51 protein-coding genes (1 of these 51 running past the window's edge) are annotated in these 57,671 nt (G+C 46.7%); 6 read left to right on the top strand and 45 right to left on the bottom strand.

Features of this window, described 5'->3' with window-relative positions:
- From JHU38_RS06030 to JHU38_RS05930, 21 genes are all read right to left on the bottom strand, one after another.
- Positions 1-631 carry the 5' portion of an acyl-[acyl-carrier-protein] thioesterase gene (locus JHU38_RS06030; protein ID WP_107580895.1) on the bottom strand. It extends 134 nt beyond the left edge of the window, so 631 of the gene's 765 nt are visible here — the first part of the coding sequence; its start codon is at positions 629-631; the stop codon falls past the left edge of the window.
- Between the two features lie 5 nt (positions 632-636).
- Positions 637-1,176 (bottom strand): acetolactate synthase small subunit, encoded by a 540-nt coding sequence (gene ilvN, locus JHU38_RS06025; RefSeq protein ID WP_107582266.1) that lies wholly within the window; start codon positions 1,174-1,176, stop codon positions 637-639.
- Between the two features lie 40 nt (positions 1,177-1,216).
- On the bottom strand, positions 1,217-2,932 hold the full coding sequence (gene ilvB, locus JHU38_RS06020) for a biosynthetic-type acetolactate synthase large subunit (protein ID WP_107580896.1): 1,716 nt from the start codon (positions 2,930-2,932) through the stop codon (positions 1,217-1,219).
- Positions 2,933-2,938: 6 nt separating this feature from the next.
- Positions 2,939-4,741: a dihydroxy-acid dehydratase gene (gene ilvD, locus JHU38_RS06015; RefSeq protein ID WP_107582267.1), complete on the bottom strand. Its 1,803-nt coding sequence runs from the start codon at positions 4,739-4,741 to the stop codon at positions 2,939-2,941.
- A gap of 851 nt (positions 4,742-5,592) precedes the next feature.
- Complete coding sequence (locus JHU38_RS06010) at positions 5,593-5,832, bottom strand: DUF2442 domain-containing protein (RefSeq protein WP_232369855.1); 240 nt, start codon at positions 5,830-5,832, stop codon at positions 5,593-5,595.
- Positions 5,833-5,847: 15 nt separating this feature from the next.
- Entirely contained in the window at positions 5,848-6,105 is a 258-nt protein-coding gene (locus tag JHU38_RS06005) for a DUF4160 domain-containing protein (RefSeq protein WP_107582269.1), read from the bottom strand.
- Positions 6,106-6,413: 308 nt separating this feature from the next.
- Positions 6,414-7,832: a fibronectin type III domain-containing protein gene (locus JHU38_RS06000; protein WP_146156968.1), complete on the bottom strand. Its 1,419-nt coding sequence runs from the start codon at positions 7,830-7,832 to the stop codon at positions 6,414-6,416.
- Between the two features lie 270 nt (positions 7,833-8,102).
- Entirely contained in the window at positions 8,103-9,560 is a 1,458-nt protein-coding gene (locus tag JHU38_RS05995; RefSeq protein ID WP_107580898.1) for an NADH-quinone oxidoreductase subunit N, read from the bottom strand.
- A 27-nt stretch (positions 9,561-9,587) separates the two neighbouring features.
- Positions 9,588-11,099 (bottom strand): complex I subunit 4 family protein, encoded by a 1,512-nt coding sequence (locus tag JHU38_RS05990; RefSeq protein ID WP_107580899.1) that lies wholly within the window; start codon positions 11,097-11,099, stop codon positions 9,588-9,590.
- A gap of 30 nt (positions 11,100-11,129) precedes the next feature.
- Complete coding sequence (gene nuoL, locus JHU38_RS05985; RefSeq protein WP_107580900.1) at positions 11,130-13,097, bottom strand: NADH-quinone oxidoreductase subunit L; 1,968 nt, start codon at positions 13,095-13,097, stop codon at positions 11,130-11,132.
- Between the two features lie 5 nt (positions 13,098-13,102).
- Complete coding sequence (gene nuoK / locus JHU38_RS05980) at positions 13,103-13,414, bottom strand: NADH-quinone oxidoreductase subunit NuoK (protein WP_107580901.1); 312 nt, start codon at positions 13,412-13,414, stop codon at positions 13,103-13,105.
- Positions 13,411-13,932, bottom strand: coding sequence for an NADH-quinone oxidoreductase subunit J family protein (locus tag JHU38_RS05975; protein WP_107580902.1), 522 nt, complete (start codon positions 13,930-13,932; stop codon positions 13,411-13,413). Before JHU38_RS05975 ends, nuoK begins: the two co-directional genes overlap by 4 nt.
- A 6-nt stretch (positions 13,933-13,938) precedes the next feature.
- Positions 13,939-14,472: a NuoI/complex I 23 kDa subunit family protein gene (locus tag JHU38_RS05970; protein WP_107580903.1), complete on the bottom strand. Its 534-nt coding sequence runs from the start codon at positions 14,470-14,472 to the stop codon at positions 13,939-13,941.
- A 25-nt stretch (positions 14,473-14,497) separates the two neighbouring features.
- A complete protein-coding gene (gene nuoH, locus JHU38_RS05965) occupies positions 14,498-15,571 on the bottom strand; it encodes an NADH-quinone oxidoreductase subunit NuoH (RefSeq protein WP_107580904.1) in 1,074 nt (357 codons plus the stop codon).
- Between the two features lie 37 nt (positions 15,572-15,608).
- Positions 15,609-17,180 (bottom strand): NADH-quinone oxidoreductase subunit D-related protein, encoded by a 1,572-nt coding sequence (locus JHU38_RS05960; protein WP_107580905.1) that lies wholly within the window; start codon positions 17,178-17,180, stop codon positions 15,609-15,611.
- A 21-nt stretch (positions 17,181-17,201) separates the two neighbouring features.
- Positions 17,202-17,924: an NADH-quinone oxidoreductase subunit B gene (locus tag JHU38_RS05955; RefSeq protein WP_107580906.1), complete on the bottom strand. Its 723-nt coding sequence runs from the start codon at positions 17,922-17,924 to the stop codon at positions 17,202-17,204.
- On the bottom strand, positions 17,915-18,265 hold the full coding sequence (locus JHU38_RS05950) for an NADH-quinone oxidoreductase subunit A (RefSeq protein WP_107580907.1): 351 nt from the start codon (positions 18,263-18,265) through the stop codon (positions 17,915-17,917). Before JHU38_RS05950 ends, JHU38_RS05955 begins: the two co-directional genes overlap by 10 nt.
- 395 nt (positions 18,266-18,660) lie before the next feature.
- Positions 18,661-19,095, bottom strand: a complete 435-nt coding sequence (locus tag JHU38_RS05945) for a BT0820 family HAD-type phosphatase (RefSeq protein ID WP_107580909.1) — start codon at positions 19,093-19,095, stop codon at positions 18,661-18,663.
- Positions 19,095-21,656, bottom strand: coding sequence for a GumC family protein (locus JHU38_RS05940; protein WP_107580910.1), 2,562 nt, complete (start codon positions 21,654-21,656; stop codon positions 19,095-19,097). Before JHU38_RS05940 ends, JHU38_RS05945 begins: the two co-directional genes overlap by 1 nt.
- A 59-nt stretch (positions 21,657-21,715) precedes the next feature.
- Positions 21,716-22,588, bottom strand: coding sequence for a glucose-1-phosphate thymidylyltransferase RfbA (rfbA, locus tag JHU38_RS05935; RefSeq protein WP_107580911.1), 873 nt, complete (start codon positions 22,586-22,588; stop codon positions 21,716-21,718).
- 1 nt (position 22,589) lies between these two features.
- Positions 22,590-24,002, bottom strand: a complete 1,413-nt coding sequence (locus JHU38_RS05930; RefSeq protein ID WP_107580912.1) for an exopolysaccharide biosynthesis polyprenyl glycosylphosphotransferase — start codon at positions 24,000-24,002, stop codon at positions 22,590-22,592.
- Between the two features lie 198 nt (positions 24,003-24,200).
- On the opposite strand from JHU38_RS05930, the gene JHU38_RS05925 reads away from it, so the two are divergent.
- The 4 genes from JHU38_RS05925 to rny all read left to right on the top strand — a co-directional run bounded on the left by JHU38_RS05925 (position 24,201) and on the right by rny (position 27,074).
- Positions 24,201-24,827, top strand: a complete 627-nt coding sequence (locus JHU38_RS05925; RefSeq protein ID WP_107580913.1) for a hypothetical protein — start codon at positions 24,201-24,203, stop codon at positions 24,825-24,827.
- Positions 24,828-24,894: 67 nt separating this feature from the next.
- Positions 24,895-25,188, top strand: a complete 294-nt coding sequence (locus JHU38_RS05920; RefSeq protein ID WP_107580914.1) for a hypothetical protein — start codon at positions 24,895-24,897, stop codon at positions 25,186-25,188.
- A gap of 8 nt (positions 25,189-25,196) precedes the next feature.
- The gene (locus JHU38_RS05915; RefSeq protein WP_107580915.1) at positions 25,197-25,499 is read left to right on the top strand and encodes a cell division protein ZapA; all 303 of its coding nucleotides are present in this window, start codon (positions 25,197-25,199) and stop codon (positions 25,497-25,499) included.
- Between the two features lie 39 nt (positions 25,500-25,538).
- Positions 25,539-27,074 (top strand): ribonuclease Y, encoded by a 1,536-nt coding sequence (rny, locus tag JHU38_RS05910; protein WP_107580916.1) that lies wholly within the window; start codon positions 25,539-25,541, stop codon positions 27,072-27,074.
- A gap of 145 nt (positions 27,075-27,219) precedes the next feature.
- Here the strand turns inward: rny and JHU38_RS05905 are convergent, their stop codons facing one another.
- From JHU38_RS05905 to JHU38_RS05835, 15 genes are all read right to left on the bottom strand, one after another.
- Complete coding sequence (locus tag JHU38_RS05905) at positions 27,220-27,396, bottom strand: hypothetical protein (protein ID WP_158267259.1); 177 nt, start codon at positions 27,394-27,396, stop codon at positions 27,220-27,222.
- A gap of 338 nt (positions 27,397-27,734) precedes the next feature.
- Positions 27,735-28,040 carry a type II toxin-antitoxin system YafQ family toxin gene (locus tag JHU38_RS05900; protein WP_107580917.1) on the bottom strand — a complete coding sequence of 102 codons (306 nt, stop codon included), beginning with the start codon at positions 28,038-28,040 and terminating at the stop codon, positions 27,735-27,737.
- Positions 28,040-28,225, bottom strand: coding sequence for a hypothetical protein (locus tag JHU38_RS05895; protein ID WP_107580918.1), 186 nt, complete (start codon positions 28,223-28,225; stop codon positions 28,040-28,042). The genes JHU38_RS05900 and JHU38_RS05895 overlap by 1 nt, the downstream gene beginning before the upstream one ends.
- 282 nt (positions 28,226-28,507) lie before the next feature.
- Positions 28,508-29,125 carry a response regulator transcription factor gene (locus JHU38_RS05890; RefSeq protein WP_107580919.1) on the bottom strand — a complete coding sequence of 206 codons (618 nt, stop codon included), beginning with the start codon at positions 29,123-29,125 and terminating at the stop codon, positions 28,508-28,510.
- Positions 29,126-29,140: 15 nt separating this feature from the next.
- The gene (gene cls, locus JHU38_RS05885; RefSeq protein ID WP_107580920.1) at positions 29,141-30,430 is read right to left on the bottom strand and encodes a cardiolipin synthase; all 1,290 of its coding nucleotides are present in this window, start codon (positions 30,428-30,430) and stop codon (positions 29,141-29,143) included.
- Between the two features lie 13 nt (positions 30,431-30,443).
- Positions 30,444-31,421, bottom strand: a complete 978-nt coding sequence (locus JHU38_RS05880; RefSeq protein WP_107580921.1) for a KpsF/GutQ family sugar-phosphate isomerase — start codon at positions 31,419-31,421, stop codon at positions 30,444-30,446.
- A 27-nt stretch (positions 31,422-31,448) separates the two neighbouring features.
- Positions 31,449-32,222, bottom strand: a complete 774-nt coding sequence (gene kdsA, locus JHU38_RS05875) for a 3-deoxy-8-phosphooctulonate synthase (RefSeq protein WP_107580922.1) — start codon at positions 32,220-32,222, stop codon at positions 31,449-31,451.
- A 2-nt stretch (positions 32,223-32,224) separates the two neighbouring features.
- The gene (locus tag JHU38_RS05870; RefSeq protein ID WP_107580923.1) at positions 32,225-34,663 is read right to left on the bottom strand and encodes a mechanosensitive ion channel family protein; all 2,439 of its coding nucleotides are present in this window, start codon (positions 34,661-34,663) and stop codon (positions 32,225-32,227) included.
- Between the two features lie 363 nt (positions 34,664-35,026).
- Entirely contained in the window at positions 35,027-37,981 is a 2,955-nt protein-coding gene (locus JHU38_RS05865; RefSeq protein WP_232369854.1) for a discoidin domain-containing protein, read from the bottom strand.
- Positions 37,982-38,154: 173 nt separating this feature from the next.
- Entirely contained in the window at positions 38,155-38,358 is a 204-nt protein-coding gene (locus tag JHU38_RS05860) for a toxin PIN (protein ID WP_107580924.1), read from the bottom strand.
- A gap of 86 nt (positions 38,359-38,444) precedes the next feature.
- Positions 38,445-42,107 (bottom strand): LamG domain-containing protein, encoded by a 3,663-nt coding sequence (locus JHU38_RS05855; protein WP_207859325.1) that lies wholly within the window; start codon positions 42,105-42,107, stop codon positions 38,445-38,447.
- Positions 42,108-42,137: 30 nt separating this feature from the next.
- Positions 42,138-42,953 (bottom strand): DUF6261 family protein, encoded by an 816-nt coding sequence (locus JHU38_RS05850; RefSeq protein ID WP_107580925.1) that lies wholly within the window; start codon positions 42,951-42,953, stop codon positions 42,138-42,140.
- Positions 42,954-43,505: 552 nt separating this feature from the next.
- Entirely contained in the window at positions 43,506-43,793 is a 288-nt protein-coding gene (locus tag JHU38_RS05845; protein ID WP_107580926.1) for a hypothetical protein, read from the bottom strand.
- A gap of 104 nt (positions 43,794-43,897) precedes the next feature.
- Positions 43,898-44,323: a GxxExxY protein gene (locus JHU38_RS05840; RefSeq protein WP_004367629.1), complete on the bottom strand. Its 426-nt coding sequence runs from the start codon at positions 44,321-44,323 to the stop codon at positions 43,898-43,900.
- A 1-nt stretch (position 44,324) separates the two neighbouring features.
- Complete coding sequence (locus tag JHU38_RS05835; RefSeq protein ID WP_107580927.1) at positions 44,325-44,606, bottom strand: hypothetical protein; 282 nt, start codon at positions 44,604-44,606, stop codon at positions 44,325-44,327.
- Positions 44,607-46,111: 1,505 nt separating this feature from the next.
- Here JHU38_RS05835 and JHU38_RS05830 point away from each other — a divergent pair.
- Together JHU38_RS05830 and trpB are read left to right on the top strand one after the other, a co-directional pair.
- The gene (locus JHU38_RS05830; protein WP_107580928.1) at positions 46,112-46,828 is read left to right on the top strand and encodes a phosphoribosylanthranilate isomerase; all 717 of its coding nucleotides are present in this window, start codon (positions 46,112-46,114) and stop codon (positions 46,826-46,828) included.
- Between the two features lie 34 nt (positions 46,829-46,862).
- Positions 46,863-48,065, top strand: coding sequence for a tryptophan synthase subunit beta (gene trpB, locus JHU38_RS05825; RefSeq protein ID WP_107580929.1), 1,203 nt, complete (start codon positions 46,863-46,865; stop codon positions 48,063-48,065).
- A gap of 378 nt (positions 48,066-48,443) precedes the next feature.
- On the opposite strand, the gene JHU38_RS05820 is transcribed toward trpB, so the two are convergent.
- The 9 genes from JHU38_RS05820 to fmt form a co-directional block, all read right to left on the bottom strand.
- Positions 48,444-48,986, bottom strand: a complete 543-nt coding sequence (locus JHU38_RS05820) for an ORF6N domain-containing protein (protein WP_107580930.1) — start codon at positions 48,984-48,986, stop codon at positions 48,444-48,446.
- A gap of 20 nt (positions 48,987-49,006) precedes the next feature.
- Positions 49,007-50,593, bottom strand: a complete 1,587-nt coding sequence (locus tag JHU38_RS05815) for a peptide chain release factor 3 (RefSeq protein WP_107582271.1) — start codon at positions 50,591-50,593, stop codon at positions 49,007-49,009.
- Positions 50,594-50,597: 4 nt separating this feature from the next.
- Complete coding sequence (gene rfbD / locus JHU38_RS05810; protein ID WP_107580931.1) at positions 50,598-51,476, bottom strand: dTDP-4-dehydrorhamnose reductase; 879 nt, start codon at positions 51,474-51,476, stop codon at positions 50,598-50,600.
- Between the two features lie 4 nt (positions 51,477-51,480).
- Complete coding sequence (locus JHU38_RS05805; protein ID WP_107580932.1) at positions 51,481-52,062, bottom strand: DUF4924 family protein; 582 nt, start codon at positions 52,060-52,062, stop codon at positions 51,481-51,483.
- 30 nt (positions 52,063-52,092) lie between these two features.
- A complete protein-coding gene (locus tag JHU38_RS05800) occupies positions 52,093-52,764 on the bottom strand; it encodes a LysE family translocator (RefSeq protein ID WP_107580933.1) in 672 nt (223 codons plus the stop codon).
- Positions 52,765-52,873: 109 nt separating this feature from the next.
- The gene (locus tag JHU38_RS05795; RefSeq protein WP_107580934.1) at positions 52,874-53,851 is read right to left on the bottom strand and encodes an ROK family protein; all 978 of its coding nucleotides are present in this window, start codon (positions 53,849-53,851) and stop codon (positions 52,874-52,876) included.
- 101 nt (positions 53,852-53,952) lie between these two features.
- A complete protein-coding gene (locus JHU38_RS05790) occupies positions 53,953-55,728 on the bottom strand; it encodes a chloride channel protein (protein ID WP_107580935.1) in 1,776 nt (591 codons plus the stop codon).
- A gap of 7 nt (positions 55,729-55,735) precedes the next feature.
- Positions 55,736-56,302, bottom strand: a complete 567-nt coding sequence (locus tag JHU38_RS05785) for an L-threonylcarbamoyladenylate synthase (RefSeq protein ID WP_107582272.1) — start codon at positions 56,300-56,302, stop codon at positions 55,736-55,738.
- Positions 56,303-56,377: 75 nt separating this feature from the next.
- Positions 56,378-57,370 (bottom strand): methionyl-tRNA formyltransferase, encoded by a 993-nt coding sequence (gene fmt, locus JHU38_RS05780; protein ID WP_107580936.1) that lies wholly within the window; start codon positions 57,368-57,370, stop codon positions 56,378-56,380.
- Between the last annotated feature and the right edge of the window lie 301 nt (positions 57,371-57,671).

Genomic DNA, 57,671 nt, shown 5'->3' with positions numbered 1-57,671 from the left:
GACTTTCCGCGACATAAGCAACATCCATTCGTTTCAAGCGATGCGTCTTATAAAAATCTATATCAAATAAATCAAGTACATGCTCAATATATTTCACGGAATTGACGTGCCCATTAACATCTACATCACTATAATAAGTAGAAACGCTTCTTACGAGTTCAACATCATCGTCTATTTTCACCCGCGAGCTTTTACAAATAGGGCATGGTTGGTCTGTTTCAATATATTCAGATATCAAGCCATCACGAACCGCCAGAATATCCACAGGCTGTCGAGTATCGGTATCTATCATTGCCCAAATGCTACGCCCGTAGCCTAATGGCCGGCCGTCGGCCGACATAACGGCAAAGTTTCGGCTCGTAAAATACTTCATCGCGCTTTCAACCCATGTAGCGATCTTGAATTTATCATACGCCTTGGGCATGCGTTCCATCTCAATGGCCAACCGACTCAACACCCATGTACGATGAACCGTATTGAGGTATTCCATGCCATATCCGCGATCATTGCTGTGATAATCGGCCGCGTTGAGCATGGAATTGCCCAGATGTCCCAACATCAGCTGATGAGAAAAATCGCAATGAAAAGGTTCTGCTACAAATTCATACTCACCTATCTTGCCAAGCTTCATTTTTATTATCTTTTCTCTTGAGTTTCCAAATAATCTGAGATCATCTCTTCCTTACTACGGGTGACGGCAATCCGTCCGGAGCGAGTGTATTGAAGAAGGCATCCAAACTCATTCAATTGATTGAACAAATCGGCAATATCCTCTGTAAGACCGGCCAACAACACCGTCGCGTATGTAGGATTCACCTCCATCATGCGGGCGTCGTGCTTACGAATGCTGCGAGATATTTCAGAATGCTCCATCAAAACAGGCGTAGAAATCTTGAAAAGCGCGACCTCATGAATAAACAGATCGTCATCCAAAAAGTAGTTTGCTTTCACCACATCTATCTTTTTTTCAATGGATTTCGTTATTTTCACAATCTGCTCTTCGTCACTCCAAACAGTAATTGTATATTTATGAATACCGGCAATACTGCTGGCCGACACATTGAGACTCTCTATGTTAACCTGTCGTCTTGTAAACACTGCCGTAATCTGGTTCAGTATACCGGCTATATTTTCAGAATAAACCAATAATGTATATAATTTCTTATTACTATCCATCATTTTTCTCTATCTATAATGTTTGCGACATGATCTTAATTTAATACGTAAGTGTCAGCTGCATCTCGTCAACACTTTTTCCCGGCATGGTCATCGGCACGATGTCCTCGTCTTCCTTGATTACGCATTCAAGCAGATAAGGGCCTTCAGTGTTCAACATCTGTGCTACTTTCTTCTTCAAATCCCTTCTGTCGACCGCTATATCATACGGAATACCATAGCCTTTAGCGATGTCGGCATAACGTGGATTCATCATGTGGGTGAACGACCGGCGACCACCAAACATCAAATCCTGCCATTGTCTGACATTACCCAAGTAATTGTTGTTCAAGAGAATCATCTTGACAGGAGCCTGTTGCTCCATAATCGTACCTAATTCCTGAATGCTCATTTGAAAACCGCCATCTCCCATAAAGCAGCAAACTGTACGGTCGGGCGATCCAAAAGTAGCACCTACTGCCGCAGGAAGCCCGAAGCCCATCGTGCCGAAACCGCCACTTGTCACGATAGAACGCCGGGTATGGAACTTAAAGTAGCGACTCGAAATCATCTGATTCTGGCCTACATCGTTCACCAACACAGCTTTCCCCGCCGTAGCTTCAGCCACCACATTGACCACCTCGCCCATGAGCAGCGGTCCTTCGGCGGGATGAATGTCGGGCTGAATGACCTGTTCTTCCTCCATCTGCCGATAGGTCTCGAAAGAAGCTATCCACTCCGTATGGCTGTTCTTCTTTAAAAGGCGGGTTATTGCCGGCAGCGACTTCTTGCAATCGCCGATTACCGGCACCTCACATTTGATATTCTTGTTAATCTCCGCGCTGTCAATATCCAAATGAATAATGTGAGCCTGCTTCGCGTAGGTAGAAGGTACTCCCGTCACACGATCGCTGAAACGCATGCCAATGGCTATCAGCACGTCACACTCCTGCGTCTTCAAGTTGGTCGCGTAACTGCCATGCATACCCAACATGCCCATATTCAGCGGATGATTACTTGGCAAAGCCGACAATCCGAGTAAAGTTCGGCCCGCGGGAATATCGGCCTTCTCCAGAAATTCCATCAATTCATGGTGCGCATTCCCCAACTCTACTCCTTGTCCCACAAGGGCAAAAGGGCGCTCGGCCTGATTGATCAGGTCCGCGGCACGCCGGATAACATCCTCCTTCAACTTAGGATAAGGCTCATACGACCGCACATGATCTACCTTTACGTCAATCCACTCGCATGTATGTGTCTGCGCGTTTTTAGGAAAGTCAAGCACAACCGGGCCGGGGCGGCCGCTGCGAGCGATATAGAACGCACGGCTCACAGCCCATGCCACATCTTCCGGTCGGCGTATCTGATAGGCCCACTTGGTGATTGGCTGTGCCACACCCACCAAGTCTACCTCCTGAAAAGCGTCTGTTCCGAGCGCGCCTACTCCCACCTGGCCGGCAATGACCACCAGTGGCGTAGAGTCCATCATCGCGTCGGCCACGCCCGTCAAAGTATTCGTGGCCCCCGGTCCGCTCGTTACCAGGCATACGCCAACGTCTCCACTCACCCGTGCGTAGCCTTGGGCCGCATGCGCGGCGGCCTGCTCGTGTCTGACCAGAATATGGTCAAACATCTTTGACTCGCCTCGTGTATAATGATACAAATGATCAAAAACAGGCATGATCGCACCTCCGGGATACCCAAAGATTGTTTCCACGCCTTCCTTGTGCAGTGAACGCATCAGCGCTTCTGCCCCTGTTATGACTTCTTTTGCCATAATTCTTTAGTCTATTATTCTTACTCCGCCCTTATCTGCCGAGCTGACACTCTGCGCATAAGCCCGCAAAGCCTTGCTGACAACTCTCTTCCGCTTCAAGGGTTGCTGCTGACGGGCATTCAGCTCCTCGTCGGTCAGCTTCACCTGAAGCAGTCGATTGGGAATATCTATCACGATGATATCGCCGTCTTTAATCTTTCCGATGTTGCCGCCGGCAGCGGCTTCGGGCGAAATATGTCCGATACTCAGCCCCGACGTACCACCCGAAAAGCGGCCGTCGGTGATAAGCGCGCACACTTTACCCAGATGGCGACTCTTAATATAACTGGTTGGATAGAGCATTTCCTGCATGCCCGGGCCACCCTTGGGGCCTTCGTGCGTGATGACAACACAGTCGCCCGCCTTCACTTTGCCGCATAGGATCCCTTCGCAAGCGTCGTCCTGCGAGTCGAAGACCACGGCAGGCCCCTCAAAATGCCAAAGACTTTCATCCACACCGGCCGTTTTGACGACACAACCGTTCCGCGCGATATTACCGAAAAGCACAGCCAATCCTCCGTCGCGCGTATAAGCGTGTTCCAAATCACGGATGCACCCACCCTCACGGTCTGTGTCGAGGTCGGACCAACAGGTGTCCTGACTGCCCATACGGGTTGAGAACCGCCCTCCCGGAGCCGAGGAATAGATACGACGGGCTTCGGCTTCGGGCTGCTCAACAGTGATGTCGTAGGCCCTCATCTGCTCATCGAGCGTCTTGCCATCCACCCGTTTGGCGTTGCCATAGATCAGTCCGCCTTCGTTCAGTTCGTTCAAAATGCCGAGAATGCCACCGGCCCGGTTACATTCCTGTACACTGTATTTCTGCGTGTTGGGAGCCAGTTTGCACAAGCAGGGAACCTTGCGGCTCAATCTATCAATGTCTTCCATTTTGAAGTCCACCCCACCCTCTTGCGCAACGGCCAACAGATGAAGCACCGTATTGGTACTGCCACCCATGGCTATATCCAAGGTCATGGCGTTTAGAAAGGCCTCGCGCGTAGCGATATTGCGGGGCAACACGCTCTCGTCGCCATCCTGATAATAGGCAAAAGCATTCCTGACAATCTGCCGGGCCGCGGCCTTGAAGAGTTCAACGCGATTGACATGGGTAGCCAGAATCGTGCCATTACCCGGCAGACTCAAACCGATGGCCTCGGTCAGGGAATTCATGGAGTTGGCCGTGAACATCCCCGAACAACTGCCGCAGCCCGGACAGGCCGTGCGTTCCAGTTCGGCTACTTCCTCGTCCGACACCGATTCGTCGGCACCCTTAACCATCGCCGTTACCAAGTCGGCATTCTCATTGCGCCAACGTCCGGCTTCCATGGGACCGCCCGAGCAGAATACCGTCGGGATGTTAAGGCGCATGCCGGCCATCAGCATGCCCGGCGTTACTTTATCACAGTTGGAAATGCAGATCATGGCATCAGCCTTATGGGCGTTTACCATATATTCTACAGAGTCGGCAATGATATCCCGACTGGGCAAAGAATAAAGCATGCCGTCATGCCCCATCGCAATCCCATCATCAATGGCTATCGTATTGAATTCCGCCGCGTAACACCCCATCGCCTCTATCTCTTTCTTGACGATCTGTCCGATTTCATGCAGATGCGTATGTCCCGGCACAAACTGCGTAAAACTATTCACAATCGCGATAATCGGCTTACCAAATTGCTCCTGTTTCATACCCGCGGCGACCCAAAGCGCACGGGCGCCGGCCATACGTCTGCCCTCCGTGCAAACCGCACTTCTCAACCGATGTTTCATAATTACGATTTTAATTCTTTCTCTATTATCCATCCGCGAAATCCGACAAGGACTTCATATTAAATTGCAAAGATATATTAATTTGGCGAGATTACAAATATTCTAAAATGATAATTTATATTTATCTTATAATTTATCACTATCCGGCTATCTAATCTCACAATCAGCAAGAATCAATAGATCAGCATTCTTTTTGCGTCAAAATACTTTACAAAAGCTCTCTCGTAGCCGCGTTATTCTCAACGAAGAAAAACTTTACTCCAAAAACGCGCGTTTTTCGGCAATAATCATAAACATTTGACAATCAACTATTTACGTTTTCAAGACCATTCATGCGCGCTCATTCTCACCCATTTTGTAAGCAAATTACTTGTAAAAGGGCTGCTTTGACGGTACAAAAGCATAGCTTTCAGCCCCTAAAAGGATAGCTTTTACATTCCAAAAGCATAGCTTTTAGAACGCAAAAGCATCCAAGTTAGCAAAAAACCGCATTACAACGGGTCCAAAAGCTTAGTAAACAGGCTCCACAAACGCTAGATTGCTCACTTCAGAAGTGTTAAAATAAGGGATAAATACTTTACAAAAAAACGAATTTTCCCTATATTGTGTACCCGTTTCGGGCAAGGCAAATCCTATGTGCGGGGGGGAACGCACCCACATGGTTTACTTCTTCACCACCGGCTTGAGAGCGGAGACGGTTGTTGCATTTTCCCGCAAGCAGACACACGGCGATGTCCGCCCCGACGCGTACGGCATGGGGGAAAACAATCGTCCCGCACTCCTTGCGAAAGAGGAATGCGGGACGGAAAAGGGAATTGGTCAAAAAGCGAGGCTGCCTCCGGACGTAGCACTTAGTCGGCCACGGGCAATGCGTATAGGTACTCTGGGGCGAAGTCGGCACCGTTCTCCCATTCTATGGTGTTGAACTTGACGCTGAAACGCTTGAAAAGTTCGGGATTCTTGAGAGGCTCAAAGACTTTTCCCCGAAGCGAATTCTCCAAATCGACTGTCTTTTCAACATGATCGTTGAACCACAGCCTTACACGGTAGCCTCCCGCATATTCGGCTTTCACTACTTCTGTAAACATCATACGTTGTCCTCCTTTTTATTTTAACGGTTCTATTTTGTCGAGTGGGTCGCCCTTGCAGGCTTTTTCCCAGTTAGCCATCAGCTCGTCTCGGTGCAGGTCGAGCCATTCGAGTATCATCCGCAAGGCTCGTCCGGGCATTTCGCCTTTCACGATGCCGTCCTTGATGGAAACGATAATTTTATAGTCGCCATACCATGCGTGGAAATGAGCTGGCGCATGGTCGGCAAAGTTCATCATGATGATGATTCCGTAAAAGAAACTGAGTTGTGGCATATCTTGCTGTTTTTTGCAAAGATAATGTTTTCCGCCGACAATGCCAAACATCGGTGACAATGTTTTTCTCCCGTTTCCCGTCGTCAGTCAGTACTCCAAAGAACACTTTTTTGTTGATTGTAGAGGCCGTATCAAAACTCAATTTTGATAAACACGGACTGATCATTTGAAACTTGCCCGCCCTTAAAGACAATGAAAAGAGCCATATCAGCACTCGACCACCGAGTTTGATATGGCTCTTTTTATCTTAAAGTTACAAATAGCAATTTTAGGTAGCCTTCATTTTAGTTTTGACGCACCCACATGGTTTACTTCTTCACCACCTTTTTGCCATCCACGATATACACTCCTGCCGGCAACCGGTCGAACGCCGTGTTCATCTTCACGCCCTGCAGGGTGTAGATGCCCCGCTTGTGGGCAGGCATATCGGCGGTCACTGCGTCAATGCCGGTGGCACCCTTGGTGATGGTCACCTTTGTCTTCACGAGCTCTCCGTTCAGAGCCACGCCGCCGAGCGATGCGTCGAACGCCGCGCCCGCGGGTTGGGTGATGGTGCAGCCGTCGAGGCTGAGGGCCCGAATGCCACGCATGGTTCCGAATATGTAATACTTGCTCTTTGCCGTTACGGTAGAGTTGTTGATGGTTATCTCGGCATCAATGTTGTTGGTACCGAAAGAACCGCCGCAATTTATTTCGCAATCCTCAATGGTAACAAAAGATTTCCACATCGCATACAGTCCGAAATACTTCCCCGAGAGGTTGAGTTTTCCTCCACCGCTGATAGTGCAGTGCGATTTTTCGGTCATGAGAGCCGAGAAGGCGCCGGTAGTAATGGTATTGGTTCCCTCGACATGAATAATCATTCCCTCTATCTTTGACCTGATTCCTTCGTTTTCACCCGATACATTGATTGTAGCATTTTTCAGGGTGAGCACCTTGCTGTCTGGGTCATACTTCACCGTTCCGCTTACACCGTCGATCACGGAAAGGTCGCCGCAGTTGGCGGAGGTCACCTGCGTGCCGGCAATCTCGAGGTCGTAGGTCTTCTCTCCCTTCGTGGTGACGGTCTGCATGCCATAGCGATTGTAGTTGCCCGACTCGTCCTTTATGCGGATATTCACCTCGTATTCCGTGCCGGGCTCTAAGCCGGTGACGGTGTAGGAGGTCACGTTGCCCACCGTGAGCGTGCCCGCTGTGGGTTTGGTGCGCTCATACTTATAGTCAATCTTGAGGGTGTGCTTCTTGCCGTCGCCGTTCTTCGTGTCGGTAATCTCGCCATTGCCAAGGCTGATGCCGCAGATCTTGCGCGAGAAGCGAGGGTCGCCAGAGATGCATATCTTTCCAGCCGTGAAGAGCGCGTAGTCGAGGTCGGGCTTGGCATAGGCGTCGAACAGCGTCTTCCCGTCCTTCTCGTAAGACACTTTCCAATACTGCTGTCCCTCGTGCACCGGCTCCTTCTTGGTGAGGTCGATGTCGTTGTAGGTGGCGTGCAGGTCCTTGTTGCCACTAATCGACACATACTCTTTCTTGTCAGTCGAGAGGCAGAGGTTGACCGAGAAAGCGTTGTCGTCGCCATAGCTTTCAAAGAACTTCATGGAGCGGATGGTTTTCTCGACACCGTCGATGGTGACGGAGTTCTGCGCCTGCGCCTGTCGCGGCAGGGCGAAGAGGGCGATGAGCAGCGTGGCTGTCGTCGTGAGCATGTTCCTGAGTAATGTTGTTTTCATAATAATAGGTGTCTCCCTGTTGAATCCCCTTTTTCGGTGTGGGGCAACGCCTTGTAGGAGGCCCGGGCGTTAGAGAATTCTTATTATATTTATAGGCAACCGGTGAAGAAACCCATGAGTCACGCATGTTTCAGAAAATACGCCGGTTCCCTTCTGTTTTAACAGTCAAGAAAAGGGACAAATGAAAAGCACGTAACTACTAAAAAGAAAAAAGAGGATATGCCTATCGTTGATAGAACACATCCTCTTTTATATAATAAGATGTAAATATTACATCAGAGAAGCCATGTTGATCCATTCATAAACACCGGAACAAACACCAAAGGCAACGATACCGGCAACACACAGGGCCAAGGCCAACTTGGTGTTGACACTGCTGGTAAAGGTTGGCAACGGATTGTCATTGCGCTTGATATACATGGCCTTCACAATGAGCAAGTAGTAGTAAAGACTGACTACTGTATTGATTAAAGCAACGAACATGACTCCATAAGCCAAGGCTCCGTTCGTCGCCGTTACGTCAGCACCATTCACGGCTGCCATGAACACGAAGAACTTGGAGAACATGCCCGCAAACGGAGGAATACCACCCAAAGAGAACAGGGCCAACGTCATCAGGAAAGCCAACCGAGGATTGGTCTTATAAAAACCGTCGTAGCTGTTCATGTTAACAGTGCCGTCGTTATGCTCTTCTACAACGCTGATGATAGAGAAGACGGCCATATTGGCTACGACATAGACCAGTACGTAGAAAGACAAGGCGGTAACGCTCATAGCGCTGTTACCAACCACCGCTAACATGATATAGCCGGCCTGTGAGATGGAACTGAAGGCCATGAAGCGCTTCAGATCGGTCTGGCGGATGGCGAAGAGGTTGGCAACCGTGATGGAAAGCACGATGACGATATAAAGCAAATACTGCCAATATTCTACCATCGGGGCAAAGACCTTCATGAGGATGGCGCACAGCGTAAAGGCCGCGGCACCCTTGGAAACGACCGACAGATAACCCGTAACGGTGGTAGGAGCGCCCTGATAAGAGTCGGCCGTCCAGAAATGGAATGGCACCAAAGAAATCTTGAAACCGAGACCACTGAAGAAGAACACCAGTCCCATGATAGTTAGAGGGCTTGTCGTAATTCTGGCGGCCACGTCATTAAAGTAAAGTGTGCCCACCGCGCCATAGAGGAAAGAGATTCCAAAGAGCATGACACCACTCGAGAACGTGGCGGTTAGAATGAATTTGGCTCCGGCTTCGGCCGAGTTGTGCCGATACTTGTCGAAAGCGACCAGACAAGCCATGGGTACCGAAGCCATTTCCAGCCCTAAGAAGAAGAGAAGGAAGTGGTTGGCGCTGACCATCATGTTCATACCCAAGAGCGTAGAGAAGACCAGCATATAGAACTCGCCCTCCTTGAAAGCCGTGTCTTCACGGGAAAGCCACTCCTTGGCCTGGATGAGAACGATGAGGGTTCCGAGAGCCAGTATCGACTTGATGACACCGATGGAAGGACCTGTTATATACATGCCGCCAAATGTTGTGGCTGCTGCGGTAGGACCGAGATTGACCAGCACGTGAACCAACATCAATACGCACATCAATGGGTTGAACCATTTGCGAAGCGTATTCTTTGCGCTGCAAAAGTCCGCAATAAAGGCTATGACCAAAAGCAACGTCAAAGTCACTTCCGGTACCATATTGAGAAATTGACTATAATCTATATTCATGATTCTAAATAGCTATTAAAACGTTTATTACAAACCCGCAACTGCCGTAAACTGACTGATATGATTGATAACAGGGGCTACAGCACCGTCGATGATCTCGTCGGCCCACAAGGGGAACATACCAAGGCCCGCGACACAGGCGATAAGGCCTATCACGGCTATACGTTCGTCCCAAGTAGCGTCGTGCAGCTTATAGAACTCCTGATTGGGTATCTTCTGGTAAAGAATCTTACCCACGACACGAAGAATATAGACGGCGGTAATCACGATAGAGGTGCAAGCAATGATTGTACAGACGCGATGGAATGTGTCCGCATTCTGGAAAGAGCCCACGAAAATGGTCATTTCAGCTACAAAGCCCGAGAAGCCCGGCAAGCCGAGGTTGGCCAAACCGGCTACAACATAACCTACGGAGAGGAAAGGCACGACCTTCATCAGACCGCCCAAATAACGCACGTCACGCGTTCCGGCACGGTGATAAATCATACCGATAACCGCAAAGAAGAGGGCAGTCATCAAACCGTGCGAGAGCATCTGCAGAACGGCACCGGTGATGGCGGTACGTGTCATCATCAACAACGCAAAGAGCACCATGCCGCAGTGAGATACGGAAGAATACGCGTTGATGTACTTCAAGTCGGTCTGTACACAGGCGGAGAGTGCGCCGTAAACGACGGAGATAGTTGTCAGCACGAGGAATACGGGTGCCCAGGCATCAAGCGCGCCGGGCAATAAGTACATAGCTATGCGGAAACAACCGTAACCACCCAGCTTCATCAGCACACCGGCATGCAACATAGATACGGCGGTCGGAGCCGAAGCGTGACCGTCGGGTGACCATGTGTGGAAAGGGAACAAAGCGCCAAGAACGCCGAAACCGATAAAAAGGAAGGGGAAGAATATCTTCTGAATCTCGACGGGAATGTTGGCCATCGCCGCAATCTCGTTGATATTCATGGTGGTCGCGCCACTGAAGTAATAGATACCCAATATACCGATTATCAGCAAGGCTGAACCGCCCATCAACATCAGCGTAAGTTTCATGGCCGCATATTCTTTCGGACCGGTTCCCCAAACGCCAATCAGCAGATACATGGGAATGAGGGCCACCTCATAGAACATGAACATAGTAAAGAGGTCTACGGAAATGAAGAAGCCGAATACGCCGGAACTCAACAGGACAAACCAAAGGAAGTACTCTTTCTTCATCGGTTCCAACTGCCAAGAGGCAAACGTTCCTGTAAAGACAATGATGGCGGAAAGCAATATCATGACAACGGAGATTCCGTCGACACCTATAGCATACTCGATATTGAGCGCCTTAAACCAAGGTGTGCTGTAAGTGAACAGCATGGGGTATTGATCGGCGGGCATCGTCTCACGCATTTCAAGAAACGCGAAAACCAAATAGATGGCCAAGCCCAGAAGAGCCGTGGCACCGGTTACCATGACGCCGCGCACCTGATTGTCGTTCTTGCTCAACCAAAGGCCAATCAACATCAAGACCGGAATTACTACGAATAAAGTTAATATATTCATCTTATTATTGATTCATTAAGTGTGAGACATCTACAGGGCTATGGCCAACAATATCAGGGTGAGCGCTACGGTACCTGTCAGGAACCATACGGCATAGGAGCGGACGTCGCCACTTTGCCAAGGACGGATTGTCTCGCCGGCTTCCTGAGCACCCCAAGCCATGAAATTGAACGTTCCGTCAATGACACGACGATCGAACCAAGCGATCGGTTTGGAGAAAAGGCCAAACACAATCTTGTGTGTGAAGAATTGCCATGCGTCATCAATGTAGAAACGGTTGAGCGCCGCCTTGTGAAGACGAGGCATTCGGCGCTGAAGCATGTCGGGAAGCGGATTGGTGCCCTTGGCATACATCCATGTGGCCAAGCCGAAACCGACAAAGGCTACACAAAGACTCATCCAGGCGGTTGGGCCGAAGTGAAGGCTCTGAAGGGCAATATCCTCCGCGTGACCGTCGGCGCTTACGAAATGGCCGAACGGAATCCAGCCGGCAAAGCACGAAACGACGGCAAGGAAAACAAGTGGTCCCCACATGACAAAAGGAACCTCGGCAGGTTTGCGGCGATGTTCGGGATCGGCTTCATAATAGGAATTGCCCCAGAATATCACGTAATAGAGGCGGAACATGTAGAATGCCGTCATCCCGGATACCAAGGTCATGAAGTAGCCCATAAACGGAGAGAAATGGAAACATGCGTCTACAATCTCATCTTTTGAGAAGAAACCTGCCAATGGGAAGAAACCGCTGATGGCGATGGTTCCTATCAAGAAACAGATGTTGGTAATGGGCATATACTTATGCAACCCTCCCATATATTCCTTGAAATTGCTGCCGATAATCACGATAATGGCACCGGAGCAAAGGAATAGCAAAGCCTTGAACATGGCATGTGTAAAGAGGTGGAACATACTGGCCATATAGCCAACGCCGCCTTCTCCTTCCATGGCCGTACAAACGCCCAAGGCAACGAGCATGTAAGCAATCTGAGAGATGGTAGAAAACGCGAGACCACGCTTGATATCACTTTGGCAGCAAGCCACTGCGGCAGCATAGAAGGCCGTGAACGCGGCGATATAAGCCACCCAATGCAACTGATTAGGCGCGTATTCCACCCAAATCGGGAACAGGCTGGCTACTTGGTAAACACCTGCGACCACCATCGTTGCGGCGTGAATCAGCGCGCTGACAGGTGTCGGACCCTCCATCGCGTCGGGGAGCCAAATATGCAATGGGAACATCGCGCTCTTACCGGCGCCACCGATGAACATCAGGAACAACGCCATAGGCAACACCCATGCCGCACCGGCCAGGTTAGACTGCAACTCCGGTGTAGCGGACAAATCGTAATTGAACGTTCCTACATAAAAACTGTAGAACAGAATGCCGATAAGGAAAAACAAATCGGCAAAGCGCGTAACGATAAACGCCTTTTTGGAAGCATGCACAGCAGCGTGCTTGGGATAGTAGAATCCGATAAGAAGATAAGAGCAAACACCCACGAGTTCCCAAAAGAGATACATCTGGAAGATGTTTGTAGCCACGACCAGTCCCAACATACTCATGGTAAAGAGGGAAAGATATGCGTAGAAACGCTGGAATCCGGGTTCGTACTCTTCCTTCTTATAGTTTTCGTCACGTTCCGCCATGTAGCCGAACGAATAAATATGAACCATGAAGCTAACGGTGGTAATTACGATCAACATCATCACGCTGATGGGAGTCAGCCTAAAACCGATGTTGAAAGTAAGCAGCTCGGTAAACTTCAGCCAAGTCAGGTTAAATACGGTAACCGTCGGATATAATCCGGTGGCGGCGTCTCTGCCCACGGCAAAGAAATATTCGTACGCCGTAAACACCGACATGGCGAATACACTACCTATAACCAAGGTTCCGATAAGGCCAGCTACCGGCTTTTTCATCTTCATTCCCGCAAGACCAATCAGCAGAAAGCTCAAAAACGGGAGAAGAAGTATCAAAAATGCATAACTGTATTCCATTGTTTTTATAATTTCATGTTTTTGATACTGTTCACCTGATCACTATGGAAGTTGCGGTAAACATTGATGATAATGGCAATGGCAACTGCCGTCTCCGCAGCTGCTACACCCATAGAAAACAGCGTAAAGAAGAAACCTTCCAACTGTCCGGGGAAAAGAACCCGATTGAAAACGGCAAAGTTCAAATCGGCGGCGTTCAACACCAACTCTATGGAAATGAGCATCGCTATCAAATTACGACGGGTGACAAAACCAAATACGCCGATAAAAAACAATAGCGAACTGAGCACTAAATAGCATTCTACAGGAATATTCATTTCTCCTCCTCCTTTCTTGCCATCATAATACCACCCACAATACAAGCTAACAGAAAGAGAGAGATAAACTCAAATGGAAGCACGTATTCATACTTTCCTGACCCCACAAGGGCCTTGCCAATTTGTTCCATGGGAACTTCCGTATCGCTCGTACCGAGTGCGGCGTTGATAAATTGATTCTTCAATAATACGGCGACTACCGTTACAAGGCCCGCCAAGGTCGCAAGAGCTCCGACGACGACACGGCTACCCTTGAGACGTTCCACAAGGCCTTGGAGCGTACGCTTGGATACAAGCTGAATCGCAAAGATATACAACATGGTTATACCACCGGCATAAACTGATATCTGCGCGGCGCCCAAGAACGTATAGTCCAGCAGGAAGTAAATTCCCGCAATACCAAAGAGGACAAAGAGCAAGAAGGTTGCTGCCCGCATAATCCTTTTGGTGGTTACGCACATCACGGCTGAACCAAGAATGACTACAGCCAAGATGCAAAACATAATAATATTTGCCATAATCTATTACTTGGTTTTGGTGTTAAACTTACCGATTGTCAATGGCGCACCACCGTTGATAAGCTCCGGTAGCGAACCGCCTTGATAAACTTCCTTATCCAAATGCAGAACCAGCTTGTTGCGATCGAAGACCGAATTTTCAAAATCATTCGTAAACTCTATCGCGTCGAAATTACAAGCGTTCACACATAACTGGCAGAACATGCAATCTCCCAAATCATACTGATAATCGTCAAGTTTCTTCTTTTTACGCCCCGTTTCCGGATCTTCTTCCATATGGGCCGTAATCTTAATCGTATCATTCGGACAGGCTTTCTCACACATCATGCAGGTCGTACACCTATAGCTGCTGTCTTCATTACGCTTAAAGACAAGGCGCCCACGGTGACGTTTAGCCACATGCAGTGTTGTTTTGCGGTTTTCCGGATACTGCTCAGTAGACTTTGGCGTGAAATACTCTTTCATGGTAACCCTCAAACCGGTACCGAGCGTTTTCAGGGCAGCTCCTATTTCACCGAAATATGATTTATTATTTTCCATTTCCTTAATTAAAAATATTAAAGAGTTAGACGAGTGCTACCCAGGCTGTTGTCAGAATCAAAACGAGCAACATCAAAGGCATCAGATATTTCCACTCGAGTTTCAATATCTGGTCGATACGCAAACGGGGGAAGGTCCAACGCACCCACATCAGAATCCAGACAACCAAGAAGGACTTGCCCAAAAACCAGAAAATTCCGGGAATCAGATTCATCACATGATCAAAAGCGTCCAACCCAATGTTCACAGGTGCCCAACCACCGAGGAATACGGCAGAGGCCAGACCTGAAATAACGAAAAGATTAAGATATTCCGCCAGATAATAAAAACCGAAACCCATACCCGAATATTCCGTATGATAGCCGGCGGTCAACTCGCTTTCGGCTTCGGCCAAGTCAAAGGGACCACGGTTAGCCTCCGCGTTTCCCGAAACAAGGAAAACCAAGAAGGCGATTATCGCGGTTGGACTTTGGAAGATGAGCCATTTCCACGGACCTGTCTGCGCGTCCACGATACCGCTCATCTGCATCGTGCCTGTTAGAATGACCGCGCAAATAAGACAAAGTCCCAACGACATCTCGTAAGAAATCATCTGAACGGCACCACGCATGGCACTTACCACAGAGTATTTATTATTGCTGCCCCAACCCGCCATAAAGATACCGACAACGCCGATAGAACTTATGGCCGTAATCATGAAAATGCCGACATTAAAGTCGAGAACGCTCATACCTTTATTCCAAGGAAGGAAGGAGAATGTTCCTACAGAGGCAATGATAACAAGGAAAGGAGCTACGTAATAGAGCAAAAGATCAGCTTTGTCTATGGCGAATATCTCCTTTATCAACATCTTCAACACATCGGCAAACACCTGGAATATGCCCCAGGGACCTACACGCATAGGACCGATACGGCATTGGAAATAAGCGCAAACCTTACGTTCCATAAAGATCAGCACAATGGCCAGCAACGCATAGCCGACTAAAATGCCCAATCCTACAAGCACGCACTCAATCAATATGGTCCAAAAATCTCCCAAGCCAAGCGTCTGACGCAGAAGATTGTCGACAAATGAAGTAACTATACTAAAATCAAACATATGCTATTTCGTTTATTTATAATCATTAATTTTAGTATTATCTATCAAGATCCGGTATTACGAAGTCAATCGTGGCACCTGCTGTAACCAAATCAGCCACTTTCTGTCCGCGCAACATCCTATCGAAAGCGCCGGTCAGGGTAAGTCCCATTGGACGCATCTTCAAGCGATAAGGACTCTTGTCGCCTCGGCTATCCAGATAAACACCGAACTCACCGGCACCTCCTTCAACCGAGAAATACCATTGTCCTTCAGGAACCTTGATGATAGGTTTCTGCTTGATGTAAAATTCTCCTTCAGGAATATTGTCTATCAGTTGCTCTATAATATCCAGACTCTGATAAAGTTCATTGATATGAACCATGTAACGAGCCATGGCATCAGCCCCATCAAGCGTGATTTCCTTGAAATTCACCTGACCATAGCAGGCATACGGATGATTCTTGCGAACGTCGTTATGCCAGCCTGCAGCCCTACCGGCAGGACCTGTCAAAGCGTAGTTGATACTATCTTCAAGTCCCATGGGGCCTACTCCCTCAAAACGATTGTGCGTAATCACGTTATCGCCGAACACATCCATGTACTCCTGAATCATAGGACGGAGGTATTTGCAAAGAGTCTTGGTATTCTCAACAAAATTGGGATCAATGTCATCCTGCAAGCCACCTATTCTATAATAGTTCTGAATCAGTCGTCCACCGGTTGTCTCCTCCATTACGTTCAGTACATGTTCACGGTCACGCATACAATAGAGGAATGCCGTGAGGGCGCCCATATCCTGCGCTGCCGTACCCAAATAAAGTAAGTGGTTGTCAATACGCTGCAATTCATCCATAATCGTACGGATGTATTGGATTCGTTCCGACAGCTCAATGCCCATCCCGTCTTCTATAACGCCGACAAGCGCATGGCGATGCATCATCGCGCAAAGATAATTCAAACGGTCAGTCATGGCCAAAGTCTGAGGGTAGGTCATGCTTTCCATCATCTTCTCCATACCCCGATGGATATAGCCGAGATGAGGATAGATATGTTTAACCGTCTCGCCATCCAGTACGGCTTGCAAACGCAACACACCGTGCATACTTGGATGGTTCGGACCGAAATTAACAACGAAATCATCTTCGTCAAACAAGCGATGACGCGTTGCGACAAGATTACCATGCTTATCCAAATTCCACTCCGTCGTGAAATCGGTTTCAGGCTCGTCGGTCGTCGGAAATCGATTGGCTTCCGGACTCATATTGAAGTCTTTTCTCAATGGGTAGCCCGCAAAATCATTACGCATGAACAGACGGCGCATGTCAGGATGGCCCAAGAATTTAATTCCCAGGAAATCAAAGACCTCGCGCTCCAGCAAGTCGGCGGCGTTCCAAATCTTCAACACGGAAGGAATCACATAGTCCTCCCCCACCTGTTTCGCGATGACCTTGGTCGAACAACGCTCATGGCTCTGCGTATTTTCCAGGATATAAATACATCCCAATCCTTCTTCACCGAAGTCTTCACCTATAATGGTAACAAGGTAATCAAAATGCTTCTCACTCTTCAACTTGACCATTTCACCGGCAAAGTTGTCAAAATTGAGTTCTATGTTATTTAGTTTCATATTCCAATACCTTATTATATATTACTCCTCCAATCCCTTTTGCGGATCGAAATCCGACGGAACATCCATCACGATAATCGGCTCACGGTGTCCCAACTTCTGCTTATCGGAGAGGTTTTCGTTCGAAAGCCCATGAAGTCCGCCCTTGCTCATCGAGCGTGCGCGTTCTTCTGCGGTCATCTTATGATTGGCACCTCCAAAGAATTTCTCAACCTTCACCTTACGCTGCAACTGCATCATGCCGTAGAGAATTGCCTCGGGACGCGGAGGGCAACCCGGAATATACACATCTACAGGCACTAACTCATCAATACCGCGCACAACATTGTAGCTCTTCTTGAAGGGACCTCCACTGATGGTACAACCACCGACTGCCACCACGTATTTCGGTTCGGCAATCTCATCATACAAGCGTTTGAAGACCGGCGCCATCTTATTGGTAATCGTACCGGCACACATGATCAAGTCAGCCTGCCGTGGAGAGTTGCGGGTTACCTCAAAACCAAAGCGTGAGAAATCGTAACGGGCGCAGCCCACGGACATGAACTCGATACCGCAACATGAGGTTCCGAAAGTCAATGACCACAACGAATTGCTACGCCCCCAGTTGATAGCCTGATCTAACGATCCTACAATCACATTGGCACCGCCTTCATTTAATTGCCGGGTCATTTCCTCCAGCGTATCATTGTCCTTAAACTCCTCGTAAGGAATACTTTTGATTTTCGGCTTTCTTACTTCCATTCCAAAGCTCCTTTCCGCCAAGCATAAGCCAAGCCAAATACCAATACCAACAGAAAGAATCCGATGCTCACTAAGGCAAGGGGACCAAACTGCTTGACGACGACCGCCCATGGGTAAAGCAAAACGGTCTCTATGTCGAACACCAGAAAAAGGATGGCAAAGAGATAATATCCTACGTGCATGGGCAGCCAACTGCTTCCACGTGTAGGGATACCACACTCAAAAGGCTCTCCTTTCACCGGATTGTAGGAACGCGGACCGATCAGCTTAGCGATGACGTAAGCGCCAACCACCAAGACGAAAGCCGTCAACAAAACGGTAATAAATAAAGTAAAGTACATAAAATATAACGTTATTAATAATAAGCTAACCGTGCGGCAGAGGCCTATCTACCAATTAGCGCTGCAAAGATAGATATATTTTTGGTATTATTACGCTATTTAACCAAAAAATTGCAATCTACAGATTACAAAAATGAAATGTTCCCACAGTTAGTGACAACTGAAGAGGATGTCTTTTCTATTCATTATCTTCACCCCAAATGCTATTACGCCGAGCTTGTGCAGACGCTCCATCAGGTAGACCGTCGTCGTAAATAGGTATATTTTTTTCTTGTTGCGTAGCATTACTACCAGCTAACAAAGTTGATTCTGTCTCTATATGAATCCGTTTGGAGGCTGGCTTGTTGTATGTCTTTTGTATCGTTGTCATAGTATTGAAAATAGTTAATTGAAGCTTAGAATTGCCACCAATGCTTCTTCTTTGGCATGTTGCGCGTCGCAAAACTTTGTTGGTTGATACGTTCTTGGATGATATCATTGAGGCTATAACTATCATGTATCATATGGTAAATCTGTCCCCATTCCAAGAGCCCACCGATATTCCGGTCGTCAATGAACATGTCCGCTTTCAACTTTCTGGAGTAGTGATTATTATTTTCAACTTTTTCTTCCGGATAGTCACGGTTTACAGCCCAAAAATCAACCCCCCTTTCCTTGCACCAGTCAATTGCTTCTTGGAGGAGCGCACCTTCACGCACGCTCCAAAGAATAAGCTGATGACCGTCTCTGATCAACATTCTCAAAGTTTCCGTTGCAAAGGGAATTTCTTCTCCGATGGCTGGATAGCGGTGTGTAACGATTGTTCCATCAAAGTCTACTGCTATCTTCATTATTTTTTTATTGAGTCATCATTTTTGTCACCATAGTGACTGTTTGAATAATTACCATAGCTACCATAACTTCCATAGTTGCCATATGAACCATATGTGCCATAGCTACCATAGCTACCGTAGCGCCCATAGCTTCCATAGTTACTGCCCAAGCGCGCATAGCGTCCGTATTTGGCATATTTGCCATAACCGTAATAATAGCCATGTTTTTTCTTTGACATATCAATACCATTGATGACAATGCAGACATTTGGCATTTTATTACTATCCGCCAAAGAATTAATAAGACCAATACTTTCTTTTGCCGTATAATCGGCACGGGTCATCACAACTGTGGCATCTACAACGCGAGAGATTTGCAAGGTATCAGTCACTAATCCTACAGGAGCAGTGTCAATGATGATATAATCATACATCATGCGCAACTGTTCAAAAATCGTATCAAGACTTTTACGGGCCAGCAATTCCGCAGGGTTAGGAGGAGTTGGGCCGGCCATAAGCAATTCGAGATGGTTATTGATGCCCGAAGAAAGGATTTGCTTCTTGATATCCTCTACAGAAGGATGACTTTGAATAAGCAGATTGGTAATTCCATGTTGGTGGTCATCAAGCTCAAACAATTCGGCAAGACGTGGCTTGCGAATATCAAGGCCGACCAAGATGACCTTACGCCCTAAAAGCGCAAGGCTAACTGCCAGGTTGGCTGCTGTAAAAGTTTTTCCTTCACCAGTTGTTGATGAGGTAAAAGCAATGACCTTTTCATTTTCTTTCAGCATAAACTGTAGATTTGTACGCAAGCTACGGAAAATTTCTTCCATAAGATTATTCTTGTTCTCATGAACAACAATATCGGCCTTGGTCTTTGCCGACTCACTTGCCACAGGAATATCAGCAATAATTGGTAATGTGGTGAGACGAGCTACATCCATATGGCCTTCAATACGATAATGGAAGAACTGTAAAATAAACAAAATCAAGGCAGGAATTGAAAGACCAAGCAACAAGGCAATTAAAATGACAATACTTGACTTGGGGCTTACTTTACCAGCAAATTCCGGATCGTCAATAAGTCTACCCTTATCGGCTGTAGCGGCAAGGGAAATTGAATTCTCTTCGCGTTTTTGAAGCAACATCAAATAAAGACCGGATTTGACTTCTTGTTGGCGGCCAATCTGAGTCAGCATACGCTCTTGTTCCGGAGTCGCACCTACTTCGCCGCTGTATTTATTCAATTGTGACGCCACTGCATTGCGCTGTATCTCCATTCCCCTACGAGACTGATTCATAGCACGGCGAATACTGTTAGTCAAATCATCCAATTGAGCCGTCAGCGGAGTGACTGTTGGGCTGGATTCAGAAGCACTACGGAGCAACCGCTTGCGTTCCATTGCTATTTCATTATATTTATTGATAAGTACGGTGGCGTTCTGATCGGTTAGTCCTACACTTGAGGGTAGAGCCTCGTATCGATTACCGGGTTGGTTCATATATTGACTCATCTCATTGAGCAGAGCTACTTGCGCATTAGCTTCGGCAAGTTTTTGGGCATATTGATCTTGGTTGGCTACAGCCTGTCCGGCATTCATCTTGAGTTCTACCATATTATTTCTCCGTTTGTAATTTTCAAGCGCTCCCTCGGTGCTTCCAAGCTCCGCATTGATTTTTTCCAAACGCGAGTTGATAAATGATTCTGTTTTTTGAGCTATCTCATTCTTGTCTTCGTTAGCTTGCCGGTTATATGCAACTGCCATCTGTTTAAGATAGTCGATAGCACGTTGCGGAATTTGATCCTCCAAAGTCAGTTGCGCTATCGTTGTCGTTTTCGATGTTTGATTAACTGCCAGATTTCGAATATATTTGTAGGCCGCCATCTTGGGCGATGATATTTTTACTTTTAAAATCTGCCCCTCATTAAGATCTTTCACCATTGAAAGCATATTCCGCGTGATACTGATAGTGCCGGCTTTCGTATTGATAACCGTTGGTATTTGAGAGACTGACTTGTTGATAGTGAAGGGACCGTCGACACGTCCTTCAGTAAGTGTCACATAGTAGGTCCCGGTAATACTATAACCTACAGAAGTTTTTTCTATTATTATACGCATTGGAACATCCAACCGATTCAAATGAGCCGCGTCTACATCAATATTAAAAGGTTGAGTACGATAAAGTTCATGGTCTCTGACTTTACCTTCCATAAAATAGTTGACATAAATTTTCAGATCACGGACAGAAGCTTCAGCTATAGAATGTGAAGTAAGGAGCTCCATCTCGTTATCAATACCATTGGAGTTCGTGATAAGCCCCAGATTAGCCGCGTTTTGAATACTATTGCCCCGAGGCGAACGTTCGTCGTCTTTAATCAAAAGCTTGGCATAAGCTTGATACATGGGAGTGGTATAGCGCAAGTAAGCATACGCGGCTCCCAAACAGACAATCAATGAGAACACAAACCATTTCCAATTCAAAATGAGAGTTGTGTAGATAAGTTGAAAGTCGAAAAAAGACTGTTCGTCTTTCTCCAATAACTCTTCTGGGACCGCGTTTTTGTTTTCTTCCATTTTTATTATAACTTCTTTTTTTTTATTATTCGTATAGATTGTACTTTATCAGCTTCAAGCTATGACTTAATAAAACCTAACAAATATTTTCCATATTCATTTTTCTGCATAGGCTTTGCGTTTTCTTTGAGTTGTTCGGCTGTAATCCAGTTTTGCCTAAACGCGATTTCCTCCAGACAACCCACTTTAAGTCCCTGACGCTTTTCGATCACTTCTATGAAGGAACTTGCTTCTGACAGACTGTTGTGAGTTCCTGTATCGAGCCAGACAAATCCCCTTTGCAATGTCCTGACTTTTAGAGAATGAGTTGCGAGATATTGCTGATTAACAGTTGTTATTTCAAGTTCACCTCGCATGGAAGGTTTAATCTGTTTTGCAATTTCTACAACACTGTTAGGATAGAAATAGAGTCCTACAACGGCATAGTTGCTTTTAGGATGTTGTGGCTTTTCTTCTATGGATATACAATTGCCTTCGTGGTCCAACTCTGCCACACCATATCTTTCCGGGTCATTGACGTAGTAACCAAAGACACTGGCAACACCCCGCTTAGCCGCTTCAATACTTTCTTTGAGAAGTCCCGAGAAGCCTGCGCCATAAAAGATATTATCGCCTAATACGAGACACACATCGTCATTGCCAATAAATGATTCTCCGATGATAAATGCCTGAGCCAGACCGTCGGGAGTAGGCTGTTCGGCATATTCGAAACGAACGCCTACTTCATGTCCGTCACCGAGAAGACGCTTGAATCCCGCCAAATCGTATGGAGTGCTGATGATAAGAATGTCGCGTATGCCTGCTAACATGAGGACCGAGATTGGATAATAAATCATCGGCTTATCGTAGATGGGGATAAGCTGTTTGCTGACCCCTTTTGTTATGGGATAGAGACGCGTGCCACTACCACCTGCTAAGACTATTCCTTTCATGTTAATATGCGTTTTTGTCGGGAATAAATATCGTTTTTGCTGTCAATAGCATAATTTTGAAATCAAGAAAAATGGTCCAATTCTCTAAATACCAGATATCTCGTCTAACCCTTTCCTCCATTTGCCACAACTCCTTGGTCTCACCTCTAAAACCCGTGACTTGGGCCCAGCCTGTAATACCGGGCTTGCAAAAATGACGAACCATGTATTTGTCTATTAATCGGCTATATTCCGAGGTGTGAAGTAGCATGTGTGGACGAGGGCCAACGATACTCATGTCTCCCAACAACACATTGAAAAATTGGGGAAATTCATCAAGATTAGTTTTACGCATGAAACTACCAAACGCGAATTTACGAACATCATGTTCCGTTGCCTGTATCATGTCTGCATGTTTGTTAATATGCATGGAACGGAATTTATAACAAAGAAAAGTTTTACCATTGATACCTGTTCTCTTTTGTGCAAAGAAAACCGGTCCCGGACTTTGAAGTTTAATAATAATCCCAATAATAGGAATCAGTGGGATCATACATAGGCATATAATTCCGCTGACAAGAATATCAAAAGTCCGTTTGACAAAACTATTTGTCCAATGTGAAAGTGGACCCTTATAATTAACAAAGAGTTGATTCGAACCGAATTGCTCCGCCTTGAGATGCAACATGTAATTGCCAAACATTCGCTGAAGATAGTAGAAATGAATAACATTCTTATCGCAAAACCTCATGATTTTTATAATCTCATCCGATTCATCATGAGAAAGGCAAACAAATATATTATCTATTTTCGAACTATGAGAGCCAGGAAAACTTTCCATCTTACTATTAAGGTCATCTATGGAACCAAGATGACACAATTTTTCAGGACAATTATTGATTTCTCTGTCGCTGTAATAACCCAAGAACCGATAACCCGTAGAAAAGTCGGAAATCATATCTTTGTATAGATTGACAATCGCAGGATCGTGCCCCACAAACAGAATGTTACGGATATTTCTTTCTTGCTTTCGAAAATATCTGATTACCAACAGTTCGCAATAGCGTACAATGGTCAAACTAAAATAAAATGTAATTGAAAGAAAGATGCAGTAGCGCAAAAAATTCTCATGGCTCAAAATACTTAAAAAAAGCAACATGATAACCCCTTGCGAAAAGACTAACTGAAATATTCGGCCCATCATGTTGTAAAATGAGACCGCCCCCACAAGAACGATTGTTGAGAAAAAGTATTGCGAAATGGCCATCGCAAAATTTGCTGCCAGTACAGAAATCTTTGTTGCGTTATAAATATAATTGGGCACTATGCCTGGCATAGCATAGCAAAATACAAGCATACATATATTAAGAACCAAGAAATCAATCAAATAAACCATTGATTGAACGGCCTCATTATTACTATTATAATAATTCATGTTATCTTTTATTCAGGCATGTACCATTAATTGGAACAAACGGGAAAATAACTTGATTTTGTCGCAAAGTTAATCAATTTTGTTGAAAATGGTCATATTGTCACCGCAAAATCTTTGTTTTATAGGCCTTTTTTGCAAAAATAAGATGAAAGTTACTATCTTTGCAACAGAAATATATTTAAGACTTTATTAATAATCATGGGAATATTTGAAAAATTATTCAAGAAGAAAGAATATGAGAAAAAAGCGGGAGGCATGGAAGACTACATGACGTTAGTGAGAGTCTATTTCCAGGCTTCAATTGCTGCGACATTGGGAATCAATAATTTGGCCATGCTTCCAGATTTGCGAACCTTCAAGGCTTCATTGCATATTCCGACTGTTAATAATAAATTAGGTATAGGCGAAAAGAGCCATTGCCGTAAGATGATGAAGGAACTTTATAAAACGGATGACACGTTTTTTAAAGAAATTGATCAAAGTATTCGCAAAAACTGCCATAAAGTGACAGACGTTCAGACGTATATGATTCAGTTTCAGGGCTTCAGCCAGGATTTGATGATGCTGACCGGCAATCTGATGAAATATAAATTGCGTTTGCCTTCATTTCTGAAGAGCGCGCTTTATACGATGACAGAGAAGACGGTCAACGACATTTTTAATAAAAACGATTTTTCAGACGCCGGTGTCATTAAGGCAGTGTTGGCCATACGCAAATATAATAACCGTCTGGGCTTTAGTCAAAAGTGGGTTTCTGGTTTTGTATACCAAGTCGTGATGCTTGCCAAAAAAGAACCTAAGCCTGCAGATGGGCAGGCTGAATAGGCAAAAACTTTAAAAAGTTTGGGCTTATCAATAAAATCTTATATTTTTGTAATCAAATTGTAATTCTATGGAGTCTGCTGAGAAAAGATTAAATACGTTTTCTACCCGTGTCAGGCAGCTGATCATTCAATACCAGGAATTGAAGAATGAAAACGCAGACCTGTACACGATGGTTGACGAACGTGACATCAAGATCAAGCAGTTGGAAGAACAATTGGATTTGGCAAAGAAAAGCTATGAGAGCCTGAAGATAGCAAGAATGATCGAAGTCTCCGACACGGATATGGAAAGCGCCAAGAAAAGATTATCCAAGCTAATCAGGGATGTCAACAAATGTCTCACTTTGTTGAGTGAAAAATAAGAGTGACGATGGCAGGAGAAAACAAAGAGAAATTACATATTAATTTGCATCTGTATGATACAAATCTCACCGTGATTATTAATCGCGAAGAGGAGAAGTTGTATCGTGACGCAGGCAAAATGATCAACGACGCCGTTAATACTTACGCAAATATTTTCAAGAACCAGAAAAGTGACAAGGAAATCCTGTATATGGCTTTGGTTGATATAGCATTGCGCTATCAGAGGATAGAAGATCGTAACGACGCGCAACCCTACAATGATATTCTCGACAAGTTGACTTCTGAAATCGAATCGGCTCTGGCTAAATGAATTTGAGAATATGATTTATACTTACTTAAATAAAACAAAATGATAGAATTACTAATCACGGCCGCTGTTGCCTTAATCATAGGCGGAGCGGCAGGATATAGTGTTTTCCGTTATATGATTAAAGGAAAATACAATGCGATGATTGATTCGGCTCAGAAAGAGGCCGATGTGATTAAAGAGAAAAAGCTCCTTGAGGTAAAAGAGAAATTCCTTAACAAGAAAAGCGAACTGGAAAAAGAAGTCCAGCAGCGTAATCTGAAAGTTCAGCAAAACGAGAATCGCTTGAAGCAACGCGAAATTTCTCTCAATCAGCGACAGGAAGAAATCACCCGCAGAAAGCAAGAGGTAGAACAGAATCAACAGCGAATCGACAACGAGAAAAAACTCTTGTCTATCAAGCAGGAAGAACTGGATAAGATGCAGGACCGAGAGCGTGCTAAGCTCGAGGAACTCTCAGGCATAAGCGCAGAAGAAGCCAAGGAACGCCTGATAGAAAGCCTGAAGGATCAGGCCAAGCTCGACGCGGCAAGTTATGTCAATGAGATCATGGACGAAGCCAAACTCAACGCCAACCAACAAGCCAAAAAAATCGTTATTCAGACCATCCAACGCACCGCGACAGAAACGGCCATAGAAAATTCCGTGAGCGTTTTCCACATCGACAACGACGAGGTGAAAGGGCGAATCATCGGACGCGAAGGTCGCAACATCCGCGCTTTGGAAGCAGCCACAGGCGTTGAAATTGTTGTCGACGATACGCCCGAAGCGATTGTTATTTCTGCATTCGATCCGATCCGTCGCGAAGTGTGCCGCCTGGCCCTGCATCAACTTGTCGCAGACGGAAGAATCCATCCGGCCCGCATCGAGGAAGTTGTCGCGAAAGTGAAAAAACAACTCGAAAACGAGATTATTGAAACAGGAAAGCGTACCGCCATTGACTTGGGCATCCACGGACTGCATCCCGAGCTGGTCCGCATCGTCGGCAAGATGAAATACCGTTCTTCTTATGGCCAAAACCTGCTGCAGCACGCGCGCGAAACCGCCAATCTCTGTGCCGTCATGGCTTCCGAATTGGGATTGAACCCCAAGAAAGCCAAGCGTGCCGGCCTGCTCCACGACATCGGCAAGGTGCCAGACGAGGAAAGCGAACTGCCGCACGCCCTCTATGGCGCGAAAATCGCGGAGAAATATAAGGAAAAGCCAGACATCTGCAACGCAATCGGAGCCCACCACGATGAGATAGAAATGAATACGCTGTTGGCCCCTATCGTGCAGGTCTGCGACGCGATATCCGGCGCTCGACCGGGTGCCCGCCGCGAGATTGTTGAGGCCTACATCAAGCGACTGAACGACCTGGAAGCTATCGCGATGAGTTATCCGGGCGTGACGAAGACCTACGCCATCCAGGCCGGTCGTGAGCTGCGAGTGATTGTTGGCGCCGACAAGATGAACGACACCGAATCAGAGAAGCTCTCTTCCGAGATAGCCACCAAGATACAGAATGAGATGACCTACCCGGGACAGGTAAAAATCACGGTCATTCGCGAAACCCGTTCCGTGGCCTACGCCAAGTAACCGGCAGGGGCCATTCTACCATCATAAAACAGAGGCTCTTGCCGGGCCGAAGTTCTCCATGGGGAGAAAACAAGGCGAACCTCGAAAGTCGGATGATTGACTTTCGAGGTTCGTCTTGTTTTGAATATCTCTTTCCGCTACCATCCTACGGCGCTTCAGTAGCAGGCGTTTCCGGAGCAGTCGTGGTGCGCGTCGATTTCTTTTCGACCGTGTTGCAGCGAGCGTAGGCTTGGTCGCGCTTGCGATCCAACTTCTCCAGACCCTTGGTTCTTTCCTCCTGACGCGGCTGGTAGAGTGCCTTGTTGATTGTCTTGATTTCCATGGATTTTTGGCTAAAAGATTACTGAAAAATCGCGATTTATTTGCTCCTTACAGGAAGTTTTGCTGAAAAACTGCAGTTTCTGAGTTCCCGACGGCTATTTTTGTCAAAAACCTGCAGTTTCTGAGTTCCCGACGGCGATTTCTGTCGAAAAATCGCGATTTCTGAGTTCCCGACGGCTATTTCCGAAGAAAAATCGCAGTTTTCTGCTCCCGAGAGAGCATTTCAACATAGACCACACGACGGAAAACAAAAAATCTCGGCTGGCGGTTTGTGGGAAAACAAGCGTCCCACGCTCTGCTCGTGAACGTGGGACGGAAAAGATTTCCGCAAAAGAAATGTCAGAACAAATCGGCGTGTGTGCCGGTGCGTATAAGAATCAGAATATGCAATTCCTTTTCCACTGATTCCTTTTCTGCAGAAATGACATCTTCTTTGCTGTACACCAACAGCCAATCGGGATGAATGTGGCATTCACGCAGCCCGGAGAATTCGCCTGTAAGTGCATGGTCGCGTCTTTCTGCGGGCAATGGTTTGTCTTCTGCCAGTAGGCGAATGCCTTCGTTAAGGTCATCTTCCGGCATCCGACGTTTGCGGGCACGCTTCAAGTCGCGCTTATATTGCCCTGTATAGACGATTTCACGCATCACTTGACACTTTTCAGATAGTCGTCAAAATTTCTACAATGGGTTACCTTGCCCTCGCTCAATTCGCGGAGTGCACGGCGCGTAGCCTCTCTTCCGTTGTCTGTCTTGGCTGTTGATATCAAACCCTTTTCGCGCAGGTAGTCCACGATGCTGCGTCCTTCCTTCGTGCGTTCGTTGATATTCATAGTTTTACCTCCTGTTCTTTTATTGTTCCGGTGCAAAAATTGTGCAAACGAGTGCAAAGAAAGTTTGTTTTCAATTTGCCGAGTGCCGCCATTTTCTGCAAATATACGATTTAGCGAGCGCAAATGCAAATAAAACTTGTTTTAATTTGCTTTGTCGAGCGTGAGTATCTTATCTAAATATAGCGTTTTCCTACAATAATTCCAAATCCGCTGCGTGGATTTTCGTTTCCATGATTTGCTTTGCAGGCTTTTCTCCGAAAAAACGCGGTTTTACGCTAACGCTTATATCTTGCTGATGTCTACGTAGCCGTGCATGACGGCGTAGATCGTGAGGGCGGAAACGCTTTTCAGTCCTAACTTCTCGATGATGTTCTTGCGGTGTGTGATGACGGTGGTCATGCCGATGTTGAGCTGCTCGGCTATTTCCTTGTTGAGCATTCCCTGGGCTATGAGCGACAGGACTTCAATCTCGCGGGCACTCAGTATCTTGGCTTTCAACGGCTTAGGCATTTCGGGAAAATGCTCTCCGTGAGGATGAGCATGTTGTTCCAGTATGAGCAGATTTTTGACAAACTGCTCCTCTGATACGCTCTGGCAGAGGCAATTAAATCCTTTTAATTGAGAATTAGGATCATTTGACGGCACCAAGACTATTGTTTTCACACGACGGTCAAGAAAGAACTGCCGATTCTCAAGTATGATGTTCATCGCGACAAAGTAATGGACATAAGAGTCCGGATCACATCTTTGCAGTTCTTCCAAGGTCGCGAAATGATCTACTTTCATAATGGGCATGACGTTTTGCAGAATCTGTTTGAGGCCCATTACAGCAAGCGTGTTCTTGTCGATAATGGCTATTTTAGGTCGCATTCCCTTCTGTTTCAAATTATCATTGGTCATTTTGTTTATTTTGAGTTATAGAAATGGTGCCAGTAAATGGGCAAACCATCCTTTGAATTTCTGCCAACCGTTTCTCCATTGGTTCCAGCTTTTGCTCGTCAGTTTGAAGCAGTCGGCCTTTTCCTTATCGAACAAATTATCAAGTTGGGCTGTTGTGCACCGGTCTACGATGACCGCGTTTTCCTCGTAATCCCAACTGAGGCTTCTTGAATTCAGATTCGCGCTACCCACCGTACAGACGTTGCCGTCTACTGTTATGATTTTTGTATGATGAAAGCCCGGTTTGTACATCCACACCGCGCATCCGGCTTTCATAAGTTGGTAGGCGTTATAGAAGCCACAATCCGGTGTCAGGGGAATATCGCTTTTGACACTCAGCATGATTTCCACTTTTACACCACGTCCGGCAGCCCGTTTAAGCGCTTTTTTGATGCCGCGATTGAGTGTGAAGTATGGGTTGATCAATTTGATACTGTCTTGTGCTCTGTTGATGGCCGATAAGTAAAACGTTCTGATAATCTTATTGCTGACGCGGGGCTCACGATTGATGATACCCACCATCTTGTTGCCGCGTGATTCACATTCATCGGGCTTGAGATTCCTGAAATAAGATATGTCTTTCCCCCCATTCAGATATCGGCTTTCGTCTACATGCTGACCGGCTACTTTATTCCACATTTTCAGAAAGATGCGCTGCAGCGTATTCACCTCCTCGCCCGAAATGCGGCAGTGCATATCATGCCATTCGCCAACTACTTTTGTTCCTTTTATGTAATAGTCGGCAACATTCATCCCTCCCGTATAAGCAATTCTGCCATCAATGACTACTATTTTACGGTGGTCGCGTGAAAATACATGATTGATCCACGGAAAAGTGATCGGATCAAACTTATATATTTCAATGCCTGCGGCCCGAATGCTGTCTAAATGATAATTCTTTAGCGGACGGTTATTGGAAGAGTTTCCGAAAGCGTCGAAAAGCGCTCTTATCTCGACGCCTTCACGCGCTTTGGCGATGAGCAATTCGAACAACATCCGCGCAATTGAATCATTTCTGAAATTAAAATATTCCAAGTGCACACTCTCCCTGGCCTGTCGGATGGCCTTGAACAGATCATCAAACTTTTGCTGGCCATCCGTCAGGAGTGTCACTGAATTATTATGACTGAATGTGACTCGTTCGGCCCTTAGGTCTTGTACGATGAGCGAATCCGCTTTCTGAGCATTGGCTATGCTTGCGTGTAATAAAAAGTATAATAGGCAGCGTGTGAGAATATTGAAAATACGTCTGGCAGAACGCTTCATAATTACATTCATTTTACAGCAGAGTAGCCGCGTAGCTATCTACTACGCCCATTAAATGATTCTCCTTGTCGACAACCAATACACTGTGGATTTTATTATCATGCATGATTCTCTGTATCTCCGATATTTTTGTCTTGGGAGAAACCTGTTTGGGGTTGCGTGTCATGATATCGCTCACTGTCTTATTGAAGAATTCCGCTTGCCATTTCTCCATGGCTCTTCTGATGTCGCCGTCGGTGATAAGTCCAATGACCCTGCCGTTTTCAAGTGAAACCCCAAGTCCCAGTTTACCTTTGCTTACATGGATGATGGCCTCGCCTAAGTGCATGTCTTTAGAGATGACAGGCAAATCCTCGGTACGCATGACATCCTCTGCCATGGTCAGCAGCTTACGGCCGAGTTCGCCTCCCGGATGGAATTGCGCAAAGTCGCGTGGCTTGAAATCTCTGACGATCATCAGTGCCACTGCCAACGCGTCGCCCATTGCCAAAGCCGCGGTCGTGCTGCTGGTTGGAGCCAGATTGAGCGGACAGGCTTCATGATCAACCCATACCTTGATATGGGCGTTGCTATATTTAGCAAGCAGTGAATCGGGATTACTTGTCATCGAGATAATTGGCACATTCATATGCAGCACCATCGGAATAAACCGGAGCAGCTCGTCTGTCTGCCCGCTGTTGCTAAGCGCAAGCACTACATCCTCGGATGTCATGACTCCCAAATCTCCATGATATACGTCGAGTGGATTAATAAAGAAGGCGGGAGTGCCTGTCGAAGCAAGCGTCGCGGCGATCTTGGCACCGATATTTCCACTTTTACCAACTCCTGTTACAATCACTTTTCCATGACAAGAATATATCATTTTGACAGCTTTCTCAAAGCTGTCATCTAATTGTTCCGTGAGATTACGAATCGCGTCAGCTTCGTCTTTCAGACACTGTATGCCGTATTGCTTGGCTTCTTTTATTCTTTCCTCTATGCTGGTTTTCATCTGGGTAAGATTAAGAATTTTGTGTTATTACTTTTTTAATATATCCCGAATCAATCCTTCGAGTTTTGCCAATTCCAACATGTTGGCCGCGTCAGATAGTCCTTGATCGGGATTAGGATGCACTTCAAAGAAATACCCTGTAGCTCCAAAGGCCTTGGCCGCCAAAGCCATCATGGGGACAAACTTACGGTCGCCGACTGTTTTGCCGTCTCCGGCGCTCGGTCGTTGCACGCTATGCGTGCAGTCCATGATAACATTCGGAACAATCTCCTTCATGTCGGGAATATTTCTGAAATCAACAACCAGATTATTATATCCCATGCAATTACCCCTTTCTGTCAGCCAAACTTCCTTGGCACCGCTCTCAAGCGCTTTCTCTACGGGATATTTCATGTCCTTGCCACTTAGGAATTGCGCTTTTTTTATATTCACGATTCTCCCCGTCTTAGCCGCGGCTATCAATAGGTCGGTTTGCCTACACAGAAATGCGGGAATCTGGATGACGTCGCAAACGGAGCCTACGGCTTCAGCCTGATAGCTTTCGTGAATATCCGTGAGGACGCGCAGATCATATTTCTCTTTGACATCGGCAAGCATTTGGAGTCCCTTTTCCAAACCCGGTCCGCGAAACGAGCGAATGGAAGTGCGATTAGCCTTGTCGAACGAGGCCTTAAAGATGATATCTACGCCGAGGGTCTTGCGAATTTTGGCAAGTTCCAGCGCAACCGTGTCAAGCAGCTGAGCAGATTCGATAACACAAGGACCGGCAATCAATATGGGGGATAACTGAGGATTGTCCATAATTAATAATTTGTAGCCATTTTGAGTTCGTTTTCATCATCTGCCCGGATAATATGAATATCACGCTGCGGAAATGGAATTTCTATATGGTGGGCATTGAGTGTTTGATAGATCGTTTCCATTATTTCGCCCTCCGCGTATGTCTGTTGTAAAACCGGAACCCACGCAAGCACTTTAAAATCGATGCTGTCGGCACCGAATCCTGCAAACACCACTTTTACTTCGCGTCGCTTATCCAGACAATCCAATTTCTTGATCGCGTCAATAAGAATCGTTTTCACTTCGTTGGCATTGCTCCCATAGGCCACACCAATAGGAACTACCGATAGGCCATAACCGTGATTCTTTGTGAGATTCTTATAATTTTTCGTGAAGAGCTGACTGTTCTGAAAGGCTATTACGCTGCCATCAACCGTGTCGAGTTGGGTGCTCGTATATGAAATAGAACTCACTTTTCCGCGAATGCCGTCACATTCTATCCAGTCGCCGATTTTGATACGACCGGCCATCAGAGATATGCCATAATAGATATTTTCCAGAATATCCTTCATGGCGAAACCGATACCGGTTGACAAACCGCCTGAAACGACGACCAGCCATGAATTGTTAACATTGAAAATGGATAAGCTAATCAACAGCCAAGTTCCCCATATCACTACCTGAATGACGTTTTTCGACATGGCTGTCCGACTGATATAGGTAGTCGGATCCATTTTCTTGAAGTAATATTCAAGCCATTCGATAACCGTATGATTCAAGTATTTGAATATGAAATACAGCACCATGACTTGCGAAATGCCCATAATGCTTAGCGTGAAATTGGGATTGTTGATGATTCTCTCCGTAAAGATTCTCCAAGTCGTGTCACTGAGATTGAATACGTCCGCCGCCCAATAAATGGAAATGATAATGGAAACGATGCCCAAAACCGGTAGAATCACTTGGTAAATCAATTTGAAGAACCAAGTATCATTGATTGTCTTTTCACCATCAAAGTAACCTTTGCGTTTACCATAGTTTTGTAATATGCCTTGAATACAAGTGATCGTCAGAATACAGGTAAGTTGCATGATCCACCAGATGAGTAGCTGCACCGACAATAAAACATAGCCTATCCATGAACAGATAAGCGATATTAAAAACACCGTCAAAGACATATACGTATAGAAGACATCCGACTTGGGTATTTTCTTGTTGTTGTGTTGAATGGAAATCCATTGCCAAATAGTACAACCCAACAAGACCGGGGGGAAAACCAGTTCTACCAAATCATTAGGTATCAAAATGATACGAAATGAAATAACCAGAAAACCTACGACCAACAATGGTATGTAGATGCGATAACCTGCCTTGATTTGGTGTCCATCCAGCCTGATTAGCAGTGAAATGGAAATTACGCCCATGAGCCAGGCATATTCTACAAGTAGCTGACTGGCCATGATGATAAAGTTCTGGTCTATCCAGATCATACGAATGACACCCAAGACAATCGCGAAAGTAATAACCGTCGTAGCCAGAAAAATGCAAGTGCGCTTTTCAAAAAACGATTCGGCTATCGCGTGTTCGTTAACCTTGTTCATAAATCTGGAAAAGAACTGACTGACTTTGGCATTGCGAAGAACGCGCGACAGAAACAGTCTGACGAAAATAAAATTGAGAAAGACCGAAAAGATTCCCCAGCCCACAATTAGCATCAGCAGGCCAACCAATACCCTGGCATCCCAGTCTGATCTTACTTTCCTGTCTATTTTGTATTTATCCGCTATTGTTTCTGTCGTCTCCTTGAGGTTATGATGAAAATTTTTCAGTATAGAAAAATAGTTGTCGCTACCATTATTAAATATATGATTCTGTATCTCCTTGTAACGTTTATTGGCGTAATCGTCCAAGTTTCGCAAGTGATCTTCGGTAAGTTTGTAATAACGGATAAATTCCTTGAACTGCGCGGCATTCTCATTAAGCGTTCTTCTTATGTTTACAGCCAATGCCAAACAAACGCTTCGGTCGGTTTGTTCCCTAAGCGTGAGCGACATCAACGGCATATTACTTAGGTTAATAATCAAACTGTCAAAGCGTGCTATCTCATTATTGGTTTTAGTAATGAACAAGTTAAACGGCTTAACTGTTTCCTTGAATTCATGATACTGTTCAGTCGCTTCATGGCAGGCATAGCTAAGGTCAAACACGTATCCTTGTTTTTGTGAATAAAGCATGAGCGAGTTCTGGTTGCTTTGATTCATGATACGATACATGTTTTGTTGCACTTGCTGCTGTTGCTCTTTCAGATAATCCGACTGCCGTTCGAGTTCTTCGTGTTGTTCGGTAAGTTCCTGCCGAAGAATGGAGAGAGTCTTAGATAAATCACGCTCTTTCAGCACGGCCTTTGAGGGAATTGAGACGAGCATGACAAGCAGCAACCAAACAAATGACCTTTTATTCATAAATGCCCCTTTTCAATGATATGCTTCCATAGGGCGGAAGCAAAAAGCTGTGATATTGATGCAAAGGTAGTCAAAAGTATAGATAATTCTGCGACTGAATAATGTTTTTTCAATTTGTTCTGTACAAAAACACGGACTTTTTGCATCCCTTATGAGCGTTTGCCACCAAATTCGGAGGAAGTAGGAAATCATCAATGAGGAAAATATTTGCCGAGCTTCGGCAAGGCCGCCGTCGTTTGCCGTGACGTTTGCCACGCTGTGGCAAGTCTCCCGTCGTTTGTCGTTTCCACCTTATTATATATATAGGATGGCGGGCGATCGGGAGCGGCCCACCCCATTGGCCGCCGCCCCCGATGGAAGGCGTTACTTCACGACCATCTTGCGGCCGCCCACGATGTAGATGCCGGCGGGCAACGAGTTGCGTGTGGCGTCGTCTAAGCGGTCGGCCACGCGGCGCCCTTGCAGGTCATACACCGCCGTGCTCCTTGCGCCTACCCTGTCGACCGTCACGTCGTTGATGCCCGTGATGCTGCCGAGCAGCTGTGGCCAGAACTGGTCGCTGCGGCCGGCCTGCAGCAGACGGGCCACCTCGCCGTTCTTCAGCTGCGCCTCGGTGATCTGCGTGCCCTGTGGCTTGCCGCAGGCGTTGAGGTAGTAGCAGTTGTTGATGGTGGCATTGTAGACGAAGGTGAAGGTGTAGTACTCTCCGTACTCGTCGTACTCGCTCGTGCCTAAGTAGAGGCAGTTGGTTATCGTGCGGGTGCCCTTGTAGCCACCTACAAACCCGCTGATTCTTTTACCCGCATACAACGAGGCGTCGGTGATGCTGCCTTTGACGAGGCAGTCGGTGATGATAACCGAGGCACCATTCTCTACATTTGCAACCATGCCCGCTGCATAGGCTGGAGAGGAATGGTGGCCTCCCGTAATGTCCACGTCGGTGACGCAACGGGAGATGGTAGTGGTGCCATTGGCCTCCATAACCAATCCGGACAAATTGTCACCGCCCGTCATGATCCTCCCTTTGGTGCGCAGGTTTTGGATCGTGGCGTTGTTCACATTCCGGAAGGGGGCGATGTAGCCACCTCTGTCGGCATCCCAGTTGAACGAGAGCGTATGGTCCTGTCCGTCGAACGTGCCGGAATATTGCTGGTGGACTGTTCCCAGCATCACGATGTCCGTGCCGAGGTCTACGTCCTTTGTCAGCTTGGCGTTGAGGCCGGTCTCGCCACCGTTCACCAAGTCGCAGAGCTCCTTCCAGTCGGCCTTCGAGGAGACGGCGAAATAGCCATTCTCGACGATGGCCATTTGCACCTTCACCGTGCGGTCTGCCGTTACGGTGGTCGTAGCGTCGAAGCCATCGGCAAAGGTGAGCGTATAAGAATTGTAGGGGTTGTAGCTTGCGCCGAGGATGTCTCGTGCTATGGGCAGGCCGCCGGCGATGGGATTGCCGTAGTTGGCGTAGCGGAAGGCCTTCTTGTCGTTGTAGGCGAAGGTTACCTGATACACGTGCTTCGCGGCGTCACTGGTGAACAGTGGCTCATCGTCCGTTCCGATCGTCTGTCCCCAGACTTGGTCGGTGCGGCCGGCCTGCAAGTGATAGGCCAAAAAGCCGTTCTTCACCTGCTCGTTGGTGATCTGCTCGCCCAAGTTGCCGTTCATGTTATTATCCTGATCAATGCCTTTAGACCTCTCGGAATAATACACGTGGCTCAGGTTGTTCTGCGAACCATTTTTCCGGCACAGGATCGGATTGAGCTCCCACACCCCGCTGTAGCCGGCATTCACGTAGCTGTTGCGGATGATGAGCGTGCCGTCATCGCCCCAGGCTACGAGGCCGGAGATCTTGTAAACGCTGCCCTTGTCGCCCGTGATAGAACCGATAAAGGCGCAATCGTCGATTGTGGTCTTGGCCGACAAGATGTGGCCCACGAGGCCTGCCGAGTACTGGCCGTACCTCTTTCCAATATGTATGGCGGCTTTCACGACGCAACGCTGGAGGGTTGTGTTTTCACAGAAGCCCACCAAGCCGGCCGTGTGGCAATTGTCCGTGCCCTCCGGCGCGGCGGTTATGGTGCCCGCGATGGTAAGGTTGCGGATGGTGGCGCCATTCGTGCGGTGGAAGGGGGCAGTACCCTGCCCGGTGCCCACGATGTTGACGGTGAGCGTGTGGCCCTGGCCGTCGAACGTGCCGGCATACTTATGTTTTTCTGTGCCCACCAGCACGAAGTTTTTGTCGAGTTCGAGGTCGGCGGTCAGCTTGGCGTTGATGTTGGCATGGCCGTCCGCAACCATCGCGCTCCACCATTTCATCTGGGCGGCTGTGCCTAACTCATAGAATCCCTCGGTATTGACCGTCATGTAAGCGGGGTCGGGGCGATGGCAAATCGTGCAGTAGCCATCTACGTAGTTGTGCTCATGAGCCACTTCAGCTTTCAGGGCCAGCTCGCTTATCTGGAAATACGTGCCGTCCGCCGCGCCGCTGACGGTGAAGCGAAAGTACTGGTAACCGACGCTCGCCGATGTTACCTCGAAGAAGTAGGGATAGCAGTTCTTGTCCTCCATCACCGTGTTGCCGGTCTCGGTGTCCAGCACGGTCCAGTTGGTCTGGTCGTTGGAACCTTCCACTTTCCAGTCCTTCGGATTGCGGCCGTGGTGTTCAGCATTGTCGTTGCCCGTGGTGAACTGGTAGCCTTTCAGAAAGCATTTTAAGCTGGCTTTCACCACGACGTTCCCGGGGGTGTTGGCCTCCCACTTCTGTCCGGTCTCGCCATCCATGGCCTTGGCATCGCCCGACATCAAGGTCATCCCTTGTGTAGCCGGCAACAGGACGAACTCGGAAATCTGAAACAGTCTGCCGTCATTGCCCTTTGTGTTGTGCGATGCCTTGATCCATAGCTTGAAGTACTTGTACATCTTCTTGCTGTTGCAATACACCGTGTAGGTTTTGAAGTTCTCGTCCTCAATAAGGTTGTCGTCCTGCTGGTGATAAATGACGTCCCAGTCGGTGTTGTTATCGCTACCGAAGATGGTGTAATCCCTTGGAGCGCGCCCGCGGTAGGTTTCACTGTCGTTGCCCGTGGTCATGCTGAAGCCTTCGATGTAGGTGGCCTCGCTGGCCTTCACCACCAAGTAGCAGTTGTCTACGTTGTCGTTGCCTCGCTTGCACCATTTGGTGTTGATGTTTCCGTCACACGCCATCTTCGAGCCTTCGCCGTCGTCGAAATCGGAGCCGCCGATGGCCGTGAACGTAACTTGCCCCATGGCGCTGATGCTGACGAAGGCCAGCGCCAATAAAAAAAGAAGTTTCTGTTTCATTTTAATTTAATCATTTGATAATTTAATATGTTAATAATTGGTTGAAGTAAATATATTCATCATCATGTTTTTTATTCTCTTGTGGTTGTCCTCATTTTGCTTGTCAAATGATGGTTTATCGGGGAGCGCGCACCGATTGGCAGACGCGCCCCCGACGAATGCAGGCGGGAACGTTACTCGCCCCATACCGAGTACGGAGCATTGCCGCGGTTGCCCTCGCTTGCTTCCTCGTCGTCGCCAAAGAAGTTATTACCTTTCGACAGTGCAGGTCCCGTGGCGGGGTCTTCACTGATGCCCACGCTGGTGGAGCCGGCGAGGATGCAGTTTTCCATTTCAAGAGGCTTGACCTTCATGGTCGGTTTAATATACTTTTTCATATTTTTTGTTTATAATTTATTAGTTATGTGCTATCGGGGAGCGCGTCTCTTCTTGGTGGACGCTCCCCCCGATAAGAAGAGAGACATTATTTCACGACTACCTTCCGTCCTCCTACGATGTAGACGCCTGCGGGCAGCTGGTGGCGTGCGTCGTCTAAGCGGTCGGCCACGCGGCGGCCTTGCAGGTCATATACCGGACCGTTCTTTCCGTCGGTCGCCTCGTTCGTCACGTCGCCGATGCCGGTGGTCTCGCCGTCGAGGACGACAGAGAGCTGCTTGGCACCTGACGCTTGCGGTGGACAGATGATGTAGGCATGATAAGCAGGAACGGTGGCACCGGGGTTGTCGGTCGTTACCTTGTGGAACATACCATCGTCCTGCAGGATGTAGGCGTTGGCTGCGGCAGCCGTAGCGTTGTCCATGCTTACCACCGTGCCCTTGATAGAGTAGCCATTGGCGCTGGTCGTCAGATTAGCTCCGGTGTAGGCTTTCACCTCGATGTTCGTGCCACCGAGCAGTGGCGTGCCGTCGGCAGTGATGTAATACGGTGTGTATGCCGTGAGCTTATCTTTCGTTTCCTTGAAATGGACTTCGTTTTTGTTGCCGCCCGAGAGGGTGTAGGCCTTGAAGCCCTGAGCAGACAAGTCGTAAGGCAGACACAGCGTGGCTTTCTGCGCGCCATTGAAGTTGCGCTCGTAGGTAACGGTGGCGGCGGTAAAGTCGAACCCGATGGGTAGCGACTGTCCGTCGGTGAGGCGGAAGTCGTCGCACACCCAGCCTTTCTTTGCCGCGTCGTAGTACACGTAGTTCGCCTTGCTCTTGTCGGCTGCGTTGTAGAAGTCGGGCATTTCACCCAACTGCTGTGCCCAGTAGCACTTGTCGGTACGGTCGCCTTGCAACTTCTTTGTCACCTCGCCGCTCTTGAGTTGCTTCTCGACTATCCGCTCACCCTGTGCCTTGCCGCAGGGGTTGAGGTAGTAGCAGTTGTTGAGGGTGGTGGTGGCCTCGTCGTCAGAGTCCGAGGCAAAGGTGTAGCCTCCGCTGGCGTTGTTCGTGCCGGCGTAGAGGCAGTTGTTCATCACGAGGGTGCCGTTCTGAACATATACAAATCCGCCCATGCCTCTCCTGCCTTTCTTGCCGGTGGCGTTGATCGAGCCCTTGACGAGGCAGTCGCTGATGGTAACGCGGCCAGTGGTGTATATATAGCAAATCAGGCCCGCCGCGTCGCATGAGGAATAGTCATAGCTGGTCGTAAGGTTCACATTGCTCACGCAGCCCGTGACGGTGTTTTCGCCGATCGCTTCGTCAATCAGTCCGCCCAGATAGTAGCTGTCCGACCGGATGGCTCCTTCGGTGCGCAGGTTTTTGATCGTGGCGCCGCTCACTCTTCTGAAGGGGGCGACGTCGTTGGCCGAGCCGGCATCCCAGTTGACGGTGAGCGTGTGGTTCTGCCCGTCGAACGTGCCGCCATAAAGGTTATTGGTAGTTCCCACCATCGCGATGTCCGTGCCGAGGTCGACATCGGCGGTCATCTTGGCGTTGATGCCGGTCTGTCCGCCGGCCACGAGGGCGCAGAACACTTTCCAGTCGTCCTTGGTGGCGATTTCGAAGGTGCCGCCCACGGTCATGCTCACGGGCACGGTCTTGTCTTCCGTTACGAGCGTTTCGGCGGTGAAGTTGCCGCCGTCGAAGATCATCGTGTACGTGTTCTGCGGGTTATAGCCCGTGCCGAGGATGTCCTTGGCCGTGGGCAGACCGCCGAAGACGGGCTGGGCGTTGTTGGCGTAGCGCGAGGCCATCTCATTGCCGTTGTAGGTGAACTTCACCCCGTACACCTGTTTTGTGGCGTCGTTGGTGAGCAGTGGAACGGTGTCGGTGCCGAGCGTCTGTCCCCACACTTGGTCGGTGCGACCGGCTTGCAGCTTGTAGGCCACCTCGCCGCTCTTGAGCTGCTCGGCCGTTACCTGCTCGCCCTGCAGCGTGCCGCTGGCGTTGAGGTAGTAGCAGTTTTCGAAGGTGCCGCCCTTGCGTAAGAAGGTGTGGCATTTTCCGTTGTCGGAGGCGTTGTTCGTGCCGAGGTAGAGGCAGTTGGTCATCGTGCAGTCGGCCCAATCGGTATAGATGAAGCCGGCCAATTGTCGCACGCTTTCCTCCGACCGGTCGGTGATGCTGCCCATGACCACGCAGTCGGTAATGGTGAGGTGGGCACTGCCTACGCCGCTAATCAGGCCCCCCGCGTTGGACGGCTCTCCGCTGTGGCCTCCCGTGATGTCGACGTCGGTGATGCAGTTGGAAATGGTAACGTTGCCATAGACTGCATAAGCCAATCCGGCCGTATTGCTTTCATCCACCGTGATTTTTCCTTTTATGCGCAGGTTCTTGATGACGGCGCCATTCTCCACGTTAAGGAAGGGAGTAGCTCCCGCTTCGCCCTGCCAGTTGATCGTGAGCGTGTGGTTCTGTCCGTCGAACGTGCCGACATACGGATGTAAATATCTGCCCACCTGCACGATCTCGGTGCCGAGGTCGATGTCCTGCGTCAGTCTGCCGTTGAGGTTGTGCTCTCCGCCGTTCACGCGCTGGCAGAACGCTTTCCAGTCAGCGGCCGTCGAGATGGCGACATCGTTGACATGGGCGGTGATCTGCACGGGCACGGTTATGTCGGCCGTTACGAGCGTGAAGACCTCGAAGCCGCCGTCGAAGATCATCGTGTAGGTTTTCGTTTCGTCGAAGTCAGCGCCCACCAGCTCCTTGGCCGTGGGCATACCGCCGACGATGTTGCCGTTGTAGTTGGTGTAGCGCGAAACCGTGTTGCCGTTGTAGGTGAAGTCTACCTTGTACACGTGCTTGCTTGCGAGGGCCGTGGGCAGCGGCTCGTTGTCGGTGAGGATCGACTGCCCCCAGATGTTGTCGGTGCGGCCGGCTTGCAGCTTGTAGGCCAAAGCGCCGTACTTCACCTGCGCTTCGCTCACCTGCGTGCCCTGTGCTTCGCCGCAGGCGTTGAGGTAGTAGCAGTCGGTGAGGGTGGTGCCGGTGCCGTTGCCCTTGGCGAAGGTGTTGCTGTTGGGATCGCCGGTGGAGTTGTTCTTGCCGACGTAGAGGCAGCGGGTCATGGTGCAGCTGCCCTCAGCCCAATAGACAAAGCCGGCCATTCCTCTCTGGCTTTCCCACGCATTGTCGGTGATGCTGCCTTTGACGAGGCAGTCGGTGATTTGAACCGAGGCACCTCTGGCTACAACGAGAACCATGCCCGCCGCTTGGGATGCCTCCCCCAAACGGCCCCCCGTGATCTCCACGTCGCTGGCGCAGCCCGTGATGGTGGTGGTGCCATTGGCCTCACGAATCAATCCGGACAAGCCGAAACCCTTCGTCGTGATCTTCCCTTGGGTGCGCAGGTTGCGGATGGTGGCGTCCTTCACACACCAGAAGGGGGCGAGGTTGCCCTTGTCGCTGCGATTCCAGTTGAACTTCAGCGTATGTCCCTGTCCGTCGAACGTGCCGGAATACATTTTTTCATATTTGCCCACCATCACGATCTCCTCGCCGAGGTCCACGTCCTTTGTCAGCTTGGCGTTGAGGGTGGCCTCGCCTTTGTTCACCCGATTGCAGAACGCTTTCCAGTCTGCTTTCGATGCAATCGTAATGGTCTCGCTCTCGTTTCCGGAGCTGCCCTGCGCCCACGCCGGCATCGTCAGCACGAGGGCAAGCAAGAAGAGGCTGAGCCTCTCGATTAAATTTTTTGTTTTCATTTTGCTTATTATTTTAGTAAAAGTTTTGTTTTATGAATTCTCGTCCGCTGCCGTAAGCGTGTCGGCCGTGCGGGCGGTCGTCGTGTTGTCGCCGCCGTACTTCTCGGGTCGGTCGTCGTCCTTTTTCTTGCCGCGCGTCATCACCTGCTCCTTGTAGCGCTTGATGTTGGCGTTGAGGTAGTTGATGAGCGGCGTGAGGCTCTTCTCGGTGCCCACCACGGCCATGGCGTTGATCAGGCGCACGGTGTCCAGATAGGCCTCGTCGCTTGCCAAGCGTGCCTTGCGCAGCGCGCCGGCTATCTGCTGCGAGCGATCGTCGGTGCGGGTGGCGAGCAGTTCTTCCACCGTGTCGTTGGCTGCCCTGAGGGCGTCGACGTAGGGCTTCAGACCGAGCTTGCTCACCTGCGTGGCGAACTTGGTGTTGAGGTCGTCGACGAGGTTCATGATGCGCGCCGTCTCGCGCTCGAGCTGCATCTCGGGGTCGATGTTGTAGTCCTTGAGGTGCTGCCACAGGTCGGCGGCCGACTCGGCCATTTCCGCCACGGGCATGCGCAGCATTCCCTTCACGGCGGTGCGGTAGCCTCGGAAAATGGAGTCGCGCTCGCGGTCCTTGGCGGCAATCTGGTCGGTGTATTGACTTTTCTTCGAGAGGATGAGGCGTTCGTCTTCCTCCTTCACGGCTTCCTTGAGGGCTTTCACGGCGGTTTGTATTCTCGCCACGGTTTTTGCCGCCTCGTCTTCTTCTATCACATTCTCCACGTCCTTCATATAGATGAAGTGAGCGTCGTTGGTCAGGCTGTGCAAGTCAATGGTACCAACCTGAGCTACTTTGCTTTCGTTTGCCATAATAAATTCTTTTTTTTGATTAAATGATTAAAAATGATTTCTTGTTTTTTGTCCCCTCGTTTGCCGGGGCGTTTGCCGAGCTTCGGAAAGTCTGCCGTCGTTTGCCTTGACGTTTGCCGAACTCCGGCATTTAACATCTGTTACGCCTTGACGTTTGTCGAGCTTCGGCATTTAACATCCGTTGTGTCTTGACGTTTGCCGAACCTCGTCATTTAACATCCGTTGTGTCTTGGCGTTTGCCGAACCTCGGCATTTAACATCTGTTACGTCTTGACGTTTGCCGAACCTCGGCATTTAACATCCGTTACGTCTTGACGTTTGCCGAACCTCGGCAAGGCTGTCGGCATTTGTAGGAATGTTTTTTGAGAGGCCGGAAAGCCTGCCGGCATTTGCCGTTTTTCATCTTATTATACATATAGTTGCGTATTATCGGGCGGCCCGCCCGTTAGCGTGGGGTCGGATGACTATTGTGAGGCACACTCTTTTTCAGTCGGCTTCGCCGAGAAATCCTCCAAATCTTTCCAAATCTTCCAAATCTTTTTTCATCTATATTTATTTGTTCGATTTGTCCCGATTTGTAAGATTTCTGTCCGCAGGACACTCCTTCCAGTCGGCTGCGCCGAGACGAGTTGATGAGTCGTCAGGCGAATAAATCCTCCAAATCTTTCCAAATTCTCCAAATCCTTTTTCATCTATATTTATTTGTTCGATTTGTCCCGATTTGTAAGATTTCTGTGCCGAGAGACACACTCCTACAGTCGGCTGCGCCGAGACGAGTTGATGAGTCGTCAGGCGAATAAATCCTCCAAATCTTTCCAAATTCTCCAAATCCTTTTTCATCTATATTTATTTGTTCGATTTGTCCCGATTTGTAAGATTTCTGTGCCGTGAGGCACACTCTCTTTCAGTCGGCTGCGCCGAGTAAATCTTCCAAATCCTCCATTTTACATAAGCTTGATTTTGTCTATTTCTCCTGTGACTTCGTTGCGGTGATACCATTCAGAATACAAACCATCAGGACTGAAATTTATCAGCATACCATAAGGTAGGTGGGTCAGGTTCATATAGTTCCAAAGCTGACGACGATGAGGAGTGTCAACATGGTTAATTGCTTTCAGTTCTATAATGATATTTCCGTTTACCACCAAATCCATTCTATAGGTTTGCTCAAGTCTGACGGTTTTCCAATAGATGGGAAGCATAACCTGTTGTTCAACCTTGAATCCTTTCTGTTCCAGCAAGTATTTCAATGCCGCCTCATAGGCAGATTCTAACAGACCATGGTGATATTCGCGGTGCACACGCATAGCCTCTCCGGTTATCTCACAGAAGAACTCATACTTCTTGTTATGTCTGTCTATCAAATTCATGCTATTCCTTTTCTATTTGTTCGACTTGTCCCGATTTGTAGGATTTACTCGCCTGACGGCTCATCAACACGTCTGTGCTGGGAGGCACATTCTTTTTCAGTCGGCTTCGCCGAGAAATTCTACAAATCTTTCCAAATTCTACAAATCCTTTTCCATCTGTATCTATTTGTTCGATTTGTCCCGATTTGTAAGATTTCTGTGCCGTGAGGCACACTCCTTCAGTCGGCTTCGCCGAGACGAGTTGATGAGCCGACAGGCGAGTAAATTCTACAAATCTTTCCAAATCCTCCAAATTCTTTCATTATATATAGGGTTGCGGGTTATCGGGGGCGCGTCGTGGCGTCAGCCGTAGGGGCGTGATTCATCACGTTCCGCCTGTCGTGGCGTGAGCCGCCAGCGTCGGGTTCATTGTCATGGCGTGGGGCGTGATTGTTTGTTTTCTCGTGGGATTCGGAACGTGATGAATCACGCCCCTACGCCTGCCGGGTTGTTCGTTTCGTGCGAAAACAGCAAACGGCTACACAAAAATAACAAAAAATGAGTTGCGAATTTGAGATTTTTTAATGGAAAGGTCATTTTTAACGCATTATCGCATCTTAAAAACCTTAATATCTCCTTAAAAACCCTTAATAAGAAGCTTGACAAAAAGAAAATGAAGACGTATCTTGCAAACCTTGTTGTAAAAGCAATAAGACATAAGGACATATTTTTCTTAGGTTGTTGTTTTTTGACATAAAGACATAAGGACATATTTTTCGGCCGCGAGGAACAAAGACATAAGGGCCGCAAGCGGCCCAAAAAGACATAAAGCTAATGTGAAGTGTGATTAGCTTTATGTCTTTATTCCGTCGCTTGCGACGCCTCATATAAAAATATGTCTTTATGTCTTTATGTCAAAAAAAACACATGGAAAATCTGTCCTTATGTCTTTACCCTGAATAATCTTTACATCTACCCTCAAAAAAGTGGCCTTATTTGGAAAAAGAAAAGAGACGGACGAAAATAAGCGATTGTAGAGCGAGTTTATAAAACGCTGGTTATCAATAGTTTGTGCTTTTTAGTGTATTTATCCTTCGCTTTTTTACCTTTAATCGCTATGCTTTTAGGCCATAATCGCGGCCCTTTTGCCGGCTAAAAGTTATGCTTTGGCGGTGTAATCGCTATGCTTTGAGCCGATAAAAGCATAGCTTTGGGCGTAAAAGGGTATAAAAAATCGGCAAAGCGAAGGACTTTTTCCGCCGTGCCGGCAGCCGGATGAAGCGTTGCGGAAGTGTTAAAATCAGGGCATTTTTTCTGACAAAACCACGGGAAGCAGGATGGACTTAAATGGTGAAGCAGGAGGTTTCATCACCGGTATATTCGTCAGGAGCATGCGTATATTTTAACCTGTTTACTAACAAAACACTACTTTTTCTTCACTTTTTATATAAAAATATTTGTCGGTTTACAGAAAAGCCGTATATTTGCAACTGATTATTAATCTCATTGCAAATATGAATATGATTTTAACAGCATCATGGTGGTGGCGTAGCTCAAGATTCAAAAGTCGTGAGTAACGAAGCCGTGTGTTATCATTCATATAAGAAATACATATTGGGGGCCTGTCGTTCTTACGGCAGGCCTTTTTTATCATTCAACTTTGCTTATATCTAAAATATATAACTTATGGATACAAAAGAAGTTTTTTCCAGAATCATGAATCACGAGTTGCTAACCCGTGAAGAAACAATACTTTATGAAATCCTCACAACCCACCCTTGCATTGTATCAATTTTTAAATGAATTAAGATGATTATAAAAGTTTGTGGCATGCGTGATGCCAAAAATATAGCAGCAGTTTCTGCTTTAGATGTAGACATGTTAGGTTTTATCTTCCACCCACAGAGCAAACGTTACGTGGCAGCAATTCCACGGCTGCCGGAAACGCCGATTTCGACTCAAAAGGAGAAAAAGCCTCTTAGTACGGAACCAATAGCTTCAACAGCCTCAACCGTGAAGCGTAGACCCAAGCGTGTTGGCGTCTTTGTGGACGATATGGCTCAGAATATCATTACACGCGTTTACACTTTCGGTCTTGATTATATTCAACTTCATGGGCACGAGAGTCCCACGATGATTCGCAATCTACGGGCTACTTTAATACCCGACATTCAACCACATATCAAAATAATCAAGACTATATCAATAGCAAGCCGTGAGGATATCGAACAATACAAAGCTTATGAGCACGATGTAGACCTTTTTCTCTTCGACACAAAGACACCATTACAAGGAGGTAGTGGCCAACAGTTCGACCGGTCTTTGCTCGAATCATACGATGGAGATATTCCCTTCTTACTGAGTGGCGGCATTGGCCCCAACGACGCCATTCGAATTCATTCTCTGCGCCATCCCCGAATGGCAGGAATAGATTTAAATTCAAGATTCGAGACTTCCCCCGGAATGAAAGATGTTGTTTTATTGAAGGATTTTATCAGTTTACTCAATAGCTGTTCAGACCTATAGATTGTTTTTATAACATGATAACTATATAAACAAGATGAGAAATCAACCCGATAATAATGGCTTTTACGGAAACTTTGGCGGTGCCTATGTTCCGGAGATATTGTACAAGTGCGTAACCGATTTGCAACAGTCCTATCAATCCATTCTTGAAAGCGAATCTTTCAAGAAAGAGTATCATCAACTGCTGAAGGATTATGTGGGTCGGCCCTCGCCTCTTTATTATGCCCGGCGTATGAGCGAGAAATATGGTTGCCGGCTCTACTTGAAGCGTGAAGATCTCAATCATACCGGCGCACATAAAATAAATAACACGGTCGGGCAGATTCTGATGGCCCGCCGGATGGGGAAAACACGCATCATTGCCGAAACCGGCGCAGGCCAGCATGGCGTTGCGACCGCTACGGTTTGCGCCTTGATGGGCATGCAGTGTGAAATATTCATGGGTGCCACCGATATAGAACGCCAGCATGTCAATGTAGAACGCATGCGCATGTTAGGAGCAACGGTTCATCCCGTCACGACAGGCAACATGACCCTGAGCAACGCCTGCTCAGAAGCCATCCGTGACTGGTGCTGCCATCCGCAAGACACATTCTATATCGTCGGCTCTACCGTGGGACCTCATCCGTATCCCGACATTGTGGCAAGGATGCAGAGTGTCATTTCTGAAGAAATAAAATACCAATTACAAGAACAGGTCGGACGTGATTACCCCGACTATCTGGTAGCTTGTATTGGCGGAGGCAGTAACGCCGCAGGCACCATATATCACTACATTGAAGACGAAAGGGTAAAGATATACCTGGCAGAGGCCGGTGGTCAAGGAATTGATACCGACTTTACGGCAGCCACAATGCACTGCGGCACCGAAGGTGTCATTCATGGAGCGCGCACCCTCGTCATGCAAACGGATGACGGACAAATCAAAGAGGCGTTTTCCATCAGTGCCGGACTGGATTATCCGGGTATCGGACCGATGCACGCGCAACTGGCACAAAGCGGCCGCACACAGGTCTTGGCCATCAACGACGACGAAACGATTTACGCGGGTTATGAACTCACCCGAATGGAGGGTATCATCCCGGCTATTGAGAGTGCCCATGCCGTTGCGGCCTTGAGTAAAATAGAATTTAAAAGTGACGATATTGTCGTGCTGACAGTCAGCGGACGTGGCGACAAAGACGTAGATACTTATCTCAAGAACAAGGCCCTCGCCAAAGAGTATGGTAACTTCTAACACCCTTGTCCGTACTGATTATTTTAGAATGATAAGGTATGAAATATAAATATATTGGCTTAACAAATGTATTCAACCGTAAGCCCCATAGATTTTACCGTTTTCTGCATTTCGGCCGTGGCCGAAGCGTAGATTTTCTCATTTTCCGCTCATCCGAGGCCTCGGAAGCACTGTTTTTCTTGTTTTCCACTCATCCGAGGCCTCGGATAAACAAAAATCGTGAAATTTGGCATTGAACACACGACGGAAAACGGAAAATCCCGGCCGGCGGTTTGCGGAAAACAATCGTCCCACGCTCTCGGACGATGCGGAACGTGGGACGGGAATGCTATTTTACAAACAGAGGAGACCGGGGAATCTGCATTCGCCCGGCTCTGCTTATTTTTTGCGCTTGATGGTATGCTTTAACTTCAACACAGCAAAATTCAACTCTATTTCGGTTTCTGTATCCGTTGTCTGCATTTCGTCACCGAAAAGATTGTCTACTATCTCGCTGCTTCGCTGCATCAGCGACTTCTGCTTGAACTCGTCCGGACTCTTTGCCATCTCGCCGATGGTGCGTGAGAGTTCGCGAAGTTTAGCGAAAGCCTCTATGATGCCAAGTGTCGTGCCGACGGCCTTGTCGCCTTTAAGTATCGTGGCAAGCATATACAACCCCTTTTCCGTAAAGGCCTTGGGAAGTGTGCGGCTTTTAGGGTTGTTTGCGGTCAAAATTTTTGACCGCAAATCTTCCATGTCCTTTCGTTCAACCGTAAACACATATCCCTCGGGAAACTTCTTTGGGTTGTTCTTTACCGCCTGATTGACTTCTTTAGTCTGAACACCGTACAGTTCTGCCACGGCAAAGTCGAGTATGACTTCTTGCCCACGCAGTTGCACGATTTTATCGTTCACTTCCTCGAACCGAATGATATTATTCATAGACCTGGACATTTATGTGATTAAAACTCGCTGGTGAAGTGGAACTTTATACCTTTAAAGTCTTCTTGCGCCATACTTAAAACATATCCGGAATCGGCAAGGAATACGTCTCGCCCTTCAATATCCTTGGCCATGTATTGGTATTTGCGCTTCTTGAAATTCTCAAGTTCGGCAACATCGTCGGCCTCAACCCAACAAGCCTTATACAAATGAACAGGTTCCCAACGACATTTGGCATTGTATTCGTTCTCTAATCTGTACTGGATTACTTCAAATTGCAACTGTCCTACGGTCCCAATGATTCTACGCCCGTTGAACTGGTTGACAAACAGCTGGGCCACGCCTTCATTCATGAGTTGCTCTATTCCTTTCTGGAATTGCTTGCTCTTCATCGGGTCGTCGTTTTCTATGTATTTGAACATTTCGGGAGAAAACGACGGAAGACCACGGAAATGAAGTTGTTCTCCCTCGGTTAGCGTGTCACCGATTTTAAAGATGCCATTATCGGGCAAACCTACGATATCACCGGGATAGGCTTCATCAATGGTACTTTTGCGTTGTGCCATGAACTGAGTAGGAGAAGAAAATCTGACTGTCTTGCCCAAACGTATATGCAGATAAGGCTGATTACGAACAAACTTGCCTGAACATACTTTACAGAAAGCAATACAACTGCGATGGTTAGGATCGATATTAGCCGTAATCTTGAAGATAAACCCTGTAAATTTGGATTCATCGGGCTGCACCATACGCTCTTCTGCCTGGGTGGGCTTAGGACTTGGCGCTATTTCGACAAAGCAGTTGAGCAATTCCTGAACACCAAAATTATTTAATGCCGAACCAAAAAATACCGGCGCCACTTCCGCGCTGCGATAAGTTTCCACATCAAAATCAGGATAGACGCCATCGATCAGTTCCAAATCGTCACGAAGTTGCCGTGCCTCACGTTCGCCAACATGCTCGTCAAGATGATGACTCTGAATATCGACCGCAATCTTTTCTGTGACTCGTTGTTTGTTTGGAGTAAAGAGATTCAGTTGCTGCTCATAGATATTATATACACCTTTGAATCTGGCACCCTGCCCGATTGGCCAACTGAGTGGACGCACTTTGATCTGAAGTTCTTCTTCAAGTTCATCCAACAAGTCAAAAGGATCACGCCCTTCTCTATCCATTTTATTGATAAAGATAATTACAGGAGTATTACGCATGCGGCAGACTTCCATCAGTTTTCGGGTCTGTGCCTCAACTCCTTTAGCTCCATCAACAACAATAATGGCAGAATCGACAGCCGTCAATGTCCTGTAAGTGTCTTCTGCAAAGTCCTGGTGCCCCGGAGTATCCAAGATATTGACTTTGTAAGGATTACCGGTTTCGCTGTCGGGAAGATAATCAAACTCCATAACAGAGGTCGACACGGAGATACCACGCTGCTTTTCAATATCCATCCAGTCGGAGGTTGCCGTCTTGCGAATCTTATTATTTTTTACGGCACCAGCTACTTGTATCTGCCCACCGAAAAGAAGAAATTTCTCCGTCAGAGTTGTTTTACCGGCATCCGGATGCGAGATAATCGCGAATGTACGTCTTCTTTGTATTTCGTTCATTTCATTATTCATTTAAAAGCCTGTCCATACAGACTTTCAGTGAATCCATCCAATAAGGGATAGAAATTCCAAATGTATTTTTGATTTTTGTTTTATCCAAAACGGAATATGCCGGACGTTTTACCGGACTTGGGAACTCATTAGTATGACAGGGGGCAATTAAGCAGGTCGTGTTATTAGCTATCGAAGCTATAACCTTAGCAAAGTCATACCACGAGCAAACTCCTTCGTTTGAATAATGGTATATGCCGGAGTGATTCGTAAATTTACGATTTTCTATGATTTCATAAATCGCTCGTGCCAGATCTCCTGCATAAGTCGGAGTTCCTATCTGATCGAAAACGACTTTCAGTTGCGTCCTGCTTGACATAAGTTCCAGCATTGTTTTTAAAAAATTCTTACCGTATTCAGAGTAGAGCCATGCTGTACGGATGATAAGATATTCTACACCGGTAGCCTCAACAAGTTGTTCCCCCAACAGTTTAGTTTGCCCATACACACCTGTAGGTGTCCCTTTCTGAGTTTCCTTGCAAGGCTCATTATATAGCTCACTGCCAAACACATAGTCGGTACTGATATGAACGAGCAGTCCATTCACCTCTTTCATAGCCACGGCAAGGTATTCTGGGGCCTGAGCATTCAGCTGTCTTACAATCTCTCCCGCGGTTTCCGCGGCATCTACATTTGTCCATGCAGCACAATTGACAATGCAGTTAATATGATTATCTTTTACACATAGACGAATATCATCAAGTCGCGTAATATCAAGTTTTTGATACCCATCGATCACATCCGTAAAAATATAGTGATCCTGGCTATGGCGCGAAACGATCTGCATTTCTCTACCAAGTTGGCCATTGGCTCCTGTAACAAGTATATTCATAGGCCTATTCTTCTCCAAAGTTTAATCCCTCGTCACGATCTTTTATATAGTAGTCACTCAATAGGCCGATGAAAGTTGTAATTTCCCTGACCGCGTGAGCTGTATCGGAAGTAATTTCCTTCTTCTGTAGTTTAAGCATCATCACACAATACAATGCATCAAAGCAGGTTTCCAGTTCCGATTCGTTTTCAGACGTCACATTTTCTTCTTCTGCCCTGCCTTTACGATTCTTGGCCCGTAACTCGACAATGAAAGGCAAAACTTTATAATAAGCTGCGCTATAGAATGGAAATTTAGACGATTGAAGGAGGCGGACATGCAGATCAAGCAAATCTTTCAAGAGTATCTCATTAATATTAAGATGACCATATTCTCTCTTGCCCTCTTCATTCATCATCCTTACCAGATTGCCATACCAATCTGCCATTTCTTCTTTTTGCTCGTCCGAATAGTCAAACTGTTCTATATATTGTTTACGAATAGCCGGCATGTAGCAATCGTAAGCCCTGATAATATCTTCTACCTGCCACATATAAAGCAAGTATTCCGCAATTGATTTCTTTCTGAGTTCTTGCGCTATATACATGATAAAAACAACAAAAATGAATGTGAAATATTATAATTCAGGTAGATGATATAGATTAAAAGCCGTCCCCAAAAACACAACTAAAGAAAAAATAATAACCAAACTACCAATTACCTTGTTAATAATCAAGATACCGCTATCATCAAACTTGCCTCTAATCTTGTCAACAAGCCATGTCAAGCCAAACCACCAAAGTAATGCTCCCGCCATAATACTAAGGAAGCTAATACACATTTCAAAAGGATGGGCTGGAATAGAAAAAGCAAACAAGCCATAAAGGAAGATAAAAAGGAACATGATCATTGGATTGGAAAAGGTCACAAGAAATGCCGTTATACCGTTATGACAAAGTGTCCCTTTGGTATTTCCACTTTTATGCATGTTCTTTGTAGGATTGCTTCTGAAACAATAAAGACCAAATAGAAGCAGAATGATACTACTCGACAGCTGAATCAGAAACTTATAGCTTGGATTAGAAATAAAATCAAGCACGAAACTCATGCCAAGCCCAGTCAACAGTGCATAGATAAAGTCACTTAAAGCAGCGCCTACACCTGTTATAAATCCATACCACCGGCCCTTATTGAGCGTGCGTTGTACACATAGTACACCAACCGGTCCCATAGGCGCTGAGGCGATGATTCCTATCAGTATTCCCTTCAGAATTAAATCGATAATATTTATATGAAGTTGAAACGGCATATCTTGTGCAAAATTACTTAGATTAGTTGGAATATCAAAATAATTCCATAAAAAAGAAGATGGCGCTCAACAAGTGCCATCTTCCCTATCTATATACAATCTCACACTATTAAATTTCCCAGCCTACGGCACTCGCGCCGAGTACAGCTGCAGAGCTTCCCTCCAAACCGCTGATCAAGAACTTTGCCTTACCTTTGAAAATCCTGAGGACATGCTCATTATAACTGCGCTTGATTGGCTCCATTATCAAATCACCGGCCTTGGTCAGTCCTCCAAAGAAAATGAAAGCTTCTGGTGAAGAGAAAGCTGCAAAGTTTGCGCAAGCCTCTCCCAACATTTCACCTGTAAACTCATAGATATCTTTGGCCAACTTATCTCCTTTACCGGCAGCAATACTTACATCAAGACTCGTAATATCTTCCGGTTTTAATTCCCTAAGAAGCGAGGGTTCTTGTGTCGTTTCAAGTAACTCACGGGCTGTTCTTGCCACACCTGTAGCTGAGCAATAAGCTTCCAGACAACCATTGCGTCCACAACCACAACTGCGACCGTTCTCTTCGCGCATGATAACATGGCCCAATTCGCCCGCAAAGCCATCGCTTCCATAAAGCAACTGCCCATTGACAACAATACCTGAGCCTACACCTGTGCCTAAAGTTATCACAATGAAGTTTTTCATGCCTCGAGCTACTCCATATGTCATCTCACCGATTGCAGCTGCATTAGCGTCATTTGTTAAAGCTACAGGAATACCGAGCTTTTTGCTGAATAATTCTGCCAATGGAACAATGCCACTATGCCCCCAACTCAAGTTCGGCGCAAACTCTATCGTACCTTTATAATAATTACCATTAGGAGCACCGATACCCATTGCTTTAATTTTATCAATACCACCTACCTGATCAATGATGACATGAAGTGCCTCTACCGATGCAGCTACATATTCGTCTACATTATCATACCCTTGAGTCTTGATGGCCGTTGTAGCTTTTATCTCACCCCTACTATCTACAATACCAAATACAGAGTTGGTTCCTCCAAGATCCAAACCGATAACATACGGTTTCAATGTTTCTTCTGAATTCATGTTTTTCGTTATAATTTATGTTTATAGTTGTTCTAAGATGATTCTGCGACAAAGATAATTTAATTGCCTGATATGGCAAAACAAAATCACACATTTTATTATTATTCCGCACTGAAGTCGGCAACCATTTTACGATACATACTATACATACGTGTGCGTGAAACATAACCTTTCAGTTGGTTATTAACATCTACGACTGGCAGGAAATTACTATTCGTGGTTTCAAACTTGCGCATCACGTCAGCCATCTTGTCATTAATACCAAGTGTCGCTTTAACAGGTGTCATAACTTGGCTGACGGTAAACCTATTATATAATTCGGACCTGAACATGATATGACGTATCTTGGTTATATCAATCTCCCCCAAAAGTATCCCTGCATGATCAAGCACGGGCAAGAAACTCGTATGACTTTTACTAATAACATTAATCAGTTTGCCTAAAGGCAACTCCGGATCGACAGATTCAAACTGCCGCTCAATGATACTTTCCAAACTCATCAGTGTCAAAATCGCACTATCAGTGTGATGGGTGATAAGTTTTCCTGCCCTGGCCAAACGCATACCATAAATGCTGTGAGGTTCAAAAATATTAATTGTCAGATACGAACAAATACAAACGATCATTAAAGGCATGAAAAGTTGATAACCACCAGTAAGTTCTGCGATTAAAAATATACCTGTGAGTGGAGCGTGCATTACACCCGCCATGACTCCCGCCATACCCATCAGAGTAAAATTTTTTTCTGGAATGTAAGTACCTATCTGATAAACATTCCAGACACGTGCAAAAAGAAAGCCGGCAAAACCTCCGATAAACAGGCTGGGGGCAAACGTTCCGCCACAACCTCCTGCGCCGTTAGTAGCAGACGTAGCAAAAACCTTGGTTATGAGTACCAACCCGATATAAAGAATAAGCAAATCCTGATTACCAGCAAAAAGCGAATTGTTCATCACTTTTCCCCAGTCAGCTGTTGTATTACCACTAAGCAATATATTCACTGCATTATAACCTTCACCATAGAGCGAAGGAAAAAGAAAAATGAGAGTGCTAAGTATAAGGCCACCGACTACAAGCTTGCGATAAGGATGAGCATTCATACGGGCAAACATATTTTCGCAAGCAGTCATTGTCCGCATGAAATAAAGGCTGACAAAGCCACAAAAAGCTCCAAGCAGAATACAGGCCGGAGTCCGTTCCAATATCCAGCTATTATCAAGATGAAAAGTAAAAAGGTTGTTATCTCCCACAAATATGTAAGTAAAACCTGTAGCGGTTACGCATGAGATAAGGATAGGGAGCAATGACGCCATTGTAAGGTCGACCATCAAGACTTCGAGTGTAAAGACAAGACCGGCAATAGGAGCTTTAAAAATACCGGCGATAGCAGCTGCGGCACCACAGCCAACCAACCATATCAACTGTCGGTTATCCATGCCAAAAAGTTTTCCTAAGTTAGATCCGATTGCACTTCCTGTAAGTACGATCGGAGCTTCAGCTCCTACCGAACCGCCACAACCGATTGTTATACCAGATGCGATTACACTCGACCAACAATTGTGTCCTTTAAGTTTTGCCTGCTTAGCTGATATCGCATAGAGCACACGAGTAATACCATGCGAAATGTTATCTTTGACGATGTGACGTACAAAGAGCGAAGTAAGCCAAATACCTAAAACCGGGAATAGAAGATACAACCAGTTGAAAGTAGAGGTATCAAATCCCGATGTTAAAATAAATTGCACTTCCTTGATTATGACATGTAGGATATAGCCTGCGACTGATGCAAAGAATCCTATGGCAAAAGCAAGAATGAGAATGGCCTGTCTGTCTGACAGATGTGCCTCTCTCCATCGTATAATTTTTTCTTTGGTCAACGTTTTTTTATCTAATGATGGTTACTTCTCCATGTTCTGTCAACTTTATAATACTGCTGGGGGTATGCGGCTTATGCTCTTGCCTGCGACTCCAACAGACATAGTCAACGGACTTTAGAACCTCTTCACTAATATCGCTATAATTGGAAGCTGCAGGCTGGCCACTGATATTGGCACTTGTACTTACGATAGCTTTTTGAAAACGGCGACATAATTCATTAGAGAAAGGTTCTTTAGTGATACGCAGAGCTATACTTCCATCCTCGGCAATCAAGTTAGGGGCCAGATTTACCGCATTATCAAGAATGATTGTAATCGGTTTAACAGCTGCATCTATCAAATCCCATGCTACATTAGGAACATTCCTTACATAGCGTTGAAGCCGGGCATCACTGTCTACAAGGCAAATGAGTGCTTTTGAATCGTCACGTCGTTTAATTTGATACACTTTAGCTACAGCCTCAGGATTGGTAGCATCACATCCAATTCCCCATACCGTATCGGTAGGATAAAGAATGACACCTCCCTTTTTCATGCATTCTACTGCATTTTTAATATCGTCTTCTTGCTTCATCATTATCAATAATTGTATCACAAATATACATGTATTTAATGAATTTCCAAAAAATAAGAATAATGTTTCTCCTTACTACCTGTGATTTTTCTTACCATTGATAAAGTCAATGGCATTCATGCGCTTTTTTCCTGCAGGTTGAATGATCCTGATTTCGAGCCAACAATCGACACATGCTACATAGAGATGCTTCCCTTCAATTATCAATGTTCCGGGCTTTTCATCACAGGTCTTATCCGATTGCTGAGCCTGATAAATCTTTATAGTTGGAAGCTGCTCCATCTGTGAATTTCCTGTTTTTAATATAAGGGATGCAGACCACGCACCTGGATACGGACTTAAACCTCGGATAAAATCGTATACACGTTTAGCAGGCTGATTCCAATTGATTTCACAAGTGTCCTTAAATATTTTGGGAGCCAGCCGAAGTTCTCCTGATTGTAACGCCATCGAATGTATAAGCACAGATTGATCCGTCGACTCAATATTACCACCGCTACTTAGAATTCTATCAATCGTTTCTACTGCGGCTTCAGCCCCCAATTGCATAAGCCCATTATATACATATTCTACATCTGCAGTTTCCGGAATCAGAAATTCCTTTTGTAAGATGATATGACCGGTATCAATTTCCTGATCCAAAAAAAAGGTCGTTACACCTGTTATTTTTTCTCCATTAATAATTGCCCAGTTTATAGGAGCTGCTCCACGATATTGTGGCAAAAGAGCCGCATGCACATTAAAGGTTCCAAACTTCGGCATTGCCCAAACGATTTCTGGCAACATTCTAAAAGCCACCACCACTTGCAAATCAGCTTGAAAACTCTGTAATTCCTTAATAAATACAGGGTCCTTCATTTTCTCGGGTTGTAAAACTGGAAGTTGGTGAGCTTCTGCATATAGTTTTACTTGTGACGGTTGAGCACAGTCCTGGTGTCTACCTACAGGTTTGTCGGGTTGTGTCACCACAGCAACAACATTATACCCCTCCGTAACAAGTTTATCAAGGGTTCCAACAGCAAATTCCGGAGTTCCCATAAATATAATTCTCAGATCTTTTTTTTCCATCTGTAATCAAATTTGTAGAGAATAAATTTATTTTCGCTTTCAAAGTTACATATTATTTATGAAACCTTGATGAGGTTGCGTGGCCTTTTACTCTTTTATCTTTTTATAAAAGTATCCTACGATCCAATAGTGTCCTAAATATTTTTCAAAAAGTGAAGGAAGTTGTTTTCGCTAAGGTAAAAAAGTCTTATCTTAGTGTTTACCCAAAACCAAAACTTCCTTTATGACAAAGATAACACTTTTCGCTCAAATAATCCAACAATTACCTAAAGATTTAATCAAATCTCTGATTAAAAAGCAT

Origin of the sequence: Prevotella illustrans (genome assembly GCF_017426725.1) — a bacterium.
Lineage (GTDB): Bacteria > Bacteroidota > Bacteroidia > Bacteroidales > Bacteroidaceae > Prevotella > Prevotella illustrans.
Note: the sequence above shows the minus strand (reverse complement) of the source record. Positions and strands in the feature narration are given on the sequence as shown.

Coding starts and splice junctions, on each gene's coding strand:
- rfbA (WP_107580911.1), bottom strand. CDS start 22,588: ATGAAAGGAATAGTCTTAGCAGGTGGTAGTGGCACGCGTCTCTATCCC.
- JHU38_RS05860 (WP_107580924.1), bottom strand. CDS start 38,358: ATGAAAAAGTATATTAAACCGACCATGAAGGTCAAGCCTCTTGAAATG.
- ilvB (WP_107580896.1), bottom strand. CDS start 2,932: ATGGCAAAAGAAGTCATAACAGGGGCAGAAGCGCTGATGCGTTCACTG.
- fmt (WP_107580936.1), bottom strand. CDS start 57,370: ATGGAAAAAAAAGATCTGAGAATTATATTTATGGGAACTCCGGAATTT.
- rny (WP_107580916.1), top strand. CDS start 25,539: ATGATAGAATTACTAATCACGGCCGCTGTTGCCTTAATCATAGGCGGA.
- rfbD (WP_107580931.1), bottom strand. CDS start 51,476: ATGAATATACTTGTTACAGGAGCCAATGGCCAACTTGGTAGAGAAATG.
- JHU38_RS05850 (WP_107580925.1), bottom strand. CDS start 42,953: ATGGCAAACGAAAGCAAAGTAGCTCAGGTTGGTACCATTGACTTGCAC.
- JHU38_RS05970 (WP_107580903.1), bottom strand. CDS start 14,472: ATGGAAAATAATAAATCATATTTCGGTGAAATAGGAGCTGCCCTGAAA.
- JHU38_RS05870 (WP_107580923.1), bottom strand. CDS start 34,663: ATGAATAAAAGGTCATTTGTTTGGTTGCTGCTTGTCATGCTCGTCTCA.
- JHU38_RS05840 (WP_004367629.1), bottom strand. CDS start 44,323: ATGAATTTGATAGACAGACATAACAAGAAGTATGAGTTCTTCTGTGAG.
- JHU38_RS06010 (WP_232369855.1), bottom strand. CDS start 5,832: ATGATGTTTACAGAAGTAGTGAAAGCCGAATATGCGGGAGGCTACCGT.
- JHU38_RS05865 (WP_232369854.1), bottom strand. CDS start 37,981: ATGAAACAGAAACTTCTTTTTTTATTGGCGCTGGCCTTCGTCAGCATC.
- JHU38_RS05795 (WP_107580934.1), bottom strand. CDS start 53,851: ATGAATTCAGAAGAAACATTGAAACCGTATGTTATCGGTTTGGATCTT.
- JHU38_RS05785 (WP_107582272.1), bottom strand. CDS start 56,302: ATGAAGCAAGAAGACGATATTAAAAATGCAGTAGAATGCATGAAAAAG.
- JHU38_RS05975 (WP_107580902.1), bottom strand. CDS start 13,932: ATGGCAAATATTATTATGTTTTGCATCTTGGCTGTAGTCATTCTTGGT.
- cls (WP_107580920.1), bottom strand. CDS start 30,430: ATGAAGCGTTCTGCCAGACGTATTTTCAATATTCTCACACGCTGCCTA.
- JHU38_RS05855 (WP_207859325.1), bottom strand. CDS start 42,107: ATGAAAACAAAAAATTTAATCGAGAGGCTCAGCCTCTTCTTGCTTGCC.
- JHU38_RS05950 (WP_107580907.1), bottom strand. CDS start 18,265: ATGTACTTTACTTTATTTATTACCGTTTTGTTGACGGCTTTCGTCTTG.
- JHU38_RS05800 (WP_107580933.1), bottom strand. CDS start 52,764: ATGCCGTTTCAACTTCATATAAATATTATCGATTTAATTCTGAAGGGA.
- JHU38_RS06000 (WP_146156968.1), bottom strand. CDS start 7,832: ATGAAAACAACATTACTCAGGAACATGCTCACGACGACAGCCACGCTG.
- JHU38_RS05905 (WP_158267259.1), bottom strand. CDS start 27,396: ATGGAAATCAAGACAATCAACAAGGCACTCTACCAGCCGCGTCAGGAG.
- ilvD (WP_107582267.1), bottom strand. CDS start 4,741: ATGAAACATCGGTTGAGAAGTGCGGTTTGCACGGAGGGCAGACGTATG.
- JHU38_RS05895 (WP_107580918.1), bottom strand. CDS start 28,225: ATGAATATCAACGAACGCACGAAGGAAGGACGCAGCATCGTGGACTAC.
- JHU38_RS05940 (WP_107580910.1), bottom strand. CDS start 21,656: ATGGAAGAAAACAAAAACGCGGTCCCAGAAGAGTTATTGGAGAAAGAC.
- nuoL (WP_107580900.1), bottom strand. CDS start 13,097: ATGGAATACAGTTATGCATTTTTGATACTTCTTCTCCCGTTTTTGAGC.
- JHU38_RS05915 (WP_107580915.1), top strand. CDS start 25,197: ATGGCAGGAGAAAACAAAGAGAAATTACATATTAATTTGCATCTGTAT.
- JHU38_RS05830 (WP_107580928.1), top strand. CDS start 46,112: ATGATTATAAAAGTTTGTGGCATGCGTGATGCCAAAAATATAGCAGCA.
- trpB (WP_107580929.1), top strand. CDS start 46,863: ATGAGAAATCAACCCGATAATAATGGCTTTTACGGAAACTTTGGCGGT.
- JHU38_RS05880 (WP_107580921.1), bottom strand. CDS start 31,421: ATGAAAACCAGCATAGAGGAAAGAATAAAAGAAGCCAAGCAATACGGC.
- nuoK (WP_107580901.1), bottom strand. CDS start 13,414: ATGAATATTCCTGTAGAATGCTATTTAGTGCTCAGTTCGCTATTGTTT.
- JHU38_RS05955 (WP_107580906.1), bottom strand. CDS start 17,924: ATGGAAGTAAGAAAGCCGAAAATCAAAAGTATTCCTTACGAGGAGTTT.
- JHU38_RS05995 (WP_107580898.1), bottom strand. CDS start 9,560: ATGAATATAGATTATAGTCAATTTCTCAATATGGTACCGGAAGTGACT.
- JHU38_RS05805 (WP_107580932.1), bottom strand. CDS start 52,062: ATGTATATAGCGCAAGAACTCAGAAAGAAATCAATTGCGGAATACTTG.
- nuoH (WP_107580904.1), bottom strand. CDS start 15,571: ATGTTTGATTTTAGTATAGTTACTTCATTTGTCGACAATCTTCTGCGT.
- JHU38_RS05960 (WP_107580905.1), bottom strand. CDS start 17,180: ATGAAACTAAATAACATAGAACTCAATTTTGACAACTTTGCCGGTGAA.
- JHU38_RS05820 (WP_107580930.1), bottom strand. CDS start 48,986: ATGAATAATATCATTCGGTTCGAGGAAGTGAACGATAAAATCGTGCAA.
- JHU38_RS05990 (WP_107580899.1), bottom strand. CDS start 11,099: ATGAATATATTAACTTTATTCGTAGTAATTCCGGTCTTGATGTTGATT.
- JHU38_RS05815 (WP_107582271.1), bottom strand. CDS start 50,593: ATGAACGAAATACAAAGAAGACGTACATTCGCGATTATCTCGCATCCG.
- JHU38_RS05925 (WP_107580913.1), top strand. CDS start 24,201: ATGGGAATATTTGAAAAATTATTCAAGAAGAAAGAATATGAGAAAAAA.
- JHU38_RS05900 (WP_107580917.1), bottom strand. CDS start 28,040: ATGCGTGAAATCGTCTATACAGGGCAATATAAGCGCGACTTGAAGCGT.
- JHU38_RS05930 (WP_107580912.1), bottom strand. CDS start 24,002: ATGAATTATTATAATAGTAATAATGAGGCCGTTCAATCAATGGTTTAT.
- JHU38_RS06005 (WP_107582269.1), bottom strand. CDS start 6,105: ATGCCACAACTCAGTTTCTTTTACGGAATCATCATCATGATGAACTTT.
- JHU38_RS05845 (WP_107580926.1), bottom strand. CDS start 43,793: ATGAAAAAGGATTTGGAGAATTTGGAAAGATTTGGAGGATTTATTCGC.
- JHU38_RS05945 (WP_107580909.1), bottom strand. CDS start 19,095: ATGAAGATAGCAGTAGACTTTGATGGAACAATCGTTACACACCGCTAT.
- ilvN (WP_107582266.1), bottom strand. CDS start 1,176: ATGGATAGTAATAAGAAATTATATACATTATTGGTTTATTCTGAAAAT.
- JHU38_RS05890 (WP_107580919.1), bottom strand. CDS start 29,125: ATGACCAATGATAATTTGAAACAGAAGGGAATGCGACCTAAAATAGCC.
- JHU38_RS05920 (WP_107580914.1), top strand. CDS start 24,895: ATGGAGTCTGCTGAGAAAAGATTAAATACGTTTTCTACCCGTGTCAGG.
- kdsA (WP_107580922.1), bottom strand. CDS start 32,222: ATGGACAATCCTCAGTTATCCCCCATATTGATTGCCGGTCCTTGTGTT.